Consider the following 56,742-nt stretch of genomic DNA (forward strand, 5'->3'; position numbering starts at 1 on the left):
CCGTGTCCGGCACCCCGCCTCGGCCCTCCCGGGGCGTCCACGAGGCCCGGATCTCGATCTGGGTCGCCGGACGCCTCGCGCCCAGCGTGCCGAAGTAGTGCGACCCGGCCCGGGTCACCGTGCCCCCCGCCTCCCCGTACGACAGGCCGCGCGCCTCCAGCGCGCCGGTCAGCCAGGACCAGCACACCTCCGGCAGCAGCGGGTCGGAGGCCATCTCCGGCTCCAGCTCGGCCCGCACCAGCGTCACCAGACGGAAGGCGCCCTGCCAGGCGTCGTGCCCGGCCGGATCGTGGAGCAGCACGAGACGGCCGTCGGCGAGATCGTCCTCGCCGTCGACGACCGCCGCCTCCAGGGCGTACGCGTACGGGGCGAGCCGCTTGGGCGGCCTCGTCGGCTCCACCTCCAGCTCGGGGCGGAGCCGCGCCGCATGCAGCGCGTCCACCGCCGACCGGAACGCGGGCGGGACGGAACCACCCTCCTCGCTGTCCTTGCCGTCAGCGCCATCGGTTTGATCGGAGAACTGTCCCTGAGCCGGAGCCATGCGGGGAAGAGTAGGCGGAACCGGCGCTTCGCGCAGGGAGGGACACCCGGGCGGGCCCGGCTGCTTACGGCTTCGTGCGAAGATTCCTGGTGTGAGTGCCAACGATCGCCCCACGGGCCAGCAGACGAAGACCTCCGCCACCCACGGGTCGGCGTTCCTGAAGGCGTGCCGGCGCGAGCCCGTGCCGCACACGCCGGTCTGGTTCATGCGCCAGGCGGGGCGCTCGCTGCCGGAGTACCTGCGGGTGCGCGAAGGCATCCCGATGCTCGACTCCTGCACGATGCCGGAGCTGGTCGCCGAGATCACGATGCAGCCCGTCCGCCGCCACGGGGTCGACGCCGCGGTCTACTTCAGCGACATCGTCGTCCCCCTCAAGGCGATCGGCGTCGACCTCGACATCAAGCCCGGTGTCGGCCCGGTCATCGCCGACCCGATCCGTACCCGCGCCGACCTGGCCCGGCTGCGCGACCTCACCCCCGAGGACGTCTGGTACGTCACCGAGGCCATCGGCCTGCTCACCGCCGAGCTGGGCTCCACCCCCCTGATCGGCTTCGCCGGGGCACCGTTCACCCTCGCCAGCTACCTCGTGGAGGGCGGCCCGTCCCGCAACCACGAGCACACCAAGGCCCTGATGTACGGCGACCCGCAGCTCTGGGCGGATCTGCTGGACCGGCTCGCCGAGATCACCGGCGCCTTCCTCAAGGTGCAGATCGAGGCGGGCGCCTCGGCCGTCCAGCTCTTCGACTCCTGGGTGGGCGCGCTGGCCCCCGCCGACTACCGGCGCTCGGTGCTGCCCGCCTCCGCGAAGGTCTTCGACGCCGTCGCCCCGTACGGCATCCCGCGCATCCACTTCGGTGTCGGCACCGGCGAGCTGCTCGGCCTGATGGGCGAGGCGGGCGCGGACGTCGTCGGCGTCGACTGGCGCGTCCCGCTGGACGAGGCCGCGCGCCGGGTCGGACCCGGCAAGGCGCTCCAGGGCAACCTCGACCCCGCGGTGCTGTTCGCGCCGACGGCGACGGTGGAGGAGAAGGCCCAGGAGGTGCTGGACGCGGCCGCCGGTCTCGAAGGCCACGTCTTCAACCTGGGCCACGGCGTGATGCCGTCGATGGACCCCGACGCGCTCACCCGGCTCGTCGAGTACGTGCACACCCGCACCGAGCGCTGAGCCGCCGGCGCCGGGCGCCGCCCTCAGGCGGTGCCCGCCCGGCGCACCGCGGTCACCGCCTTGCGGGCCGCCACCAGGACCGGGTCCCAGACCGGTGAGAACGGCGGGGCGTAGCCCAGGTCCAGGGTGGTCATCTGCTCCACCGTCATCCCGGCCGTGAGCGCCACGGCCGCGATGTCCACACGCTTCGCCGCCCCGTCCCGGCCCACGATCTGCACCCCCAGCAGCCGCCCCGTGCGGTACTCCGCGAGCATCTTCACCGTCATGGGCCGCGTCCCGGGGTAGTAGCCCGCCCGGCCCGTCGACTCGATCGTCGCCGTGACGAACCGCAGGCCCACCGCGCGGGCGTCCTTCTCGCGCAGTCCGGTGCGGGCGATCTCCAGATCACACACCTTGCTCACCGCCGTGCCGACCACCCCGGGGAACGTCCCGTAGCCGCCGCCGACGTTGGACCCGATGATCTGGCCGTGCTTGTTGGCATGGGTGCCCAGGGCGATGTGGCGGGTACGGCCCGCCACCAGGTCGAGGACCTCGACGCAGTCCCCGCCCGCCCAGATGTTGTCGTGCCCGACCACCCGCATCGACAGGTCGGTCAGCAGACCGCCGTGCGGGCCCAGCGGCAGGCCGACGGCGCGGGCCAGCGTCGTCTCCGGCTCCACACCGATGCCGAGCACCACCACGTCCGCCGGACAGGAGGTGTCGCCCGTGGCGACCGCCCGGACCCGGCCGTCCGAGCCGGTGTGGATCGCGGTGACCTCGGCCCGGTTGACCGTGGTGATGCCCAGACCGTCCATCGCGTCGTGCACCAGCCGCCCCATGTCGGGGTCGAGCGTCGCCATCGGCTGCTCGCCGCGGTTGAGGACGGTCACCTCGAAGCCGCGCTTCAGCATCGCCTCCGCCATCTCCACGCCGATGTAGCCCGCCCCGATGACGACCGCCCGCCGGGCGCCCGGCGCCCGGTCCAGCGTCTCCAGCAGCGCCTGGCCGTCGTCCAGCGACTGCACCCCGTGCACCCCGGGCGCGTCCATCCCCGGCAGCGCGGGGCGCACCGGGCGGGCCCCGGTCGCGATCACCAGCTTGTCGAAGTCCGTCCAGTACGTCTCGCCGGTCTCCCGGTCCAGGGCCCGCACCCGCTGCCCGGCGACATCGATCTCCGTGACCTCGGTGCGCATCCGGAGGTCGATACCGCGCTCCCGGTGTCCCTGCGGTGTGCGCGCGACGAGATCGTCCCGCTCCGCCACGTCGCCGCCGACCCAGTACGGGATGCCGCAGGCGGAGTAGGAGGTGAAATGGCCCCGCTCGAAGGCGACGATGCTCAGCTCGTCGGGTCCCTTGAGCCTGCGGGCCCGGGACGCGGCGGACATGCCCGCCGCGTCCCCGCCGATGACCACCAGTCGCTCCGCCGCCATGCCAGGTCCCTTCGACACCGAGTCCGCGGGGACCACGCTACGGCCCCGGGGGCGCGGACGCGGGGCGGTCGTGTCCGGGGCGCCGACGGTGTTTGAGAGAGTGGGGACATGCAGCGTTCACCACACCGCGCGGAACCGGGCCCCGGACACGTCGTCGTCATCGGCGGGGGCATCGCCGGTCTCGCCGCCGCCCACCGACTCCTCGGCGCCGGACTGCGGGTCACCCTGCTGGAGGCCACCGACCGGCTCGGCGGCAAGCTCATGACCGGTGAGATCGCGGGTGTCCGGGTCGACCTGGGCGCCGAATCCGTGCTCGCCCGGCGCCCGGAGGCGGTCGCCCTGGCCCGCGAGGTCGGACTCGGCGACCGGCTCCAGCCGCCCGCCACGGCCACCGCTTCGGTCTGGACCCGCGACGCCCTGCGGCCCATGCCCCGGGGCCATGTGATGGGCGTGCCCGGCGACCCGGCGGTCCTCGGCGGACTGCTGACCCCGGAGGGCCTCGCCCGCGTCGCGCAGGAGCGCGACCTCACCCCGACCCCGGTCGGCGACGACGTCGCCGTCGGCGCGTACGTCGCCGACCGGCTGGGCCGCGAGGTCGTCGACCGGCTCGTGGAACCGCTGCTCGGCGGCGTGTACGCGGGCGACTCCTACCGGATCTCGATGCGTGCCGCCGTACCCCAGCTCTTCGAGGTGGCCCGGGAGGGCGGTTCGCTGCTCGACGGCGTCCTGCGCCTCCAGGAGCGGGCCGCGGCCCGGCAGGAGACCGGACCGGTCTTCCAGGGCATCGACGGCGGCATCGGCACCCTGCCCGGCGCGGTCGCCGACGCGGTGCGCGCGGCGGGCGGGGAGATCCTGACCGCCACCCCCGTCCTCGGCCTGACCCGTACCGCCGAGGTCTGGGACGTCCGCACGGACGCCCGGACGATCACCGCCGACGGCGTGGTGCTCGCCGCCCCGGCCTGGTCCGCCTCCACGCTGCTGGCCGCCGAGTCCCCCGCGGCCTCCGCCGAGCTGGCCGGGATCGAGTACGCGTCGATGGCGCTCGTCACCATGGCGTTCCGCCGCTCCGACATCGCGGCCACGGACGCGTTCGACGGCCGCTCCGGCTTCCTCGTCCCCCCGGTCGACGGCCGCACCATCAAGGCGTCCACCTTCTCCTCGCACAAGTGGAACTGGGTCGCCGACTCCGCGCCGGACCTGTTCGTCCTGCGCACCTCCGTCGGCCGCTACGGCGAGGAGGACCACATCCACCGCGAGGACCACGAGCTCGTCGACGCGTCGCTGCGCGACCTCGCCGAGGCGACCGGGCTGGCCGCGAAGCCCGTGGACACCGAGGTCACCCGGTGGACCGGCGGACTGCCCCAGTACCCCGTGGGCCACCTCTCCCGGGTCGCCCGGATCCGCGACGAGGTCGCCAAGCTGCCCGCGCTGCGGGTCTGCGGAGCGGCCTACGACGGCGTCGGCATCCCGGCGTGCGTCGCGAGCGCGCGCCGCGCCGCGGACGAGATCGCGGCCGGGCTCACCTGCGGTTCCGGCGAAGAGATCATCGCCACGTCGACCCTGGTCACGGGCACACGGAGCGAGGCGGGACAATAGCCGTATGAGTGCGCCTGAGACTGTGAAATCAAGCAAGGGCCCCAACGCGGGTAAGAAGGCCAAGGACCTCAACGAGGTCATCCGCTACACGCTGTGGTCCGTCTTCAAGCTGCGCGACGTCCTGCCCGCGGACCGCGCCGGCTACGCCGACGAGGTCCAGGAGCTGTTCGACCAGCTCGCGGCCAAGGACATCACCGTCCGCGGTACCTACGACGTGTCCGGCCTGCGTGCCGACGCCGACGTCATGATCTGGTGGCACGCAGAGACGGCCGACGAGCTCCAGGAGGCGTACAACCTCTTCCGGCGCACCCGGCTCGGCCTGGCGCTGGAGCCGGTCTGGTCGAACATGGCGCTGCACCGCCCCGCCGAGTTCAACAAGTCGCACATTCCGGCGTTCCTGGCCGACGAGACGCCGCGCAACTACATCAGCGTCTACCCCTTCGTGCGCTCCTACGACTGGTACCTGCTGCCCGACGAGGACCGTCGGCGCATGCTCGCGGACCACGGCAAGATGGCGCGCGGCTACCCCGACGTCCGGGCCAACACCGTCGCCTCCTTCTCGCTCGGCGACTACGAATGGATCCTCGCCTTCGAGGCCGACGAGCTCTACCGCATCGTCGACCTGATGCGTCACCTGCGGGCCTCCGAGGCGCGGATGCACGTCCGCGAAGAGGTCCCGTTCTACACGGGGCGCAGGAAGTCTGTTGCAGACCTGGTGGCCGGGCTCGCGTAGCGAGCGGGCTCCGACCACCCCGACCCGGAAGATCAGACGGCGGGCACCGGTGTTTCCACACCGCCCGTCGTTCCAGCGACACCGGGTCCGGCTCCGGGTGCGGCGCGCGTTCCGCGCGCCGCACCGGCGTCATTCCCACACGTACCACCCCGCGCCGGACCGTCGGCGCCGGGCCGCTGACCGGGCATCAGCGCGGTGAGCGCGCCCCCGTCAGGAGCTGCCGCCGCAGCTCGACCCTCCGCCGCAGCTGGAGCCTCCGCCGCAACTGCTGCTGGAGCAGCCGGAACCGCCGCCGCAGCCGGAGCCGCTCGATCCGCCGCAGCCGGTCCCCGAGCCGCACCCCGATCCGGAGCTGCACCCGCCACCGCCGCTGCCCCCGTCCCCGGAGCTTCCGCAACTGCCGTGCCCCGGGCTCGTACCGGCACACCACACCACCGGCGCGAGGAGCAGGGCGGAGCCACCCGTGGACGCCGCCGCCACCCCCGCCCGCGACGCGGCCGTCCGTCCGGCGGGCCGCGTCCGGGCCGCCGCGATCAGCTGGGACCGCAGCTCGGGATCGGGCAGGGCGCGCAGTCCGAGCGTGGCGACCAGCTGGGCCGGGTCCGGGTCGTGCGCCCGCGCGGCGCGGTACGCCTCGGCGGCCCGCCTGCCCGCCCTGGTGACGCGTCCCCGGGCCACGCCCGCGCAGACGAAGCCGACGACGGCGCCCACGAGCAGGGCCGGGAGCACCTGGAAGACGAGGGGCACGGAGGGGTCCGGGGAGAGCTCGTCGGAGAGCGCCTGCGAGACGGTCGCCACGACGCTGAGCGGGATGGCCAGGATGCAGACCAGTCCCTGGAGGACGCCCCAGCGGCGCCACGTCCGGCCCGCGGCGGGGGAGGCCAGCATCCCGCGCGCCGCGAGCCCGTCGCCCACCTCCTGCACCGCCGGGTGCCGCATCACCGCCTCGCGCAGGGTGTGCAGCGCCCCGCTGGGGGCCTGGGCGTGTTCCTGGAGCACCGCGCGTTCCACCGGGTCGCGGGCTTCGGCCCGGTGGACGGCGACGATTCCGGGACCGCCGACGGCGAGCCGCCCGTCAGCCTCCATCGAGGTGAGCGCGGTGTCCACGACCCTGCCCGGACCGCCGTTGAGGAAGGCGGCCTCGTACAGGTCGTGGACTGAGCCGCCGGAGCCGTTGGCGCCGCGGGCCCGCGCGAGCCCCACGGCCAGGAGGACGGAGGAGACCACGATGCCGAGATCCACCACCAGCGCCACGGTGTTCATGCCGGTCGCCTTCCGGTCAGGGCCGCGCGGGCCGCTCGTACGAACAGGGTGGTGCGGCGCGGCGGGCGCGCTCCGGCCCGGTCCTGCCACCAGTGCGTCAGCCTGCGCCGGGCGGCGGCGTCGGCGGGCAGACCCGTGATCAGCAGCTCCTCGGCGAAGTCCAGCGCGTCGCGCCGGTAGCCGCCGGACAGGGGGCGGGTGGCGGCGTACGCGAGGAAGGCGTCCCGGTAGCCGCTGCCCAGGATCTCCGGGAGCTCGGGTGCCACCTTGGCGACGACCCCGGCCCGCTTGGCGGCCAGGGCGCGGGTCTGGACGCCGAGCCGCTGCCGGTCGAAGCCCTGCGGGACCGGGCCGCCGGCGACGAGGGCGGAGAGCAGACCGGCCTGGGCGGCCGCGAGCCGGTCGCGGGTGGCGTCCGGCGGCGCGGACACGGCGGCCCACGCGGCCGACCGGGCGGGCGGGGCGGACCGTGCCGGGCGCCCGGAAGCCGCCCGGTCCAGGGTGGCGCGGATCATGTCCAGTTCGCCCGCCAGCTCCCCGGCCGGCGGGAAGTCGTCGTCGCGTTCCAGGAGGACGCCGGGCGGGTCGACCCGGGAGCGGAGTGCGGCGAGGACGTCCAGGACGGGCGCGGTGACCGGATGGGCGTGGGTGTCGTGCCAGACGCCGTCCTTCTCCACACCGCCCGCCACGTGCACGTACGCGATGGCCTCCACCGGCAGCTCGTCGAGCGCGGTGGCCGGGTCCTCGCCCCGGTTGACGTGGTTGGTGTGCAGATTGGCGACGTCGATCAGCAGCCGGACGCCGGTGCGCTCGACCAGCTCCGCCAGGAACTGCCCCTCCGTCAGCTCCTCGCCGGGCCAGGAGACCAGCGCCGCGATGTTCTCCAGGGCCAGCGGCACCGGCAGCGAGTCCTGCGCGACGCGCACGTTCTCGCACAGCACGTCCAGCGCGTCCCTGGTCCGGGGCACGGGCAGCAGATGGCCCGCCTCCAGCGCGGGCGACGAGGTGCGCGGCCCCCCGGCCCGCACGAACGCGACGTGCTCGGTCACCAGCGGCGCGGAGAGCAGCTCGGCGCGGGCGGCGAGGTCCGCGAGCCGTCCCGCGTCGGGCCGGTCGGCCCCGCCGAGGCCCAGCGACACGCCGTGCGGCACGACCGTGACGCCGCGTTCCCTGAGCCGTACCAGCGACTCGGGCAGATGGCCGGGGCAGATGTTCTCCGCCACCGCCTCCACCCAGTCGATCCCCGGCAGCGCCTCGACGGCATCCGCGATCTCCGGCCGCCAGCCGATCCCGATTCCCAGCTTCATGCCGTCCCCCCTCCTCCGTTCCGTGCAGGGCTCATGGCCCCGCGGGGCGGTGGTGAATCCGAACAGGAGGACGTTCAGAGCTTGATTTGAGGTTCCCGGCAAGGGAGACCGACGCGGGTCCGCCCGTCGGCCGAAGCGGGCGGGCGGATCCGCGTCGGCCCGGCTCCGGTCAGCCGCGCCGCAACGCCGGATGGTCGGCGACCACCGTGCAGGACCCCGGCGCGATCTCGGTGAACCCGGCGTCACGCACCACCGGGCCCCCGCCCGCCGTGAGTTCCTGCCAGCGACCCGCCTCCGCGGTGGCGACCGAGAGCGGGAAGCCCGCCTCGCGCCACGCCTTGCGCTCCGTCTCCGACAGCTCCCACCAGGCGAGCTGCGCACCGTGCCCGGCCTGCGCCATGGCCTTGCCCGCCGACATGTCCAGCTCCGGGTTGAGCCACAGCACCGGGCCCGAGGGATCGGGCGCGGCCGGGGGCTCCGGGTCGTCCAGATCGGTCCCCGACACCTGGAGCTTCGCCAGCTCCTTCGGCCAGCCGTCCAGGGGCACCGGAGGGAAGACCCGCACCTCGGCGCTCTCGCCGGTGACCGTGATGCCCGGCAGCGCGGACGCCTTGCGCCACTCCGCGCCGCGCGCCCGCCGCACCACCTTGCGGATGCGCGCGTCCTGCCAGTCCCGCATCGCCCGCGCCCACTCGCCCTCGCCGTTCGAGCGCTCGTCGGAGAGCATCACGAGCACCGCGCGGGCGGCGGTCCGCAGGGCGTCGGTACGGGCCGGTGGTGCCGTCTTCTCGATGTGCACGACCATCGGCAGCACGTACTGCGGTGCCTCGTCGCGGCTGGTCGGCTCCGTCCTGAACGGGCTGTCCGCCGCGGACGGGTGGGGCGCGGCGGGGGATACGGGGGTGTCGTTGCTGCTCACCCGTCCAGTCTGCCAGCCGCCCGGAAAACGCTTCTTGGCGGAATGGAAGGCTCCGGGTGAGGATGCACCGCATGAAGAGCGATCTCTTTTCCAGCGAGAACATGGCACAGCAGGCAACGGTTCCCGGAATGTCCCTGCAGAACGCCAAATCGATCAAGTACGCCGTCAACGGCGAGATGCACGCCCGCCAGGGAGCGATGATCGCCTTCCGCGGCGATCTGCAGTTCGAGCGCAAGGGCCAGGGCATAGGCGGCCTGCTCAAGCGCGCCGTCACCGGCGAGGGGCTGCCGCTGATGGCGGTCCGCGGCCAGGGCGAGGCATGGTTCGCGCACGAGGCCGCCAACTGCTTCATCGTGGACATGGAACACGGCGACGTCCTCACCATCAACGGCCGCAACGTGCTCTGCTTCGACCCCACGATCTCCTACGAGATCAAGACCGTGAAGGGCGCCGGGATGACGGGCGGCGGGCTCTTCAACAGCGTCTTCACGGGCTACGGCAAGCTCGGCCTGATGTGCGAGGGTCACCCCATCGTGATCCCCGTCACGCCCCAGCAGCCGGTCTGCGTCGACACGGACGCGGTGGTCGGCTGGAGCGCCAACCTGACCACGTCGCTGCACCGCTCGCAGAGCTTCGGCTCGATGATCCGCGGCGGATCCGGCGAGGCCGTCCAGCTGCGCCTGGACGGCGAGGGCTTCGTGATCGTGCGCCCGAGCGAGGCCAAGCCCGAGAAGGCGACGGCCAACTGAGGCTGAGCGGCGTCGGACGCCGGTACGGCCTCGGCGGGCCCTGGGTGCTGCGCGGGGTCGACCTCGACCTGCCCCCGCGCGCCCTGATCCGCGTCGAGGGCGCCAACGGCACCGGGAAGTCGACGCTGTTGAGGCTGCTCGCCGGGATCGACGCCCCGACGGAGGGCCGGATCAGCGGCCCCCCGCCGCGCACGGCGTACGTCCCCGAGCGCTTCTTCGCCGCCCTGCCGTTCACCGCGGCCGGGTACCTGGTCCACCTCGGCCGGATCCACGGCCTGCGGAGTTCCGAGGCGGCGGACCGGGCACGGTCGTGGCTCGCCCGCCTCGGGGCCGCCGACCACGCCCGTACGCCGCTCACCGAGCTCTCCAAGGGCACCTGCCAGAAGGTCGCCGTCGCCCAGGCGCTGCTCGCCGAGCCCGAGCTGCTGATCCTGGACGAGGCGTGGACCGGGCTCGACACGGCGGCCCGTGACGAACTGGACCGGGCCGTGGCCGAACGGGTCGCGGCCGGTGCCACCGCCGTCTTCGTCGACCACGACCCCCGCAGGCTCGCCGGATCGGTCGACGCCGTGTTCCGGATCGAGGGCACCGGTCTGTTCGCCGCCCGCGCGGCACGGACGGAGGAGACCGGCCCCCGGGTACGGATCGAGGCGGCGGGCCCGCCCGGCGCCGCGCTCCCCGCCGGACTGCCGGGCACCCCGGAGCGCGCGCCCGCGGCGCGCGGTGGCGTCCGGCTCACCGTCGCGGCCACGCACTCCGACGCCCTGCTGCGCGCCCTGCTCACCGCACACCCGCCCTGGCACATCCGGCGGCTGAGCACCGCCCCCGGCCCCGCGGAGGGCCCGGGGGACGACGGAGCCCCGCACCGCCCCCCGACCCCCGAGGCGCCATGACCGCCCTGCTCCGCTACCGGGCCGATCTGCTGGTCCGCTCCCAGCGCTGGCTCGCCCCCGTCCTGCTGTACGCGGCCTTCGTCGCCGTCGGCGTACAGGCGGGACAGCCCGTCCTCGACTCGCTCGGCTACGCCGCCGCGGGGCTGCTGCCCGTCACCGCCTGGCTCGTCCAGCTCTGCGTCGACCAGGAACCGCCCGCCGCCCGGACCGTGACCGCCGCCGTCGTGGGATCGCCCAGGGCGCATCTGGCCTCGCTGCTCACCGGGCTCGGCTGCGCCGGGCTGCTGGGCGTGGCCGCCACCCTGCTCGTACTGCTGATCAGCGGGCCGACCGGCAACGACGGCACGGTCCGGGTGGCGCTGCTGCCCGCCGGGATCGCCGGACTGCTCGCCACCGGCTGCTGCGCGCTGCTGGGGACGGCGGTCGGCGCGCTCTGCACCCGGCCACTGCTGCTCCGGCGCGGCTGGTCCGTCGCGGCCACCGTGCTCGCCGCGCTGTCGGCCGTCGTGACCAGCGGCTCACCGGCCAACACCGCCGTGACGGGCCTGGTCACCGGAGCCCGTACGGGCGCGGTCCACCTCCCCGTCCTGCCCTTCCTCCTCGCCGCCGCCCTCGCCGCCGCGGTCGCCGCGCTCACCTGTCGGCTGACACCGTTGCGCGGCTGAGTACGCTCGTGCGCATGGACGAGCACACGGACCGGGGCGGGGAAGAGGCGTACTGCGGTGCACCTCCCGCGACCGCGCGGACGGAGACCGCCGCGGGCCCGCCGTACGCCGAGTGCGTGCTCTGCCGGAAGCCGACCGAGTACCCGGATTCGGTGAAGGGCAGCACCCTCTGCCCGGTCTGCGCTTGGCAGGAGGCCCAGCGGACGGCGTGTTCCGGCTAGGCCGTGTGTCGAAAGTTGCTGAGAGGCAACGTCGTGGCGGGCTGGAGCGTCCATGGGATTGCTGGACTCGGCTTGGCCAGGGTGTCGTGAGGGGGGGCTTGTGGAGCGGGCCATGGGGAAGCAGGACGGTCCGGGGCGAGAGCCGAACGCTTACGAGAGGGTTCTCGCAGAGGACCGTCGCGTCGTGCGCGAGATGTTCCGCGTGAGCATCGGTGGTGCCCATGCCGGGTTCGTCATAACGGTCTTCATCGTGGTTTTGTTCGCTGCCATTGGCGGCACTGTGTGGGCTCTGATCGTTGGCGGAGCGGTTGCATTCTAGTTCGCCGTCGCCCTTATCGCGGCTGTCGGTGGCGGTCGCCGCGGGTGGGCCGCAGTCAAGCGCGCCTACCTCTTGACATTCGGCTGGGCCGGCTGGCTGTGATTGCCGCGAGGGCATGGCGGACGCGAGCAGGCAGTATCGGCAGCTCCACCCGTCACAGCCATTCTCCGATCGCGGCGACGAGGACGGTGGCTTCGAAGCGGACGGCGAGCTTGTCGAATCGGGTGGCGACTGCCCGGTGTCTCTTGAGCCGGTTGATCCCGCACTCGACCGCATGACGCCCGGCCGGGGCGGCGCGTGTCGGCCTCGGGCCGTGAGGTCCACGGTTCTCCGGACATCCGAAGGCGTCCCGTCGGGTCGGCCGCATCGTCGTGCTTGATGTGGGCCTGACATGCGACGACGGGTTCCGGCCCATGGTGTCCGAGCCGGAGTAAGGCTTGCCTTGCTTTCCGGGCCGGTCACGCTCTACGGTGAAGTCCTCAGAGGACCTGAGGACTTCAGGAGTGAGCATGACAGAGCTCTATGAGCTGACGCTGACCGAACAGGCCGCGGCGATCCGCGGCCGCACCGTCTCGCCGACCGAGCTGGTCGACCAGTACCTGCGCCGCATCGAGGGGTCGAACGGCGCACTGGGGGCCTATCGCACCGTCGACGCGTCCGGGGCCCGGCAGGCCGCCGCCGCCGTCGAGGCCCGGCTGGCCGCCGCGGGTGACGACGAGGGCCTGCCGCCGCTGCTCGGGGTGCCGCTCTCGGTGAAGGACACCTGGCCGGTCGCCGGACTGCCGTACACGGCGGGATCGGCGGCCTTCGACGACCGGACGGCCCCGGCCGACGCCGCCGTCGTGGGCACCCTGCGGGCGGCCGGTGCCGTGCTGCTGGGTACCACCACCGCCGCCGAATTCGGCTGCTCCGCCTATACCGAGACGGTGTTCGCCACCGCCCGCTGCCCGTACGACCTCACCCGCGGCGCGGGCGGCTCCAGTGGCGGGGCCGCCGTCTCGGTGGCCGCCGGGCTGGCCGCCGGGGCCCTGGGCAGCGACGGTGGGGGCTCGGTCCGGATACCGGCCGCCGCCTGCGGGGTGGTCGGCCTCAAGCCGAGCCGGGGGCGGGTGACGCCAGCCCCCGGCACGGACGCCCTGGGGCTGGCCACCGCCGGACCGCTGGCCAGGACGGTGGCGGACGCCGCCCTGCTGCTGGACGCCATGGCCGTCAGCACCCCGGGCGACGCGGCCACCCTGCCCGCCACGCCCCCCGGCCACTTCCGGGCCTGCGCCGGACGGGAACCCGGCCCGCTGCGGATCGGGGTGCTGCCGACGATCGACGGCCGGCACCCCGAGGCCGCACTGGCCTGCCGGGACGCCGCCGACCGGCTCGCCGGGCTCGGCCACCACGTGGAGGAGGCCCCGCCGTACGACCCCGAGGAGTACCTGGCGGACTTCACCGTGCTGTGGAGCGTGCTGGCCGCCGCGGTGCCGGTGCCCCCCGAGCGGGAGGAACGCCTGCTGCCGCTCACCCGCTGGCTGCGGGCCCGGGGCGGCGAGCACGGCGCGGTACGGCTGTACGCGGCGACGGCGTCGCTGGCCGCCACCGCCCGCGCCCTCTGCCACCGCTACGCCGGATTCGACGCCGTGCTGAGCCCGACCACGGAGCAACCGCCGCTGCCCGTCGGCTCATTGGTCGATCCCGACAACCCGGAACGCACCTACCTCCGGATGCTCGCCCACACCCCGCGCACCCCCCTGGCCAACTTCACCGGGCAGCCGTCGATCAGCCTGCCGCTGCACCGGACGCCGGAGGGTCTGCCGGTCGGGGTGATGCTCACCGGCAGGCTCCACCGGGAGGACGTCCTGCTCTCCCTCGGCGCCCAGCTGGAACGGGAGCGGCCCTGGCCGCACCACGCCGTCCTGCCGGTGACCGGGCGGCCCGAGCGGAGGGCCCGATGAAGCGCGGTCAGCTGGTCTTCCTGACCGGTACCCATGTCGTCAACGACCTGTACCAGGGCGCGGTCCCGGCCCTGCTGCCCTTCCTGATGGCCGAACGGCACTACAGCTACACCGCGGTCTCGGGCATCGCCCTGGCGGCCAGTGGCCTGTCCAGCGTGGTCCAGCCGCTCTTCGGGCTGCTGGTGGACCGCCGCCACCGCGGCTGGCTCATCCCGGCCGGCTTCCTCGCCGCCGCGGGCGGGCTCACCCTCGCGGGACTGGCCGACAGCTACCTCGTCACCTGGCTCTGTGTCGCCCTGGCCGGGATCGGTATCGCCGCCTACCACCCGCCCGCCACCAACCAGGCCCGCGCCGCGGGCGGACAGTCCCAGCGGGCGATGAGCCTGTTCTCGGTCGGCGGCACGCTGGGAGCCTCGCTGGCGCCCGCCCTGGTCACCCTCGTGGTCGGCTCGTTCGGCCTGACGGGCAGCTGGCTGCTGGCCGTACCCGCTCTGGTGGCCGCCGCGCTCTGGGCCGCGCAGGGGCCCTGGCTCCGGCACCGGGGGCACACCCCGGCGGTCCCGCCGACCGTGCGGGGCGCCACGGTGAGCGGGCACCGGGACGACTGGCGGGCGTTCGGGCGCCTGGCCGCGGCCACCGTCGGCTGGTCGGTGCCGTACGTGACGGTCACCTCGATGCTCGCCCTGCACATCCAGCGCGATCTGCACGGCTCGGCGGGCGCCGGCGCCACGGCGCTCACCCTTCTCACCCTGGCCGGGGCGGTCGGCACCCTGTTCGGGGGCTGGCTGGGCGACCGGTACGGGCGCCTCGCGCCCATCCGCGCCGGCTATCTGCTGGCCGTCCCCGCACTGGCCGCGGTGGCGTTCGCCCCGTCGGTGGGGGTGGCCATGGCGGGCGCGGTGCTGTTCGGACTGGCCATGTTCCTGCCGTTCGCTCCCCAGGTGACACTGGCCCAGGACTATCTGCCCACCCGGCCCGGCACCGCCAGCGGGCTGACCCTGGGGCTCGCCATGTCGGTGGGCGGACTGGCCGCACCGGCGCTCGGCCGGCTGGCCGACGCGTCCGGACTGCGCACGGTGCTCGCCCTGTTGGCCGGGGTGCTGCTGATCGCCCTCGCCTGCGCGCTCCGGCTGCGCGACCGGGTGCTCCCGGTCCCGGCGCCGACGGACGCACCGGAGCCCGTGCCCGCCCCGGACCGGAAGCCGGTGGGCTGAAGGGGGCGCCTGCCGTGAGCGAGCCGGACACGGCCACCACCGGGCAGGTGCGCGGACCCGCGCGCGCAACGACGGGGCCCGGCCGGGATTCTCACGGACCCGGCCGGGCCCCGGGACGCCGTCCCGGGGCCTGTAGGGTCGTCCCATGACTGTTCGACCGGTACGCCATCGCTCGCTGGTCGAGGAGGCCGTGGCCGAGCTCCGCCGACTGATCGGCACGGGCGAGTGGCCGGTCGGCTCCAGGCTTCCCGGCGAGGTGGAGCTGAGCCGGCTGCTCGGCGTCGGCCGGACCACCTCGCGCGAGGCGGTCCGTGTGCTGATCGCCGACGGCCAGCTGTACGCCCGGCACGGCTCGGGCACCTATGTCGCCGCGGCCTCCCCCGTCTCGGAGTTCGACCGGGAACTGCGCCGCTCGGCGGTCTTCGACGTGTACGAGGTCCGTGCGGCGCTGGAGGTGGAAGCGGGCCGGCTGGCCGCGCGCCGACGCACACCGCAGGACATCGACGCGCTGCGGGAAGCACTGGCCACCCGCGAGGCGGCCACCGACCTGGCCGCGCTCGTCGAGGCGGACCTGGACCTGCACCGCCGAGTGGTGCTGGCCGCGCGCAACCCGGTGCTCGTCCGGCTCTTCGAGTCGTTCGTCGACGCCCTGCGCGAGGCGGCCGCGCACCTGCTGGCCGACACCGACCTGCACGGCGGCGAGGAGCAGCACGCGATCGACCACGCGCACCACGTGCTGATCGAGGCGATCGTCGCCGGGGACCCGGACGCCGCCGTCGAGGCGACCCGCAGCAATCTGGACCGCACCCTGGACACGCTGCGCGCCGAGGGCGTCGGACCGCGCTGAGCCCGGCCGCCCGCGCGGACGGCGCTCCCGGGAGCGCCGCGAAGGGCGCGTCCGGGACGCCTTCGACGGGCCTCAGCCCCGGGCCGACCGGATCAGGTCCGAGACCCTCACGAAGCGGTACCCCTGCCTGCGCAGCTCCGGGACGATCCGGCTCACCGCCTCCTCCGTGACCGGTGCCGCGCTCCGGGTGCAGTGCATGACGACCAGCGAGCCCGGCCGCACCCCGTCCAGCACCTGGTCGGCCACCGCGTCCGGGTTGGTCGCGAAGGCGTCGCCGCTGATGACGTCCCACTGCACCGCCGTCATCCGCTCGGGCGCCAGCGCGCGCAGCGACGCGTCGTCGTAGCAGCCGCCCGGGAAGCGGAAGTACGGCACGGTGTTGTGCACTCCGGCCTTCCGGAAGGAGGCGGCGGCCCGCGCCGCGTCGGAGCGCATGTCGTCCTTCGCCACGGTCGGCAGCCCGTAGCAGGGGGACGTGTAGGCGTAGTGGCTGTACGAGTGGTTGGCGACCTCGAAGAGGGGATCGGCGCCGATGGACCTGGCCTGCGCCGGGTACTCGTCGGCCCAACGCCCCGTCATGAACACCGTCGCGGGCACCTTCGACTCGCGCAGCAGATCGATCAGTCCGGGGTTGTCGAAGTGCTCGCCCGCCGCCGCGCGCGGCCCCTCGGCGGCCGTCATGTCGGCGTCGAAGGTCAGCGCCACCACCTTCGCGCCGGACCGCGCCCCGTGCTCGAAGACCGGGGTCCGCCCGCCGGGTCCCGGGGCCAGCGTGGGCGGTGGTGCCAGGGCCGCGTGCGACCGGGGAGGGGCCACGGCGGGGGTGAGCGCCGCGGACGGGGGGCCGTCGGTGGACGCGACGCCGTGGCCCCCGCAGCCGGTGAGGCCGCCGAGCACCGCACCGAGAACGGTCAGGGCCATCGCTTTCCGCGCAGAATGAGTCACTAGCGGAAAGTATCCAGTTATGTGACTAATTGATGGATATGGTGCCTCTCCTGTCCGGAGTCGCGCACGGATTCACCCGGGCCGTCGAATCGTCACCCGGCCGCTCCGCTCCGCCGTCACGCGTGGACGCGGACGGCGACGACATGGGCCGAGGCGGCTCCGTTGGTCGCCTCGACGACGATCCTCAGCGCCGACGAGGTGACCGGCTCGTCCAGGGTGTGCACCTGGCGCCGCCGCCGGTTGTCCGTCGTACGGGAGACGGTCCGCCAGCCGCCGTCCGCGTCGCGCGCCTCGACGCGGTAGTCCCGCAGGAGGGTGGGGAGGACGTCGAAGGGGGTGCGGTGGTGGTGCAGGTTGATCAGGTCCTCGTTGACGTCGTCATCGGCCAGGACGTCGATCCGGCGGAACGTCACCGGCTCCGGCCAGGCCAGCTCCAGCCAGGCGCCGCCGTCCTCCGGGAGGGGCTCGGAGACCCACATGTGCGGACCGGCGTACGGGCGGGCGTAGCCGTCCACCGCCTTGGCCGGGGCGTACGCGCGGGTCCCGCCCGTCCGGAAGCGGAAGGCACGGCGCAGCAGACCGGCGTCGGTCCACTCGCGCAGCGGCTGGGGCGACTCGGCGCGCGGGTCCAGCGGGACGCGGGTGAGGGCCAGCACGCCCGGGGCCGGTCCGTCGGTGGTGTACAGGGCGACGTCCGCCTGGGCCCGTACGACGACGAAGGCGTTGCGGGCGCTCTGCGGCGTCCAGCGCAGCCCCGTCGCGACCCACTGCTTCGACCCGGCGGCGACCGGCACGGTGACGGAGTCCACGAGGCGGCGGGGTACGTAGTTCTGGCCGAGCTCCGGATCGTGCAGCTCCACCACGATCTCGGTGTCCCGCTCGGCGTCCACGAGGAGTTCGAGGCCGGTCAGCGCGGGGTCGACGGGGAACACCAGACCGGCGTCCGAGGTCAGCGGCAGGCGCTCCAGCAGCGTTCCGGCACCGAAGTCCGCCAGGGTGGACGAGGCCGTGACGGTGGCGCGCGGGGCCAGGTCGTCCGGGTCGTCCGCCGCCAGGCCCATGACGGAGGCGTCCTCCCGCAGCAGGGTGCGCTGGAGCGCGGACACGTCGAGCGCGCGCGGGGCGACCCCCTGGGCGGCGCAGAGCGCGGCGGCGGTGCCCGCGGCCTGGCCGACGGTGGCGCAGGTCGCCATGACCCGGGTCGAGCCGAAGGCGACATGGCTGGCGGAGATGTTGCGCCCGGCGAAGAGCAGGTTCGTCGTGTTCACCGAATACAGGCTGCGGTAGGGGATGTGGTAGACCCCGTCCGCGTAGCGCTGCTTGGCGCCGTCCCCGTCGGCGTACATGCCCTGGGGCGGATGCAGGTCGATGGACCAGCCGCCGAACGCGACCCGGTCGGCGAACTCGGTCTGGCCGAGGATGTCGCCCTGGTGGAGGACGTAGTCGCCGAGGAAGCGCCGGTACTCGCGCTTGCCGGGCACCGAACCCACCCACTCCAGGGTCATGTTCGCCGCGTCGAACTCGCCGGAGTTCTTGATGTGGTCCCAGATGCCGTGGATCACCGCCCACAGCTCGTCACGGATGGCATCGTTGTCATGCACCGTGTCCAGCTCTCCGCCGAACTCGATCCACCAGTACGCGCAGCCGTTGTCACCGGACTTGATGATGCGGCGTTCGGGGATCGAGGTCTCGGCGATGTTCCGGGCGAAGGACGGGGGCACGAACTTGACGGGGTGTCCGGCGTCCTTGGTGTAGAAGAGCAGGGTCGATCCGAGCGTGATGCGGTCGGCCTCCTCGGGCGCCCAGGGTTCGAGGTACTCCGCCCGCGACTCCCGGCCGATCCGGTGGCGGGCACCCGCCAGGGCGCCGGGCAGTCCGTCGCCCGAACAGTCCAGGAAGAGTTCGCTCTCGAAGCGGATCAGCCGCTCCGAGCCCATCATCCAGCCGGTGACGGCGGTGATGCGCCGGGCGTCCTCGGGCCCCTCGGCGTCCACTTCCCGGACGTCGGTGTTGAGGTAGAGCGTGATCCCGCGCTCGGCCCGGACCGCGTCCAGCACCACCGCGTCCCAGTAGTAGGGGTTGCCGTCCGGGTTGCGGAACTGGTTCTCGACGAAGAGCTCGCCCATGATGCCGCCCTCGCGGGCGTGGTGGTTGTTGCCGTGGGCGGTGGCGCCGACCACCCAGACCCGGACCTCGCTGCTCGCGTTCCCGCCGAGCACCGGCCGGTTGTTGACGAGTGCCACGGTGCGGCCCAGCCGGGCGGCGGCTATCGCCGCGCAGACCCCGGCCAGACCGCCTCCGACGACGGTGATGTCGTGCCGTACGGTTTCGTGCCTCATGGTTCACGTCCCCTCGGGGGTTGGTTTCGAGGCCGCGCGGAGCACGCCGCGCACCGCGCGGGTTCCGCGGAGGCGCGCGGAACCAGGCGGGAGCCTATCCCTCCGCACGCGCCCCCGCCGCGACTTCCCCCGAGGCCAAGTCCCGCCGCGCGCGGGGACGTTCGGGCCGGATCCGGGGGCGGGCGGCCGGCGCCCGCCCCCGGGCGGGTCAGCGCGTCAGTGCCACGGCCCGGTCACCGCGAACGTCGTCCCCGGCGTGTAGCAGTTCACATACATCGTCCCGCCGTCGGGGGCGAAGGTGACCCCGGCGAACTCTCCCCACTCGGGCTTCTCCGGCGTCCCGATGTTCTGCCGCCCCCGCGCCATCGCGTAGACCTCGCCGCCCCGCGTCAGGCCGAACACGTGCTGCGCGCCGCCGCCGTCCTCGCAGACCATCAGCCCGCCGTCCGCGGCGAGACAGATGTTGTCGGGGGACTCGCCCGGCAGCCGCACATCGGTGCCGGGGCCGAAGACGATCACGAGCGTGAGACGGCGCCGCCGAGGCTCGTACCGCCACACCTGGCCGTAGTGGTCGGCGGCCGATCCCTCCGCGCTGCGCGCGAAGCTGGAGACGAAGTAGACCGAGGAGCCGCCCCAGTAGCAGCCCTCCAGCTTCTGCGCGTGCGTGATGCCCCGGGGGCCGAAGTCCTGGAACCGGATCGGTGTCACGGCCGCCGACGGATCGGGCACGGGGACCCATTCGATGCCCTCGAAGACGGTCCCGGTCTCCTGGACCACGGAGAGGTCGGGCATGCCCGGCACGCGCATCGCCTCCAGATGGCCACCGGCCCGCAGCGAGCCCGTGCCGCCGAGGGGCTTCCTCGGCAGGAAGCGGTAGAAGAGCCCGAACGGCTTCTCGAACGCGTCCTCCGTCTCGTAGACGATCCCGTTCTTCGGGTCGATCGCGATGGCCTCGTGCTGGAACCGGCCCATCGCGGTGAGCGGCACCGCCCCGGTGCGGTGCGGATCGGCGCCGTCGACCTCGAAGATGAAGCCGTGGTCCTTGGTGTACCCGTTGGTACCGGCCCTGTCCTCGGTCTCCTCGCAGGTCAGCCAGGTGTTCCACGGGGTGCGGCCGCCCGCGCAGTTCACCGCCGTACCGGCGATGGCGACGCGTTCGCCCAGGACGTTGTTGCGGCCGTCCAGCTCCAGGGCCGTGCAGCCGCCCTTGCCCATCGGGTCGTAGGTGAGTCCCTCGACGACCGGGACCTGGATCTTCGCGGTGACGCGGTTCTCGTGGTTGCGGACCAGCCGGACGTGTCCGTGGCGGCCCGCGAAGGCGGCCATGCCGTCGCAGTTGCTGGGCACCTGGCCCTCGCCGGAGCGGAGCCGGTCGCCCTCCCGGGACAGCACCCGGTAGCGGAAGCCCTTCGGCAGGTCGAGCAGGCCGTGGGGGTCGGGCACCAGCGGGCCGTACCCGCCGTGTCCCCGGGCGGCCGCGGCACCGGCGAAGAGTTCGGAGAACGCCCCCGTGAAGGCGATGGAGGCGATGGCCGCGCCGCCGCCTGCCAGGACCTGGCGACGGGTGGCGGCCGGGCGCGACGCCTGCGCGGTGGGACGTGACGCTTCCGCGGTCGGGCGTGACGTTTCTGATGACATGAGGCAACTCCCTGCTGGCGGACAGGAGAAGTGACCCGCATGTGTGTAGCACGCGCGTCGCCGCGCGGGAACCATGCGGGTCACCGTGTCCCGGCCGTGCCCCGGGTGCGCCCCGGGGCGGGAGCGGCCCCCCGAGGGGTCAGGCCAGCGAGGCGGAGAGCGTGATCGTGGTGCCGGTCAGCGCCTGGCTGACCGGGCAGTTCGCCTTGGCGTCCTCGGCGGCCTTGATGAAGCCCGCCTCGTCGAGGCCGGGCACCTGGCCCTGGACGGTGAGGTGGATGCCGGTGATGCCGGTGCCGGGCTGGAAGGTGACGTCGGCCCTGGTGTCCAGCCGGGTCGGCGGCGTCCCGGCCGAGGTCAGGCCGTGGGACAGCGCCATCGAGAAGCAGCTGGAGTGGGCCGCCGCGATGAGCTCCTCGGGAGAGGTCTTGCCGTTCGGCGCCTCCGCGCGGGACGGCCAGGAGACGTCGTAGTCGCCGATGCCGGAGGAGTCGAAGGTGACGACGCCCTTGCCCTCGGTCAGGTTGCCTTCCCAGACCGTGTGGGCCTGACGGGTGGTAGCCATGCTGGATCCCTTCAAACGGTGTGCGCGAGCGATACGGGCCCGGGGCGCCCGCGGGAGCCCCGGGAGTTACGCACCCGAACCTACTGCGCCACCAGTCCCTTCGCGTCGCGCGCCAGCGCCGTCAGCCGGGAGATCGCCCGGAAGTACTTCTTCCGGTACCCGCCGTTCAGCATCTCCTCACTGAACAGCCGGTCGAACGGCAGCCCGGAGGCGAGCACCGGGACCTCCCGGTCGTACAGCCGGTCGGCGAGGACGACGAGCCGCAGCGCGGTCGACTGGTCGGGCACCGGCCGGACCTCGGTGAGGCAGACCGCCCGCAGCCCGTCCGTCAGCGCGCCGTAGCGGCTGGGATGGACCCGGGCGAGGTGGTCGAGCAGCGAGGGGAAGTCGTCCAGGCTGGCCCCCTCGGTGGCGTACGCGGCCCGGGTGACCTGTTCGTCGGAGTACGGCGCGGGGGCCTCGGGCAGTCCGCGGTGGCGGTAGTCCTCGCCGTCGATCCGCAGCGGACGGAAGTGCGCGGAGAGCCCCTGGATCTCCCGCAGGAAGTCGGCCGCGGCGAACCGGCCCTCGCCGAGCTTGCCGGGCAGCGTGTTGGAGGTGGCGGCGAGCGCGACGCCCGCCTCGACCAGCCTGCTCAGCAGCGACGACACCAGCACGGTGTCGCCCGGGTCGTCCAGCTCGAATTCGTCGATGCACAGGAGGCGGTGGCCGCTCAGCGTCCGCACGGTCTGCTGGAAGCCCAGCGCGCCGACCAGGTTGGTCAGCTCGACGAAGGTGCCGAACGCCTTCAGCGAGGGATCGGCGGGAGTGGCGTGCCAGAGGGAGGCCAGCAGATGGGTCTTGCCGACGCCGTAGCCGCCGTCCAGATAGACCCCGAGCGGCGCCGAGGGGGCCGCGGGTTTCCTGCCGAACCACTTGCGCTTGCCCGAGCCGCTGGCGTGCGCGCCGCCGAGCCCGGCCGCGAATTCGCTCAGGACACCGACCGCCGCCGTCTGGCTCGGCTGGTTCGGGTCCGGGACGTACGTATCGAAGCGCACGGAGTCGAAGCGCGGCGGCGGCACCATCTCGGCGACCAGCCGGTCGGCGGGTACGCGGGGTTCGAGCGCGCAGAGGGACAGGGGGGCCGTTTCGGCTATGGGGCTCTGCCCCGGCAGGGCTGTGGAGGACGACACAACTCTCCACTCTAAGGGCCGTGCCAGACTGCGTGGCATGCGACGCCTCTTCCCTGTGACCGACCCGACACCGGCCGACCGAGAGGGGGAGTGGTCCCTGGACGCCCTGGCCGACGCCTACGCCTACCCCGATCACGACGGCCCCTGGCTGCGCGCGAACATGGTTTCGACGCTCGACGGGGCCGCCCAGCACGACGGCCGCTCGCAGCCGATCTCCTGCGCGAGCGACATGCGGATCTTCGGCACCCTGCGCGGTCTGGCCGATGTGGTGCTGGCCGGGGCGGAGACGGTACGGCTGGAGGGCTACCGCCCCGCCAGGGCCCGTGAGGCCTTCGCCGCCCGCCGGACCGCGGCCGGGCAGGGGCCCGCGCCCGCGATCGCCGTGGTGAGCGGCAGCCTGGACCTCGACTTCTCGCTGCCGCTCTTCACCCGGCCGCTCGTGCCCACCCTGGTGCTGACCGGCGCCGGGGCCCCGCCCGGCCGGATCGAGGAGGCGCGCGCGGCGGGGGCCGAGGTGGTGATCGCGGGGGAGGGCTCCCGGGTGGACCCCGCCAGGGCCGTACGGGAACTGGCCGACCGGGGGCTCAAGCGGCTGCTGACCGAGGGCGGCCCGAGGCTGCTGGGGCAGTTCGTGGCCGCCGGGGTGCTGGACGAGCTCTGCCTGACCGTGTCGCCGATGCTGACCGCCGGGGACGCGCAGCGGATCGCGGGCGGCCCCGCGATGGCAGTGCCGGAACGATTCGCCCTGGCATCGGTACTGGAAGAGGCCGGGTTCCTGTTCACTCGGTACCGTCGGAGCTGACAATCAGCGGAATTTGTCGTTCCGGTTAGCTTCCGGTGGGCACAATTACTCTCGCAGACCCCGTGCGAGCACGGGGAAGGATGGTTTCAGCAGTGACCGGCGACGGTCACTGAAGCAGAAGGGCACCCGTGGTGTTCACCAGCGTTTTGATGATCGAGAAGCCCCTCACCTCCGAGGACGTCGAGTTCGTCACCACCCTGCACGGGGAGGAGCCGGTCTCCTTCGTCGTGCTCATGCAGCCGCGCGGTGACCAGGCCGATGTGCTGTTGCGGGCGATCGACGACCTGGCGATGGGCGAACTGAAGGAAGCCGCCCGGGAGAGCGAGGAGCCGGAGGGCAGGAACGCCAGACAGCCCGCCGAACTCGCGCTCGAAGTCTCGCTGGAGGCGCTGCGCCAGGCGGGCTCCGAAGCGGTCGGACAGGTGATCGAGGACCACCCCCTGGACAAGCTGAAGTCCGTGGTCGACGACGCGAGGGCGGACGAGGTCATCGTGCTGACCGCGCCGCACTACGTGGAGGAGTTCTTCCACCGGGACTGGGCGTCCCGGGCCCGCCACAAGGTCGGCGTCCCGGTGCTCAAGCTCTTCGCGCACAGCGAATAGGCTGGGCGGGCACGCGTACCGCCCCGGGTACGCGGATCGACCCCTGGGAGACAGACGCATGGCACCCGGTATTCCTGCCGCCATGGAACGGCCGCACTTCATCGGCATCGGCGGCGCCGGAATGTCGGGCATCGCGAAGATCCTCGCCCAGCGCGGCGCCAAGGTCGCGGGCAGCGACGCCAAGGAGTCGGGTACCGCCGAGGCACTGCGGGCGCTGGGGGCGACCGTCCACATCGGGCACGCCGCCGCACATCTGGCGGACGACGCCTCGTGCGTGGTCGTCTCCAGCGCCATCCGCGCCGACAACCCGGAGCTGCTGCGCGCCGCGGAGCTGTCGGTACCCGTCGTGCACCGCTCCGACGCGCTCGCCTCGCTCATGGGCGGGCTGCGCGCCATCGCGGTGGCCGGTACGCACGGCAAGACGACCACCACGTCGATGCTGGCCGTCGCCCTGACCGAACTGGACCTCGACCCCTCGTACGCGATCGGCGGCGACCTCGCCGGGCCCGGCACCAACGCCGTGCACGGCGAGGGCGCGATCTTCGTCGCCGAGGCGGACGAGAGCGACCGCAGCTTCCAGAAGTACGACCCCGAGGTCGCGATCGTCCTCAACGTCGAGCTGGACCACCACGCGAACTACGCGTCGATGGACGAGATCCACGAGTCGTTCGAGACCTTCGTCGGCAAGATCGTCCCGGGCGGCACGCTGGTGATCTCCGCCGACCAGGCCGGTGCCGTCGAGCTGACGGAGCGGGTCCGGGCCCGCTCCTCGGCGAACGTCGTCACCTACGGCGAGTCCGCGACGGCCGACGTCCGCGTCCACAGGATCACCCCGCGCGGGCTGACCAGTGAGGTCACGGTCGTCCTGAACGGGAAGTACCTCACGTTCACCGTCTCCGTGCCCGGCCGCCACTACGCCCTCAACGCCGTGGCCGCCCTCGCCGCCGGTGTCGCCCTCGGCATCCCGGCGCACAACCTGGCCTCGGCGCTCGGCAAGTACACCGGGGTCAAGCGCCGCCTCCAGCTCAAGGGCGAGGCGGCGGGCGTGCAGGTCGTCGACTCGTACGCGCACCACCCCACCGAGATGGCCGCGGACCTCGAAGCGATGCGCGGCGCCGCGTCCGAGGCGCGCCTCCTGGTCGTGTTCCAGCCGCACCTGTTCTCCCGCACCCAGGAGCTCGGCACCGAGATGGGCCAGGCCCTCGCGCTGGCCGACGCCTCCGTGGTGCTGGACATCTATCCGGCCCGCGAGGACCCGATCCCCGGCATCACCAGCGAGCTGATCATCGACGCCGCGCGGGCCGCGGGCGCCGACGTCACCGCCGTCCACGACAAGGCCGCGGTCCCCGAGGCCGTCGCGGGAATGGCGAAGCCCGGCGATCTCGTTCTCACCATGGGAGCGGGCGACGTCACCGACCTCGGCCCGCTGATCCTGGACCACCTGTCGAGCTGAGGGAGCGACGTGTCGTACGACATCGAGAAGCCGGACGAGCAGTGGCGGGCGGAGCTGACCCCGGCCGAGTACGCGGTCCTGCGCCAGGCCGGCACCGAACCCGCCTTCGTCGGTGAATACACCGACACCAAGACCACGGGCGTCTACTCCTGCCGTGCCTGCGGCGCCGACCTGTTCCGCTCGGACACCAAGTTCGAGTCGCACTGCGGCTGGCCGTCCTTCTACGACCCGAAGGACACGGACGCGGTCGAGCTGATCGAGGACCGCAGCCACGGCATGGTCCGCACCGAGGTCCGCTGCGCCCGCTGCGGCTCGCACCTCGGCCATGTCTTCGAGGGCGAGGGCTACCCCACCCCGACGGACCAGCGGTACTGCATCAACTCGATCTCGCTGCGCCTGGCCCCGGACGAGGGCTGAGACCGGCCTGATACCGGCGGGTGCCCCGGAGCGTGCTCCGGGGCACCCGCCGTTTTGTCTGCGCGCCCCCGGGCCGGGCGCTCAGCGGCCGCTGTCCACCCGCCGCTCGATGAGCCCCGCCGCCCGCTCCGCCTCGTCGAGCGAGAGGACCAGCTCGTCGAAGTCGCCGCCGGCGGCGGCGCGGTCCACCTCCACGCGCAGCCCCGGCCTGTCCCGGTAGGCGGCCACCAGCTGCCGGGGGCCGGTCACCAGGCCCCAGGTGCCGATCTTGGCGACTCCGGAGGCGTGCAGCCCCTTACGGGTGCCGTGGGCGGCGCGCAGGGGCTCGTCGAGGACGGTGACCCGGCGGACCGCGGTGAGCGGGACGGTCAGGGAGCCGCGCCGGAGCCAGGTGCGCTCCCAGCCGGTGAACTCGACGGTGAGGCCGGTGCCGGAGATGTTCATCAGTGCCATGGGATTCCCCCTCTGCCGGGCCCGGACGGGCCCCTGTGCGGTCACGCGCCGTCGACGCACCACCGCATTGCCCTGAGCGTTTGTCTGTTCTATTAGATGTATAGCAGATAGAGTACTGGTGTGTATCTCACACTCGACCTCGACAGCGAGGTGCCGATTTACCAGCAGATCCGGGACCGGGTGGTGGAGGCCATCGCGGAAGGGGCGCTGGCGCCCGGTGCCGGGCTCCCCTCCACCCGTCAGATGGCCGTCGACCTGGCGATCAACTTCCACACCGTCAACAAGGCGTACGACCTGCTGCGGCGCGAAGGGATCATCCGCATCAACCGCAAGAGCGGTGCGGCGGTCCGGCCGGACGTCAAGCAGCCGTCGGACGAACTGCGCGCCGGTGCCGACTGGGAGGCGCGGATGCGCACCCTCCTCGCCGAACTGGATGTGCGCGGGATTCCCAAGGAGGAGGTGAAGGGCCATGTCGCGGAGGTTCTGGACGCCTTCCCCGGCAGGGAGGACGGACAGCCCTGACCCGTACGGCGGGGCGGGAGCCCCCGGCCGGGGAGGCCGTGTCCCGCCGGACGCCGTCCCGCCGGGATCAACGACAAGAACGGACAGGTGAACACCTTGCTGACCGACGCAGCCCTCAACTTCGGCATACTCGCGGCGCTGGGCGCCGTGCTGTACGCCGCCCCCAGCCCGCTGCTCAACCCTCCCGCCGTGCCCTTCGGCGTCCGGGTCCCCCCGGACAAGGCGCGCGCCGACGCCGTCGAGGAGGAGCGCGGGCGCTACCGGGGCGCGGTGCTGGCCGCCGCGGCCGTCGTCGCCGTGGTCTCCTCGGCGCTCGGCGCCGCCCTGGGGACCCTCGCCGTCGCGGTCGTCGGTTCCGTGCTGCTCTTCGTCCTCGCCGCCGCCCTGTGGGTGCGGGCCCACCGCGGCATCGCCCGTGCGAAGGCGGAGGGCGGCTGGTACGCGCGGGCTCGGCAGGGCACCGTCATGGACACGTCCCTGCGCACCGATCCGGTCCGCTTCCCCTGGGGCTGGACCGTCCCCGCGCTCGTCGTGATCGCGGTCAGCGTCGTCGTGGGCGCCATCGTCTACCCCGGCCTGCCCGACCGCCTCGCGCTCCCCCGCAGCTCGCCCGACGGCACGGTGTACCGGATGTACGCGACCAGTGTGTGGACCGCCTTCGGGTTCGTCCTCGGTCAGCTCCTGCTCACCTCGACCATGGTCGTCACCGTCGCCGCGCTGCTCCGGGCCCGCGCCGACCTCGATGTGTCCCGCCCCGGGGCCGGTGCGGCGCGCTACCGCCGTTACCTCGTCGTCATGGCCCGCTCCATGATGGGCATCGCCGCCCTGATGAACCTCATGCTGTTCGGGCTGTCCGCGCTGATGTGGAGCGACACCCGCTCCACGGCCCTGAACCTGACCGTCACCCTCGTGCCGCTCGCCGGGGTCCTCGCCCTGACCGGCTGGCTCGTCCTGCGCGTCGGGCCCTCCGGGAGCAGGCTGCGGGAGGACACGGACGAGGAGGGCACCGGACTGGTCCCGCGCGACGACGACCGCTTCTGGCGCGGCGCCGGCACGGTCTACGTCAACGCCGACGACCCCGCGATCCTGGTGCCCAAGCGGGTCGGCATCGGCTGGACGGTCAACCTCGGCAACCCGCGGTCCCTCGTCGTGGTCGCGCTGGTCCTCGCCGTCGCGGTGGGAGCGGCCGTCGTCCAGGCCGTCCGGTGAAGCCGGGTGCGCGCGGGCCCGGCCGTCAGTCCTCGGCCGCGTCCTCGGCGCTCTCCGCCTTCAGCAGCGGATGGGCGACGCCCGGGAACACCCGGGCCCGTACGACCGGCTCCGCGGAGCCGCCGACCACCACGGTCTCGGCGACGCCCCACGGCCGTCCGCGCAGCACCACGGTCAGGATGTACGAGGAGGCGCAGCCCATGCAGTCGTAGCGGTCGGCCCAGGTCTCCACGTCCGTGACGCTGCCGGGGTAGCGCGCCACGTGCCGGTGGAGCGCGTGGCAGCGCGCGCACCGCTCGCCGGGCTCGCAGGTGCCGCCGCAGGGGCACGGGACGTCGAGGGTGTCGGCGGGGCGCCAGCGCTGGGTGAGGACGGCCTCACGCGTGGCGCCCATGTCCTTCATGGCCTTGAGATTGCGGGCGGCGACGTTGTACGACTCGCCGGTGGCGGCCATCCGGTCCCGGATGACGTCCTTGCGTCCGCGGTTCGTCGTCATCTGCTGTTCCTCCTGGGGGTGTCACGCAGCCCGCCGGGAGCACACGAGATCGATGGGTCACACGGTACCGGTCGTTCCGTGCGGGCCACGAACGCCGCCGTACGGGACCGGCTACGACCGGCGCACCCGTGCCGCCAGCCGGTTGCCGAGGCGTTTGCGGAGACCGGCCGGCCGGTTCCACGCCCGGAACGCCTCCACCGTGCGGCTGCTGCCCGCCCGCTCGGCGGCCGCCTCCACCGCCGCCACCTCGTCGGCGGACAGACCGCGCACCACCGGACGCAGCACCTCCGCCAGCAGCGCCGCCCGGGTCTCGCCCCAGGCGGGGCCCGCGTGCGGGTGCGCGCTCCAGACCGTGAAGCAGTCGGCGACATAGGCCGGGTCGGAGCGCAGCCGGGCAAGCACCGCGTCCTGACGGGCGGCACCGCCGTAGGCCGCGATGAGGTCCGGGTCGTCGCTGTGGACGAAGGCGTAAAGCTCCGCCTCCGGCCGGTCCGGGGCGAGCAGCCGCCCGGCCAGGGCGTCGAACGCCTGGGCGCGCGGGCCCGGCTCCACCGGCTCCGCCCCGGCGCACAGCGTCCGGGCCCGTTCCGCCCAGCCGGGCTCCGCCGCCCCGGACCGGATGTCCCGCGCGAACTCCAGCAGGTGCAGGGCGCCGCGCGTCCGCGCGTCGATCTCCTGCGGGAAGCCGCGCAGCAGGTCGTGGGCCAGCTCGGGGGCGTCCGTGTCGTCGGCGGGGGCACCGAGCGCCGCCGCGACGAGCGCGGACCACGTACCGGCCGTGCGGTGCGCGTCGGACGTGCTCCCGGCCAGCAGCAGCCGGGCCTCGCCGGCCGTGGGGGTGTCGTCGCCCCAGACGAGTCCCACGGCCGTACGCAGCACCAGCGGTTCGGTGAACGGTGACATGCCACCGGCGCGCACCACCGTGTTCAGCAGTTTCACCCGGTCGCCCTCGCCCGCCCCGGTGTCCGGCGCGGCGGCGCACATCCGCAGATGCGGCAGCGCCTGGGCCCCGGTGAACGGCAGGGCGACATCGGCCAGCAGCCGCCGGGCCGCCCGGGGGTGGTCCGGGGTGATCCGGTCCAGCTCGCCCAGCAGTGCGGTACGGACGTCGAACTGCTCGTCCAGGAGGTCGAGCAGCACCCGGGCGCAGTCGCCCGCGCCCTCGTCCAGCAGCGCCCGCGCCATCCGGCGTACGACCCCGGGGAGCAGTTCCGCGCAGTCCACGTCGAGCAGTCGCGCGATCCGGAGCAACTGGACGGTGCGCCCCACGCTCCGCCCGGGTGCCGCGTCCGGGGCCACGGGCGCGCCGGTCGCCAGCTCGGCCCGCAGGTCCTCGCCCAGGGCGTCGACGAGGGCGGCGGCGACGCGCTCCCCGTCCGGCTCGGCGAAGACCGAGCGCCCCGGGGGAGCGACGGTGAGATCGCCCCCGTAGACCGCCTCCGTCACCAGCAGCGCGCCGAGGGAGGCGGTCACGGCCGCCGGGGCCCTTCCGTCGAGCGCGGTCAGCAGACGGGCCACGGCGGCGAGTTCGCGAGGCGTGCGGTCGATGTCGGGGTCGGTCAGCGCATCGGTGAGCCGGTGCGTCCGGTCCTCGTCCAGCGCGTACGGCCGCTCGGCGGCCCACTCGGCCGCCGCCGCCCGCTCACCGGGGCCGAGCGGAACGCCCGCGCACAGGGCGGTGACGGCGAGCGGACCGGCGGCGAAGGGCCCGCCGGGCAGCTCGGCCGCCGCCCGGAACAGCTTCGGGGACCGGTTGCGCCAGACCCGGGCGCAGGTCTCGGCCCAGGCGTCGTCCACCGGCTCCCCGGGCCGCGCCCCCGCGCAGTCGTGGACCCGCAGGGCCTGCGCCCCGGGGCCGTCCGCGCGCGGCGCGTCCTGCGGGAGCACGCCGACGACCTGGTGCGGGGAGTGCGCCGGACGGCGGGTGTACGTCGTGAACGTCAGCCGGTGCGCGTCGTCCTGCGGGAGCACGGCCGAGGCGAGGGCGATCCACCGGGCCACATCGGCGCTGTGCCGCTCCACCAGGACCAGGCGGCCCGCCGCCGGGTCCTCGCACACCCGGCGCAGATCGGCGAAGACCGCCGCCAGCCAGGGGCTCCGGGAGACCGCGAAGTCGTTCAGCGCCTCCGGCCCGAAGGCGGCGGAGGCGGGCAGCGCGGATATCCGCTCGGGCGCCCCTCCGGCCGGTGGGGTGGAGGCCCAGCTCGGTGAGCGCCAGGCGGTGATCGGCAGCGCGTCGTCCGGCAGGCGCGTACCGGCCGGGAGGTGCACCGCGTGCGCGTGGAACCCGAGGGTGCCAGGGCCGGAGGACGGTCCGGCGCAGGCCACCGCGCGGGCCAGCAGATGCCCGCCGTCCGCCAGCGCGCTGAAGCTGAACGCCTCGGGCAGAGAACGGAGTTGGTCGGTGGTCGGCCGGTGCGGGGCGTCGGCGGGCGGTTCGAGGCGCAGGAGTTGTTCGGCCTCGGCCAGCACCTCCGTGGGCAGTCCCGCGCTCACGGCCGTGAAACGCGCGCCGCCCCCGTCGTCCGCAGAGGCAGCCGAAGCAGAAGCAGAGGTGTAGTGCAACTGCGCGAGACTCATGCGTCGGGCCCTCTTCGTCCTTGCCGCAGACCTTCCCGTGCCCCTCGGGGCGGACCGTACGACGCACGGCGACGACCCCGGCGGGAAGTGGGAACCGCGATCGCGGGAGCGACGCTATCAAGGCGTGCGCCTCCCTCGCGCGTCCCGCGGAACAGCCGTGCCGCGCACCGGAGTCGACCCGGGACGCGGCACGGTGGATCAGACGAGCACGGCGCCCGTGGCGTACATCACGAAGCCGGTCCAGGCGGCGGGGGAGAGGGCGAGCTGCGGGCCCTGCTCGACCTTGGAGTCCCGGACGTGGACGGTGGTGGGGCAGGCGGCGACCTCTACGCAGTCGTCGCCGGACCCGCCGCTGTAGCTGGACTTGTGCCAGGCGAGGGCTACCTCGACGCAGTCGTCGCCGGAGCCACTGCTGTAGCTGCTCTTGAACCAGGACAGGTCTGTTGTGGTGCTCATAGTGCTCCTCGCATCCGCTTCAACAGACCCACAGAGTCTTCGGGGGTGTGAGCCTGCGAACGCATCCTGGCATATCGCATCTGGAGCTTGCTTACCACAGTTGAATCGGCATGGAGCTGGCCGCTCTCCTGGCCCTCGCTGTATCCCAGCCACTTGTGGTCCGGCGTCTCCAACAGCCTGATCGGGCCGTCCAACCCGGCGTGGCTCTCGCGGATCTGCGGCATGATCTGAATCTCGACATTGCGGAGCTCGGCGAGATCGAGAATGTGGTCGATGGCCTCTCGGATGACCTGCGCACCGCCAGTCCGACGCAGGAAGAGATGCTCTTCGAGGATGAAGCTGTAGTTGGTGTTGGTCCGCTCCCGCAGTAGTTGCTGGCGTTCCATCCGGGCCGCAAGTTGCCGCTCGATCTGCTCGTCGTCGAGCATGGGGAGCTGGTTGAGGAACAGCGCCCGCGCGTACGACTCCGACTGCAACAGCCCCGGGAGCAAGCGGCATTCGTACGTGTAGAGGTTGATCGCCTCGGCCTCCAGCGCCGCCCATTGCTGGAACCAACTGGCGATGCCCGGTCGCCGGGACAGATGCTTCGCCGCCGCCCTGATCGCCCCGAACGCGTCCAGCACGATCTCGGAGCGCTCGACGAAGGGCAGCGGCGGGAACCTGCGGCCCTGTTCGATGGAGGCGACGGTCGGAACCGAGTACTGCACGCGTGGCGCGAACTGCTCCTGGGTGAGCAGGGCTCGTTTGCGAAAGACCTTGACGACCTCCCCGAACGTCCGCAGGCTCTCTGTGGGCTCGGGCTCCCCGCCCGACCGTGCCGTTCCGCCCGTCATGCCGACGCCGTCCGTCATTTCCGGCCACCTCCGTGCTCGTCGTGCTCCGTGCCGCTACCGGCAGACAACTCGCCCATCGTCACGGACCGTTACCCCTACTGTCCACAGTCCGTACCCGTACGCTGACCGAGCGTACGGGTTCTGGCGCTGGTCCGAGGGGGTTCCCGACGCCACGGTGGGCCCATGGAAGCCATCGCGACCCCCCAATCACCGGTTACCGTACGTGTGTTCGTGCAGCGCTTCAGCTCCACGCCGCGCGGGGCCCGGCTCGCCCGCCATCTCGCCCTGAATGTCCTGCACGACTGGGGCATTCCGTATCGCAGTGACGCTTCGGAGTCGGCGGAGCTGATCATCGCGGAACTGGCCGCCAACGCGGTGACGCACGGCCGGGTTCCGGGGCGGGACTTCGAGCTGCGGCTCTCCCACACGCCGGTGACCAGGCGGGCGCGGGGGACGCTCCGGATCGAGGTCAGTGACACGCTCGGCGAGCGGCGGCCGCCGGGGCCGGGGCGGTTGGTGGCGCCGCCGCCCGGAGCGGACGGCGGGAGGGGGCTCGTCCTGGTCGACGCGGTGGCCGACCGGTGGGTGGTGGTGGACCGCGAGATCCCGGGCAAGACAGTCCGGGTGGAGCTGGACATGTCGTTCTGAACCGGCCGGGGCGGGCCGTGAGGGCCGCCCTGACCACGGGCATTGCCGAACCATGACCTCCGGGTCGCACCACGGCCGTCGACGGTTGCCATCATGAACTCTGAGAACGACCCAACGACGCGAGGGCTCAGAGGTACAGACGTGGCCGAGGAAATCTACTTCAGCAACAACTACAGCGACCTGTCGCAGCAGCACGGCACCGGTGCCGGGTTCCAGTTCGAGTTCCGGTGCCAGCGCTGCTCCGACACCTGGCGCTCCCCGTTCGAACCCTTCAGATCCGGCCAGGCGGCCGGCTGGATAGGCAAGGGCGTCAGCGCCGCCTGGAGCGTGCTGGGCGGCAGCGCCAACACCATCAACAATGCCGCCGACGGTCTGGCCGGTGCGACCTGGGGCGGGGCGCGGGACGCCGCGTTCCAGCGGGCGATCGACAACGCGGAGGGGCACTTCAACCGCTGCCCCCGCTGCACCTCCTACGACTGCGGGCGCTGCTGGAACCCCGCGCAGGGCCTCTGCCTCCAGTGCGCCCCCGACACGGCGGCCGAGGCGGAGGCGGCCCGCCGACGCGGGCTCAACGACTCCGTCTCCGACCGCGCCTACGCCGCCGGACAGAACGCCGCGGCGGGCTACGACGCCCAGACGGCCCGGCAACTGGTCTGCCCGCAGTGCCGTACGGAGACCCATGGCGGCGCCTTCTGTCCCGGCTGCGGCCACCGGCTCGCCCAGACCCCGCAGTGCGCCTCGTGCCATGCGGCCGTGCCCCAGGGATCCGCGTTCTGCCCGGGGTGCGGATCGCGGCAGTAGAAGGCCCCGGCGGCCGCGCGCGGGGTGTCACGGAGACCGGCGCGCGGCCGATCGGGCCCAGTGCGCCGCCCTCACCTCAATGGCCTACGCACCGCCCGCCCAGCCGGTCGTTGAGCGTCATCGGATTGGTCAAATCCCCCGAGGGCGCCGATCAACCGGCCCAAGGGTCCATCTGCGCAGAGGAGTTACTCCCATGAAGCTCAAGACTCTCTCCGTGGCGGCAGTCCTGGCACTGTCCGGTCTCGCCGGGTCGGCCCCGGCCGGTGCGGCGCCCGGCACGGTCTCCGGCGACGGCGGCAACCGCATCGGCATCCTTCAGGTCAACGGTGACGCCCATGTCAAGGAGGGCGGGCTCAGCGCCACCTGGGTCAAGGAGTCGGGGGACGTCAAGCAGATCACCCTCTCCGGCAACCGCATCGGTGTCCTCACGGGTGACGGGGTGGCCTGGGTGAAGGAGGGCGGCCTGAGCGCCACCTGGGTCAAGGAAGCCACCGACGTCAAGCAGATCGCCCTGTCCGGCGACCGCATCGGCGTGCTGAAGGACAACGGCGAGGCGTACGTGAAGGAGGGCGGCCTCAGCGCGACCTGGGTCAAGGAGTCCGACAAGGTCAAGGAGCTGGAGCTCTCCGGCAACCGCATCGGTGTCATCACCGGCGACGGGGTGGCGTGGGTGAAGGAGGGCGGCCTCAGCGCGTCCTGGGTGCGCGAGTCGGACAACGCCATCGCGATCGACCTGACCGGCAACCGCATCGGCGTCCTGGTCGGCAACGGGGTGGCGTGGGTGAAGGAAGGCGGCCTCAGCGCCTCCTGGGAGCGCGAGGCGGACGACGTCATCCAGCTCGAACTCTCGGGCAACCGCATCGGCATCCTGAAGGACAACGGCGAGGCGCATGTGAAGGAGGGCGGGCTCAGCGCGACCTGGGTCCACGAGTACGACCACGCGATCCAGATCGCCCTGTCCGGGAAGCGCATCGGTGTGCTCAAGGGCGACGGTGACGCCCGGGTGAAGGAGGGCGGCCTGAGCGCGACCTGGGTCCTGGAAGCCGACAACGTCACCGAGCTGGCGCTCTCGTGACCCGTGCCGCGTGAGCCGCACCGCGTGATCCCGGCCGGGTGATCCGATCCGTACCGCCCGATCCGTACCGCCCGGCCCGTACCGACTGACTCGTACCGCCTGACCCGTACCGAAACCGCGCCGCGCAGCGCACCGGAGCCGACTCGGTGTGCCGCGCGGCGCGGACCGTCAGGGGCGGGCGGCGCCCTCCCGGGTCGACACGGTGACGTGCTGGACGCGCATCGGGTGCCCGGGTGCGGTGCCGGGGCCCGGTGCGGCGCCGTCGGCGGCCGGGAGCTTGCCGCCCATGGCCACGTTCAGGATCAGGAACAGCCCGTGGTGCACCGCCCGGTCCCAGGTCCCGGCATCCATCCCGGCCTCGGTGACCCGGTGGTGGACGCGGCCGTCCAGATACCAGCGCACCTCCTCGGCGCCGGGCGTCAGATCGACCTCGACGGCGTAGGAGTGGAACGCGCCACGGCAGCCGGGGCACGGCTGCGGCCCCGAGGACAGGCCCACCGGCTCCTGGCACGGGCCGCCGTCGAGCACGCCGCAGTGCATCGTGCCGAAGACCGTGTCGCGGCCATTGACGGACTCCATGATGTCCAGCTCGCCGAGCGCCGGCCACCCCGTGTAGCCGTCGCGGAGCTTCGCCCCCAGGGTCCAGAAGGCGGGCCAGTAACCCGCCGCCGCGTCCCCCGTGACATCGGGCAGCGCGATGGACGCCTCGATCCGCAGCACACCGCCGGGCGGCGGCGCGAAGTCCGACCGCCGGGACGTGATCCGCCCGGAGTACCACCGGCCGTCCCTGAGCGTGGGGACGATCTCCAGCGCACCCTTCCCGTCCAGGCGCACGTTGTCGGTCGAGTCCGTCATGGTCTCGACCTCACCGGTTCCCCACTGCGGGGCCGGGCAGCCCGGATAGCAGGTGCCCAGGTCGTACGTCCACCGGGCGGCGGACGGGCGGCTGCCCGCCGGTCCGTCGAAGTCGTCGTGCAGGACCCGGGTCCAGCCGTCCGCCCCGGACAGCGCCCCGGCCCCGGTGAGGAGCCGTTCGAGCCGCGAGGTGAGGACCACCGCGGCGACATCGGTGAGATGGGCGTCGTCCCGGTACAGCAGAATCCGGTCCCGCACCGCCGGGCAGGTCGCCCCCTTCGGCGGGCACAGCACCTCGTTGACCGAGACGGCCCGCACCCCCGGCAGCTTCCCGGACGCGATCCGCCGCGCGAGCGGATCGGGCCACCGCGCGGCGGCCCGGCCGAAGGCGCAGGCCGCCGGGTCGGAGGTGTGTCCGGAGACGCAGGCCGGGACGTCCTTCCCCGGCACGGGGGTGTCCTCCAGGTAGACGATCGGGACACCGAGCGCACGCAGCGGCTTGAGCGTCTTCTCCCATCCGCTGGCGAGGAGCCGCTGGTCGTCGGTGTAGCGGTTGAGGGAGGCGATCAGGACCAGACGGGGCTTGGGCCCCTTCGCGATCCGGTCCAACGCGTCCGCGCGCCAGGTGTCGCACTCGTGGTACGTGCGTCCCAACTGCGGGTTCACCACCTGGAGTTCGGGCAGCGGGCAGCCCTGCTTCACCAACTCCTGGAGCGCCCAGCCGCGCTGGGCCGCCAGGGCGAGCGCCGGGGAGAACCACTGCCCGGCGTGCGAGTCGCCGAGCAGCACGATCCGGTCCGGGCTTTCGGTCGCACCGAACAGGCAGCGCGGGCTGCGGGTCACCGGCGGCGCCACCTCGCAGGCCCCGTCCGGCGGGAAGTTTTCGCGCGCCTGCACGGGACTGGGCACCACCGGACCGCCCGTGAGCGGCGTACCGTTCCGCGCCAGCAGATGCGGGCCCTCGGCCGCGCCGGGCGGCAGGCCCTTCACGTCCACCGGCACGGCCGGGCCCAGCAGCCGCAGGGTCGCGGTGCCCATCACCAACGCGAGCACCACCGGGATGGCGACGGCCGAGACCCCCACCGACAGCCCGCGCCGGGGGAGTTCGGCGACGGTCCTGCTGTGCCGCACCGGTTGTTCGACCCATCGCATGGTGGCCAGCGCGGGCAGTGCGGACGCCACGGTGAGCGCCGCCTTCACCGGCCAGTCCAGGGCGCCGAAGCGGGCCTCGGCGAGCACCAGCACGGGCCAGTGCCACAGATAGAGGGTGTAGGAGAGCCTGCCGATCGCGCGGGGCGCCCGGCCCGCCAGCAGCCGCCCCACCCCGTACGCGTCCGGGCCGCTCACACCCCCGCCGGGCGCCCGGCCGGGTATCCCGGCCAGGATGACCGCCGCCGTGGCCAGCGTCGGCACGAGCGCCGCGTATCCGGGATACGGGGTCGACGCGTCGTACGCGACCATGCACCACACCAGCGCCCCGGCCCCCGCCCAGCCGGTGAGCAGACGCAGGAGGCGGGGCCCGCGCAGCAGGTGCCACGGCAGCAGCGCCAGCAGCGCGCCGACGCCGAACTGCCATACCCGCGAAGGCGTTCCGAGGTATGCCAGCGAGACCGAGTCGCCCGTCCAGCCCAGCGACAGCGCGAAGGAGCCGAGCGTCAGCAGCGCGGTGACGGCGGTCGCCGCGGCCCGCACGGCACGGCCCCGGCGCACCGCCCTGGCGGCGGCGTACACGAAGGCGGCGAGCAGCGGGGCCCAGAGCAGATAGAACTGCTCCTCCACGGCCAGCGACCAGAAGTGCAGCAACGGGCTCTGGTCGTGCCCGGCCGCGAGGTAGTCGGTCTGCTGCTGGACGAAGCGCCAGTTGGCGGTGGACAGCGCCGCCGCCACCACGTCGTACTCCAGCTCGGTGCGGCGCAGTGGAACGGTGAGCCAGGCCCCGGCCAGGGCGACGGCGCCGAGGACCACGGCGGCGGAGGGCAGCAGCCGGCGGGCCCGGCGGGAGAAGAACTCGCCGAGCCGGATGCGCCCGGTGGTGACGGCCTCGCGCAGCAGGAGCCCGGTGATCAGATGGCCGGAGATGACGAAGAAGACATCGACTCCGACGAAGCCGCCGGCCAGGCCGGGCACGGCCGCGTGGAAGGCGAGGACCCCGAGCACCGCGACCGCGCGCAGCCCCTCGATGTCGGGGCGGAACCCGGCGCGGCGCGGAGCCGGTCCGGAGCCACCGCCGTCGGGGGTTTCGGCGGAGCGGGCGGCGCCGTGGCGGATGCCGGGAGCCGTGGTCGTGGACATTGTTCCGAGGGGCCTTTCAACTCAGCCAGGGCAGCATCGGGTTGACCCAACCGGATGCGAGCAGGGCGGTGAGCAGGAGCAGTGTGGTGGCGGCCAGCGCTTCGGGCCAGCGGCGGGGCAGCAGGCGGGGCGCCGGTGGCCGTACGCGCCGCGCGGTCCGGGACGCCGGGGCGGCGGGGCGCAGTTCGGCCCACAGATCGCGGATCAGGGGAAGGTTGATCTGGCACTGGACCAGCAGATAGAGGGCCAGGCCCCAGTTGGGCACCCAGCCGTTGCGGGCCACCGCCAGGGCGAGTCCGGCGGCGGCCGCCCCGGTGGAGCAGCAGAGCCAGAGCAGGGAGACGGTCACGACCCGGCGGGCCATGCCGCCCTTCGCCGCGCCGCCGGCCCCGGTGGGCACCCAGGCCGCGCTGCGGCCGCGCAGGGTGTGCAGAAAGGCGGCCCCGGCGGCCACACTGGTCAGGACGTTGGCCCGGATCACCTCCACCCGCCAGCGGGTCCGGCTGATCCGCGGCAGCAGCACGTGCCAGAGCCAGAGCGGGGCGAGCAGCGGCAGCACGTGCCAGGGGCGGACGTCGTCCGGATACCGGAACAGCATCACCAGCGGGGGCAGCGGGGCGGCGAAGGTGTTCACCGCCGTCGTCAGATAGCCGACGATGCCCTCGTAGAAGCAGAGCCGCATCCGCCAGGGGGCGCCCATGCGTCCGAGGACGGGCGTCCCCATCAGATGGAGATTGCCCATCGCCCAGCGGTACTGCTGGTTGACGAAGGACGCCAGATTGTCCGGTGAGGTGCCCTTGGCCACCAGGACCGGAACGTACAGGGTGCGGAAGCCCCGCTCGTGGAGGGCGAGGCCGGTGAACAGGTCCTCGCTGTGGTCGAGCCTGGCGAAGCCGTCGGCCAGGTCGATCGCGCTGCGGCGGTAGACCGCGTTGCTGCCGCAGCAGATGGCGGCGTCGCTCGCGTCCCGGGACGGCTGGATCCAGCGGAAGAACCACTCCTGGGCCGAGCCCGCGGCGCGCTGGATCCAGCTCATCGACTCGTCGGTGTCGAAGCACTGCGGACTCTGCACGATGCCGACCCCCGGATCGGCGAGATACGGCACCAGATGGCGCAGGAAGTCGGGCCTGGGCGCGAAGTCGGCGTCCAGGACGGCGATGTACTCCGCGCTGCTCAGGGTGAGCGCGTGGTTGAGATTGCCCGCCTTCTTGAGATGGCCCCGGTCGGGCCGGACGACGTACCGGTAGCCGTACGAGGCGGCCAGCGCGGCGACCTCGGGGCTCGCGGCGTCGTCCAGCACCCAGACGGTCAGCGCCCCGGGCCAGTCGACCGCCGAGACCGCGCGGTAGGCGTTGTCCAGCACGGCGATCGGCTCGCCGCACGTGGGTAAGTAGAGGTCGACGGAGGGGAGTTCGGGGGGATCCCAGGCATGGACCAGCACCTCGTGCGAGCGTCTGGTCAGCCGTCGCTGGCGCAGGCTGTTGACCGAGGAGAGCGCGAGGGCGACCACATTGAGGGCCAGCACCGCGAGAAAGGCCCACAGGGCCGGGGTGCGCAGGGCGAAGGTCAGCATGGTCGCCGCGGTGAGCACGAAGGCGAACGAGGAACTGATCAGCACCCAGCGGCGCTGCGGGCCGAAGTACCAGTAGAGCTCGGAGTCGGAAGGCGGCTGAGGAAGGTGATGGATCGTCATAAGACCTCTATGGCCGGGAATGTGGCGGCATCGGGTGACCCCCACCCTACCGTCAAAGGTATAGACCATTTGCGAAGGGCGCGTTAAAAGGGAGTGAGCAACGGGGGCTGGGCGGGGTGGCGGCGGCGAGGGCGGATCGAGGTGTCCGTGAGTGGTCCAGACCTATTCGATCGCTGTGTCCGTGTCGTGCGGGAATCACAGGCGCACGCGGGGGTGAACAGTCGTCCAACTCCCGTGCCGCGCCACCGCCTCGGCGGGCCCGCACCCGGCCACCCGCCGTGACCAGCGGTAATTCGCTGGCGAGGGCCCTGGCGGCCCGGTACGAATGGGGCCATGAGCACAGCCATGACCCCGCAGCCCGCGCAGGACCCCGTCGGCCGAAGGACCTTCGTCCGCACCACACTCGACCTCGGTGATGTGGTGCTCCGGCCATGGGGCCAGGAGGACGCGGAGTCCGAGGAGGCACTGGACGGCCTGATGGCCGCCGCCGCGGATCCGCAGATCGCCCTCTGGAACCCGATCGCCGCGACCGACCGCGCCGGCGCCCTGGCCTGGGTGACGGCACGCGACGGGGCCTGGGACCGCGGCACGGGCGCCGCCTTCGCCATACGGGCGGCCGCCGACGGTGCCCTGCTGGGCACTGTCGCACTGCGCTGGGTCGACCGCGAGGACGGCCTTGCGATGATCGGGTACTGGGTGCTGCCCGCCGCCCGTGGGCGCGGCGTCGCCACCCGGGCGACCCGGGCGGTGACGAGCTGGGGCTTCACCACCGCCGACGCCCGCCGGATCGAGATAGCCCACGCGGCCGGGAACGAGGACTCCTGCCGGGTGGCCGACCGCTGCGGCTACCTCGCCGAGGGCACCCTGCGCGCCTCCCACCGCTACGGCGACGGGCGCTACCACGACGAGCACCTGCACGCCCGACTCGCCAACGACCCTGAAACCACAGTGTCCTGACGGTGTAACAGATCATCACGGGAACCGACCGCCCCCGTTCCGTACTCATAGGATCGACACGATTCCGGGAGAGACGGGACGGGGGCGGTCGATCGTGGCGCGCGGCGGAGCGATGCGCGGAGCACTCGGGCGCGGGGCGACGGTGCTGGTCCCGCTGCTGCTGGTGACGGCATGTTCCGGGGGCGGGGACACGGGCGCGGCGAAGGAGCGGCCGAGCGCCACCCCGGCCCACGGCACCGCCCCCGCGAAGACGCCCGACGCCGGGCCCCTCATCGACGCGGACCCCGCCCGGCTGCCCACCACCCGGAAAGCGGCCCTCGACCTCATCGGACGCGTCATCGCCCACCCCGACAGCTTCGGCCCCGGAGTCGTCGCGCGCCAGCCGTACGAGAGCGGCCCGGACACCTGGCCGGTCCTCGGGACGGACTGCGTCTGGCGGCAGGAGAAGCCCGCGAGCAGCGTCCTGGCCACCCTCACCCGCTCGTTCGAGATACCCGCGGGGCGGGGCCGGGGGCCCTTGCGGCTCGCCGCGATCGTGACCGTCCACCGCACGGACGACGGCGCACGGTGGGAGATGGCCGAATCCCTGGAGGAGACGATGCGCTGCCCCACGCAGCAGCTGCGGCAGGGCGAGTTCATCGGCGGGCTCGGCGCGGGCGCCCTGGCCCGCGGCGAGGCCAACCAGGTCAGCTCCGAGGACACGCTGATGGAGTCCGGCGAATACCGCAGCGACGAACTCGGCGGCCCCCACCCGTACTTCTGGGAGCAGGACCAGACCCTCCGGTTCACCGTGGCCGTGACCGCCAAGGCGTCCAAGGGATGGACGGCCGACGACCTCACCGAACTCGGCGTCCGGGCACAGAGCGCCATGCTGATACGGCTGGGCGAAGCCGTCGCGAAGAAGAGCTGAGGACGGGGACGGCGATGGAAGAGCTGCGGACCACCGACCCGTCGCGGATCGGCGGACACCGGCTGCTGGGGCGCCTCGGCGCCGGTGGCATGGGCGTGGTCTACCTCGGCAGGACCGACGAGGGGGCACTGGCCGCCGTCAAGGTGATCCTGCCCGAGCACGCCGGGGACGCCGACTTCCGGGTCCGCTTCCGCCGGGAGGCGGAGGCCGCCCGCCGGGTCGACAACCCCTGGGCGGTACGGGTCACCGCATCCGGGACGGAGGACGAACAGCCCTGGCTGGCCACCGCGTTCGTACCCGGACCCACGCTCTCCGAGACGGTCGCCCGGTGCGGCCCGCTGCCCGCGCGGAGCGTCCGCGTCCTCGGCCGCCTGCTGGCCCGCGCCCTGGCGTCGGTGCACGCCGCCGGGCTCGTCCACCGCGACGTCAAACCGGGCAACGTCCTGCTCGCCGCCGACGGGCCGAGGCTCATCGACTTCGGCGTCGCCCGGATCACCGACGCCACCGCGCTGACCGCGGCGGACCTCGTGGTGGGGACCCCCGGCTTCCTCGCCCCGGAACAGGCCGGCGGGGGCGCCGCCGCCGTGGGGCCCGCCGGTGACGTCTTCTCGCTGGGGTGCCTCCTGGCGTACGCCGCGACCGGCCGGCCCCCCTTCGGGAGCGGCGCCGTGGACGCCCTGCTCTACCGCACCGTCCACGGAGCACCGGATCTCGACGGGATCGACGACACCGGACTGCGCGCCCTGCTCGAAGCCCTGCTGGCCAAGGACCCGGCCGCCCGCCCCACCGCCGCCGAAACCGACGAGCGGATCACCGAGGACGCCCCGGACGGCTCGATCGAGTGGCTGCCCGAGAACGTCGTACGGCTGATCGCCGACCGGACCGCCGCACCCCTGGCCCTTCCCGGCATCGACGCCACGGTCGTGGACGACCCCGAGCCCCGCGCCCCCGCACCGGCCCGGCGCAAGCTGCTCCTCCTCGGGGGCGCCGGAGCCCTGGCCGCCGTGGGCGGTGGAGCCTTCGCCGTGGGCGAGTGGCTGCGCCGCGACGACGCCGCGGGCACCGGCGGGAGCACCACCCGGACCTGGACCATCGGGGTGCAGGCCGACCTCTCCGGGCCCCGGGGCGCGGACGGGCGGGCCCAGGAACGCGGGGTGCGGCTCGCGGTCGACCGGTTCAACTCCCGTACGGACAAGCCGTTCGCCCTGAAGGTGACGGCGCTCGACGACCGGGGCGAGGCCGCCGGGGCCGTGCGGGTCGCCGAGCGGTTCACCCGCGACCACGACGTGCTCGCCGTCGTCGGCCCGACCGACGACCCCGCCACCGGAGCCGTGCTCGAAGCCTACGACGAGGCGATGCTGCCCCTCGTCACCGTGTCGTCCCTGCAAGCCGCCTTCCCCGTGCGGTCCATGAGGTCCTTCTTCCAGGCGGCCCCCTCCGACGTCGCCCTGGCGTACCCGATCCGCGACAGGCTGGTGCTCCGGCCCGATGTGCGGCGCCTCGGGGTGCTCGTCGACCGGGCCGGCGGCCAGCAGGCGTATCTGACGGGCTACTACCTGAACCGGATCGTCGTCGACACCACCGACGGGACCACCTACCCGCGCGTGGTGCCCGTCGGCACCCGCGACCTGGCCCCGGTCGTCGCCGACCTGCTCGCGCACCGCAGCGACGCCTTCTTCCACGCCGGGGACCCGGCCGGGGCCGCCCGCGCCGCCCGGACCCTCGCCGCCACGTCCTACGGGGGACCACGCATGGCCATGCACACGGCCATGGGCCCCCGCTTCCTGAAGGACGCCGGGGACGCCGCCGAGGGCTGGGAGTTCGTCTCGCCCTGCATCGGCACGACGGCCCCCGCCGCACGAGAGTTCGCCGCGGCGCACCGGAAGAAGTACGGCGAGGCACCCGCCCGCTGGGCCGCCGAGGCGTACGACGCGGCCGGACTGGTCCTCGCCGCACTCACCGCCCTCGGCCGCCCGGACCGGCCGCCCGCGCGGTCCGCCCTGGTCGCGAAGATCGCCGCCTCCTCGTACCGAGGCGTCTCCCGCGACTACGCCTTCGACGAGAGCCACCGGCTCAAGGGCCAGGCCGCCCACGTCCACACGGTCCGCGGCGGCGCGTTCCACTACCTCGGCCCGGCACCCACGAGCGGGCACTGACCCGGAATGCGGCCGCTCACCCCGGACGACCCCCGGACCGTAGGCACCCACCGCGTCCTGGCGCGGCTCGGCGCGGGCGGCATGGGCGTCGTCTATCTGGCCCGCACCTCCGGCGGGCGGCTCGTGGCCGTGAAGGTCATCCGGGCCGAACACGCCGCCGACCCCGGCTTCCGGGCCCGTTTCCGGCGCGAGGCCGAGGCCGCCCGGCGGGTCGCCGGACCCTGGGTGGTGCCGGTGACGGACGCCGACACCGAGGCCCGCGAGCCGTGGCTCACCACCGCGTTCGAACCGGGCCCCTCGCTGGCCGAGGTCGTCACCGCCCAGGGGCCGCTCCCGGCCCGCACGGTCCGCGCGCTCGGGGCCCGGCTCGCCGACGCGCTCGACGCGGTGCACACCGCCGGGCTGGTCCACCGCGACGTGAAACCGGCGAACGTGCTCCTCGCGCTCGACGGGCCCCGGCTCATCGACTTCGGCATCGCACGCCACGAGGGCGCCACCGCCCTCACCGAGCCCGACGCGCTGATCGGCACCCCCGGCTACCTCGCCCCCGAACAGGCGTCCGGGGAGCGGGCCGGGCCCGCCTGCGACGTCTTCGCGCTGGGCTGCGTCCTCGCGTACTCGGCGACCGGCCGACGCCCGTTCGGGGACGGCGGGGCCGCGTCCGTGCTGTTCCGCACCGTGCACGAACCACCGGACCTGGACGCTCTGCCGCCCGCCCTGCTGCCGCTCGTCGAGGCGTGCCTGGCCAAGGACCCGGCCGAGCGGCCCTCGGTACGGGAGGTGGCGCGGTCCCTCGCCGAACCGCCCGGCGGGAAACCGGACGACTGGGCGCCGCCCGGCCTGTCCGCGCTGATCACCGCGCGCTCGGCCGCCGCCCTCGACGTCCCCGCCCCGGACCCGCGCACCCTCGTCGGGGAACCCGCCCCGCCCCCGCCCTCCCGGCGGAGCATGCTGACCGCCGGGGCTGCCTCCGTCCTGCTGGCGGGCGGCGCGGTGGCGGCCTGGGCGGCACGGCGTTCCGGCACCGGGGCGGCGGCAGTTCCCCGTACCGTGCCCACCCACACCATCGGCCTGCACGCCGACCTCACCGGACCGGGCCGGGCCACCGGACTCGCGCACCAGCGCGGCCTGCGGCTCGCGGTCGACGACCACAACGCCCGCGCCGACGCACCCTTCCGGCTCGCCCTGCGCACCGAGGACGACGCCGGGGACCCCGCCCGCGCCCTGCGCGCCGCCGACCGGCTGGCCGCCGACCCGAAGGTGCTGGCGGTCGTCGGCCCCACCGGGGACGTCGTCGCCGCGTCCGTCGTCGCGCGCTACGAGCGCACCGGCCTCGCCCAGGTCGTCGTCGCGGCCCGCTCCACCACCGCCGACGTCGTGGCCACGAAGACCCTCTGCGTGACCCGCCCCCTGGACGGCGTGCTGCCCATCGGCATCGCGCACTACGTGTTCCGGACCCGTCCGGCCGACCGGATCGCGGTCGTGGAGGACGGCGCCGACCCCGAAGGCGCCTGGGCCATCGCGAAGACCCTCCGGGAAACCCCGCCCGAGGACGCCGAGGTGACCGTGCACCCGGTCGCGGCGGGCACCGACGACTTCGGACCGGCGGCACGCGCGGCGGTCGCCGGGGGCGCCGACGCCGTCGTCCTCGCCGCGACGTCACCCGTACGGGGCGCCCGCTGCGCGGTGGCCCTGGCCGCCGCCGGATTCACCGGCAGCCGGGTGTCCGTCGGGCCCGTCCTCGCGCCCGCCTTCCTCGACGGCGCCGGAAAGGCCGCCGAGGGATGGGTGTTCGCCCAGGCGTACAGCGACCCGACGGCGGTCCCGGCCGCGAAGGCGTTCACCGCCGCGTACCGCAAGCGCTTCGGGGCCGCACCGGGCCGCTGGGCCGCCGAGGCGTACGACGCGGCCGGGCTGATCGCCGCGGCGGCCCGGTCCACCAGCGCCACCGGGGCCGAACGCGAAGGCATCGCCCAGCGCCTCTTCCGGACCACCCACCGGGGCATCACCCGGACCCTGTCCTTCCGGACCAGCCGGCAGGTGCGGTACGAGACCGGGATCTTCCTTTACCGGGTCGAGCACGGCCGGGCCCGCTTCCTGGGGCCCTACACCGAGGTCTGAGCCGGGCGCCCGGTGCCGCCGTACGGGGGAACCGCGCCCACGGCATGAAGCGGATCTTCGGGCGCGCTTAAGAAAACCTCGATGGACCTGTGGCGCGGGGTGCGGCAGATTTCTCCGTGACGGCCGAGGATGGTGCGCGGCAGCCGATCGACGCGCGCTGCCGATGTGTCCCGTCCCTCTCGATCCTCCCCGGGCCGCAGGCTTCCCCCTGGTATGCCCCCGGCCCGGGGTACTCAACGCCGCACCAGCACAGGGAGCCACCGCCGTGAAGGCACTCGTCAAGCAGAAGGCCGAGCCGGGACTCTGGCTGATGGACGTGCCGGAGCCGGAGATCGGCCCCACGGACGTACTGATCAAGGTCCTGCGCACCGGCATCTGCGGCACCGACCTGCACATCCGCAACTACGACGGCTGGGCCCAGCAGGCCGTCCGCACCCCGCTCGTCCTCGGACACGAGTTCGTCGGCGAGGTCGCCGAGACCGGCGCCGACGTCGTCGACATCGCCGTCGGCGACCTGGTCAGCGGCGAGGGCCACCTGGTGTGCGGCAAGTGCCGCAACTGCCTGGCCGGGCGCCGCCACCTGTGCCGCTCCACGGTCGGCCTCGGCGTCGGCCGGGACGGGGCGTTCGCCGAGTACGTCGCGCTGCCCGCCTCCAACGTCTGGGTGCACCGGACCCCCGTCGACCTCGACGTCGCCGCGATCTTCGACCCGTTCGGCAACGCCGTGCACACCGCGCTGTCGTTCCCGCTGGTCGGCGAGGACGTCCTGATCACCGGCGCCGGACCGATCGGCATCATGGCCGCGGCCGTCGCCAAGCACGCGGGCGCCCGCCACGTCGTCATCACCGACGTCAGCGAGGCCCGTCTCGAACTGGCCCGCAAGGTCGGCGTCAGCCTCGCCCTGAACGTCGGCGAGGAGACCATCACCGAAGGCCAGAAGCGCCTCGGACTGCGCGAGGGCTTCGACGTCGGCCTGGAGATGTCCGGCCGGCCCGAGGCGATGCGCGACATGATCGAGAACATGACGCACGGCGGCCGGATCGCCATGCTCGGACTGCCGTCCGAGGAGTTCGCCGTCGACTGGTCCCGCATCGTCACCTCGATGATCACCGTCAAGGGCATCTACGGCCGTGAGATGTTCGAGACCTGGTACGCCATGTCCGTACTGCTGGAGGGCGGCCTCGACCTCGCCCCCGTGATCACCGGCCGGTACGGCTACCGCGAATTCGAGGCGGCCTTCGACGACGCGGCGAGCGGCCGCGGCGGCAAGGTCATCCTCGACTGGACCTCCTGACCACCCGTATCCAGCTATCGAGCCGGGAGACACCCCTCATGTTCGACTCCGTACGCGACGACCTGCGCACCACCCTCGAAGAGATCGAGGCCGCCGGACTGCACAAGCCCGAGCGCGTCATCGGCACCCCGCAGTCCGCGTCGGTCGCCGTCACCGCGGGCGGCCGCCCCGGCGAGGTGCTCAACTTCTGCGCCAACAACTACCTGGGCCTCGCCGACCACCCCGAGGTGATCGCCGCCGCCCACGAGGCGCTGGACCGCTGGGGCTACGGGATGGCCTCGGTCCGCTTCATCTGCGGCACCCAGGAGGTCCACAAGGAGCTGGAGCAGCGGCTCTCCACGTTCCTCGGCCAGGAGGACACGATCCTCTACTCCTCCTGCTTCGACGCCAACGGCGGTGTCTTCGAGACCGTGCTGGGCCCGGAGGACGCCGTCATCTCCGACGCCCTCAACCACGCCTCCATCATCGACGGCATCCGCCTCTCCAAGGCCAAGCGGTTCCGCTACGCCAACCGCGACATGGACGACCTGGAGAAGCAGCTCAAGGAGGCCTCCGGCGCCCGGCGCAGGCTCGTCGTCACCGACGGCGTCTTCTCCATGGACGGATACGTCGCCCCGCTGCGCGAGATCTGCGACCTGGCCGAGCGCTACGACGCCATGGTCATGGTCGACGACTCGCACGCCGTCGGCTTCGTCGGCCCCGGCGGCCGGGGGACCCCCGAACTGCACGACGTGATGGACCGGGTCGACATCATCACCGGCACCCTCGGCAAGGCGCTCGGCGGCGCCTCCGGCGGCTATGTCGCCGCCCGCGCCGAGATCGTCGCGCTGCTGCGCCAGCGCTCCCGCCCGTACCTCTTCTCCAACTCCCTCGCCCCGGTCATCGCGGCGGCCTCGCTCAAGGTCCTCGACCTGCTGGAGGCCGCCGGCGACCTGCGCGAGCAGCTCAACGCCAACACCGCGCTCTTCCGCACCCGGATGACCGAGGAGGGCTTCGACATCCTGCCCGGCGACCACGCCATCGCCCCCGTCATGATCGGGGACGCGGCGAAGGCAGGCCGGATGGCGGAGCTCCTCCTGGAGCGCGGTGTGTACGTGATCGGGTTCTCCTACCCGGTCGTCCCGCAGGGTGCCGCCCGCATCCGCGTCCAGCTCTCCGCCGCGCACTCCACGGCGGACGTGAACCGGGCCGTGGACGCGTTCGTCGACGCGCGGGCCGCGCTGGACGCGTAGCACCCCGCTCCCGGGGACCCCGCCCACGCGGCGGCGGGGTCCCCTCCGTGACCTGGGACGAGCCCTCTCCGCGGCCGGGGCAGGTCTCCCCTGTGACCTGGGACAATGGGTCACATGATCGATTCACGGCGGCTGCGCATCCTCCGTGCGGTGGCCGACCACCGCACGGTGACGGCCGCGGCCGCCGCGCTCTACCTCACCCCCTCGGCCGTCTCCCAGCAGCTCGCCGCACTGGAGCAGGAGACCGGTCACCGGCTCGTGGAGCGGGGCGCGCGCGGTGCCCGGCTGACCCCGGCCGGGGAGATCCTGCTCACCCACACCAACGCGGTCCTGGCCCAGCTGGAGCGGGCCGAGGCGGAGCTCGCCGCCTACAGCGCCGGGGACGCGGGCACGGTCACCGTCGCCGCGTTCGCGACCGGCATCGGCCTGGTCCTGGCCCCCGCGATCGCCGCACTGACCCGCACCGCGCCCGGCATCCGGGTCCGCGTCCAGGACGCCGAGGGCGACGCGAGCGTGCCGATGGTGCTCGACCGGCAGGTCGACCTGGCGGTCGCCGTGGAGTACCGGGGCGCCCCGGGCGAGGACGACCGGCGCCTGACCCGGGTGCCGCTGTACTCCGAGCCGTTCGACGCGGTGCTGCCGGTCGGGCATCCGCTGGCCGACCGGGCCCAGGTGGCCATCGCCGAGCTGGAGAAGGACGCCTGGATCGGCCCGTACCCCGGCAACCCCTGCCACGACGTGGTGGTCCTGTCCTGCGAGTTCGCCGGTTTCCAGCCGAGACTGGAGCACTCCTCGGACGACTTCCGCGCGGTGGTCGCGCTGGCCGCGGCGGGCGTCGGGGTGGCGCTGGTGCCGCGCTCGGCGCTGCTGGGGATGGAGCTGACGGGGGTGGTGGTGCGGCCGGTGGAGGGCAACGCGCCGACCCGCCGGGTCTTCGCCGCCGTGCGCCAGGGAGCGGAGGGGCATCCGCTGATCGCCCCGGTGCTCGACGCGCTGACCGCGGCGGCGGCACGGGAGGGGGCGCTGCCCCTGCCCGCACCGCCGTGAGGCGTGCCCCGGCCGCTGTGCCGGGGTGGTGTGTTCAGGTCGGGTGTCCAGGGACGGGCCGGTTGTTGCCCGCGGCGCCGTGCCGCGGTGGTGCGCTCCGGATCGGCTCCCGAGGGCGGACCGGCCGCCGGACCGTCCCGGCCCCGGCGGGGGTGCAGCCCGCTCCACCACGGCCGGGGAGAGGGCGCCACTCCGACGGCGGGCGCGCCCCCGTAACGTGAAGCGTCATGAGCAACCCTCCCGCCCCGCTGACGGCCGCCGTCCGGCGCTCCTGGGACGCCTCGCGCTACCTCGGCATCGGCATCGGGGTCGCGCTGCTCTCCTACGTGGCCACGTTCCTGGTGGTGGCGGTCCTGGTCTTCGCCGTCGTGCTCATCGGGCTGCCGACGCTGCCGGAGGCCGCCAAGGTGCTGCGCCGGTTCGCGGAGTCCGAGCGGCGCAGGGCGGCGGCGCGCCTGGGCATCGCGTTCACGCCCACGCCGTATCCGTCGCTGGACGGTGGTGAACTCTCCGAGCGGGTCCGGCGGGTGCTCACCGACCCCACGGTCTGGCGCGACGCGCTCTGGCTGCCGTTCCAGGCACTCGTGGGCAACGTCCTCGGCTATCTCGCCATGGTGCTGTGGCCGGTCGGGCTCCTGGTGGACGGGGCCGCGCTGCCGGTCGTGCGGCTGCTGGACCGCCGGGCCGCCGGCGAGTACGGCACACCGCCGCCCGAGCGGCGGGGCTGGGTGCTGCGCTGGCACGGCGTCCTCGCGGACCTCTCCGCGCAGTGGACCCGGTCCCTGCTCACCACGGCGTCGTCGGCGGTGCTCGCCGAACGGGTCACCCAGCTGACCGAGAGCCGGGCCGGTGCGGTCGAGGCGCACGGCGCCGAACTGCGCCGCATCGAACGCGATCTGCACGACGGCGCCCAGGCCAGGATCGTCGCCCTGTCACTGCGCATCGGCCTGGCCCGGCAACTCCTCGACAGCGACCCGGCCGCCGCGCGCCTCCGGCTGGACGAGGCGCAGGACGGCGCGGAGGCGGCCCTCGCGGAACTGCGCCACGTGGTGCGCGGCATCCATCCGCCGGTGCTGACGGACCGTGGACTGGCGGGCGCCGTGCGGGCCCTGGCCGCCGACGCGGGGGTGCCGGTCACCGCGGAGCTGGACGGGGTCGAGGACGGCCGGCGGCTTCCGGCCGCGATCGAGGCGGCCGCCTACTTCGTCATCGCCGAGGCCCTCACCAACATCAGCAAGCACAGCGGTGCGACGGCCGCCACCGTGACCATCGCCCGTACCCCCGGCACCCTGCGCGTGGCCGTCGGCGACAATGGGCGCGGCGGCGCGGGCGAGCAGTACGGCGGCACCACGGAGAAGTCCTCCACCGACGGCGGCCGCCCGAGCCCCGGGCCCGCGCGGGCCACAAACCCGGGTGGGTCCGGCAGCGGGCTGGTCGGCATCCGGCGGCGGATCGCCGCACTGGACGGCACCACCCGCATCAGCAGCCCCCTCGGGGGGCCGACGGACATCGAAGTGGAGCTGCCGTGCGGATCGTGATCGCCGAGGACAACGCGCTGTTGCGGGAGGGCCTGATCCTGCTGCTCAGCAGCTCCGGCCACGAGGTGGTGGCCGACGCGGCGACCGGGCCCGAGGTGCTGCCCGCCCTGCTGGAGCACCGGCCGGACGCCGCCGTGCTCGACGTACGGCTGCCGCCCACCTTCCGCGACGAGGGCCTGCGCGCCGCGATCGCCGCCCGCGCCGAACTGCCCGAGCTGCCGATCCTGGTGCTCTCGCAGTACGTGGAGGAGACGTACGCCGCCGAACTGCTCGCCCGGGGCGCGCAGGGCATCGGGTACCTCCTGAAGGACCGGATCGGCCGGGTCGACCAGTTCCTCCAGGCGCTGGAGCGGGTGGCGGGCGGCGGCACGGCGCTGGACCCCGAGGTCGTGACCCAGCTGCTCACCCGCAAGTCGTCCGCCGAGCCGCTGCGGAGCCTCACCCCGCGCGAACGCGAGGTCCTGGAGCTGATGGCGCAGGGCAAGGCGAACGGCACCATCGCCGCCGAACTGGTCGTGACGGAACGGGCGGTGAGCAAGCACATCGGCTCCATCTTCGCCAAACTCGGCCTGGAACCCGACGACGGCACCGTGCACCGCCGCGTCCTCGCGGTACTGGCGTACCTGGAGGGCAGGGCCGGCCGCTGACCCGGGCCGGTCCTCCCGGACACCCGCCGCCACGACGCCCCGTCCGGCACCCCGCCCCACTCGCGTCGACCGGCCCGGACGGGCAGGATGCTGTGTGCCGTGTCGCGCCGCCAGGAGGTCCCGCATGTCCCGCCAGAACCAGCCCGCACCGTTCACCGCCGACGACTACCGGGCCCGTATGACGCGTGCGGCCGACACCGCCGCCGAGGCCGGACTGGCGGGCGTGCTGGTCGCGCCCGGACCCGATCTGGTGTACCTCACCGGCTACCGGCCGGTGAACACCGAACGCCTCACCGTCCTCGTCCTCACCCCCGGGCAGGACCCGGTGCTGGTCGTCCCGACGCTGGAGGCCCCCGACGCCGAGAAGGCCGTCGGCGCCCCGGCCCTCACCCTCCGGGACTGGACCGACGGCAAGGACCCCTACGCCGTCACCGCGCCCCTGCTCGACGGCCGGGGCCGCTTCGGGATCAGCGACAACGCCTGGGCGATGCATCTGCTCGGGCTCCAGCGCACCCTGCCGGACACCTCCTACGTCTCCCTCACCGAGGCGCTGCCGATGCTGCGCGCCGTGAAGGACGCCCCCGAGCTGGAGCGGCTGGCGGCCGCCGGGGCCGCCGCCGACGCCACGTACGACGAGATCCTCAAGGTGCGCTTCTCCGGCCGCGAGGAGACCGACGTCGCCGCCGAACTGGCCGAGCTGCTGAGGCGGTTCGGGCACTCCCAGGTCGACTTCACGGTCGTCGGCTCCGGGCCCAACGGCGCCAACCCGCACCACGAGGCCGGGGACCGCACCATCGAGCGGGGCGACATGGTCGTACTCGACTTCGGCGGCCTCATGCACGGCTACGGCTCGGACACCTCCCGTACGGTCCACGTCGGTGAGCCCACCGCCGAGGAACAGCGGGTCCACGACATCGTGCGGGAAGCGCAGGAGGCGGGCTGCGCGGCGGTCCGGCCGGGCGTCGCCTGCCAGGAGATCGACCGGGCCGCCCGCGCCGTGATCACCGAGTTCGGCTACGGCGAACGCTTCATCCACCGCACCGGCCACGGCATCGGCGTCACCACCCACGAACCGCCCTACATGATCGAGGGCGAGGAGCAGCCGCTGGTGCCCGGGATGTGCTTCTCGGTGGAGCCGGGCATCTATCTGCCGGGCCGCTTCGGCGTCCGGATCGAGGACATCGTGACCGTGACCGAGGACGGCGGCCGACGCCTCAACACCACCGCGCGCGAGATGGCGATCGTCGAGTAGCCGGACCCGGGGCGGGCCCGAGCCGGGACCGCCCGGCCGCTCAGCCGTCGGCCAGCACCACGCACGACTCCGGCGGCAGACGCAGCAGCCCGTCGGCGCCCGGGGCCTCCACCGGCTGCCACGCGGCCACCACCCGGTCCGCCCCGCCCCGGTGCCGCCCGCCGCCCAGCGGGATCGTGGCCGTCCGCCCGCCGAGGTTCACCGCGATCCGCAGATCGCCCCTGCGGTACGCCAGCCAGCGCGCCTCCTCGTCATGGGCGGTGCGCACCGACGCCAGGTCCGGGTCGTGCAGGTCGGGCAGGGCGCGGCGCAGCGCGATCAGCTCGCGGTACCAGGCGAGCAGCCGGGCGTGCGGCTCCCGGGAGGGCTCGCTCCAGTCCAGGCAGGAACGGTTCCGGGTGGCCGGGTCCTGCGGGTCGGGGACGTCGTCCGCCGCCCAGCCGTGGGCCGCGAACTCCCGCCGCCGCCCGTCGCGCACCGCCTGGGCGAGCTCCGGATCGGTGTGGTCGGTGAAGAACTGCCAGGGGGTGCGGGCACCCCACTCCTCGCCCATGAACAGCATCGGTGTGAAGGGACCGGTCAGGACGAGGGCGGCGGCGCAGGCGAGCAGACCGGGGGAGAGCGTGGCCGAGAGCCGGTCGCCCAGGGCCCGGTTGCCGATCTGGTCGTGGGTCTGCGCGTAGCCGACGAAGCGGTGGGCCGGGGTGCGGGTGATGTCGACCGGGCGGCCGTGGGTGCGGCCCCGGAAGCTGGAGTAGCTGCCGTTGTGGAAGAAGGCGCTGGTCACGGTCTTGGCGACGGCGGCCAGCGGGGCCGCGGCGAAGTCCTCGTAATACCCCTGGGACTCGCCCGTCAGCGCGGTGTGCAGGGCGTGGTGGAAGTCGTCGTTCCACTGGGCGTGCAGGCCGAGCCCGCCCGAGGCGCGCGGGGCCGTGGTCCTCGGGTCGCAGAGGTCGGACTCGGCGATCAGCGGGAGCGGGCGGCCCAGTTCGGCCGCGAGCGCGTCGGCCGCCGTGGACAGCTCCTCCAGGAAGGTCAGCGCCCGCCCGTCCACCAGGGCGTGCACCGCGTCCAGCCGCAGCCCGTCCAGCCGGTAGTCCCGGAGCCAGGCGAGCGCGCTGCCCAGCAGGTACGCCCGCACCTCGTCCGAGCCGGGGGCGTCGAGATTGACCGCCGCGCCCCACGGCGTGCGATGGGCCTCGGTGAAGTACGGGCCGAAGGCCGGGAGGTGGTTGCCGGACGGGCCGAGGTGGTTGTGGACCACGTCCAGCAGGACCGCGAGCCCGAGGCCGTGCGCCGCGTCGACGAAGCGCTTCAGCCCCTCCGGGCCGCCGTACGGTTCGTGGACGGCCCAGAGCGACACCCCCTCGTACCCCCACCCGTGGGTGCCGGGGAACGGGCAGACCGGCATCAGCGACACATGGGTGACGCCGAGCGCGGCGAGGTGCCCGAGCCGGGCCGCCGCCGCGTCGAAGGTGCCCTCCTCGGTGTACGTACCGATGTGCAGCTCGTACAGGACGGCGCCCGCAAGCCCCCGGCCCGGCCAGTCGGCGCGCCACTGGAACAACGAGTGGTCCACGACGGCGCTCTCGCCGTCCGGCCCGTCCGGCTGGCGGCGCGCACGCGGATCGGGGAGCACCCGGGCGCCGGACCCGTCCCCCTCGCCCCCGTCCAGGACGAAGCCGTAGCGGTCGCCGTCCGACGCCTCCGCCTCGGCCGTCCACCAGCCGTCCCGCCCGGGATCACGTGCCATCTCCCGCAGCCCGCCCGACAGCCGCAGCGCCACCGACTCCGCGTCCGGTGCCCATACCTCGAACAGCATGCAGAACGCTCCTCGTCTCCTCGCCCCCGTGCACCGCCGTCGGCGGCAGCCGCGATCACCGGCCCACAGCACTGGATCGGGCCCGTTACCGGCGATTAAGGTCTGGTTCTGATCATTGCCCCGTCAGGTTCCGCTCAATACGCATCCATACGCACTCCCTCTTACGGCTGTGGAGGCCGAGATGACCGTGCCGTCGTTCCCACCCGGCTTCCTCTGGGGAGCCTCCGCGTCCGCCTTCCAGACCGAGGGGGCCGCCGACACCGACGGCAAGGGCCCCTCCGGCTGGGACGCCTTCGCCGCGCAGCCCGGACGGATCAAGGACGGCACCGACACCACCCGGGGAACCGGCTTCCACCAGCACTACCGCGAGGACGTCGCCCTGCTGGCCGGCCTCGGCGCCGACGCCTTCCGGTTCTCCGTCAGCTGGCCGCGCGTGGTGCCCGGCGGCAGCGGACCGGTCAACCCGCAGGGGCTCGACTTCTACGACCGCCTCGTCGACGAGCTCTGCGCCCACGGCATCACCCCGGCCCCCACCCTCTACCACTGGGACACCCCGCTGCCGTTGGACGAGGAGGGCGGCTGGCTCAACCGGGACACCGCCTACCGCTTCGCCGAGTACGCGGGCATCGTCGCCGAGCGCCTCGCCGACCGCGTACCGATGTGGATCACCATCAACGAACCCGCCGAGGTGACGCTGCTCGGCTACGCGCTCGGCGAGCACGCGCCCGGCCGCACCCTCCTCTTCGACGCCCTGCCCGCCGCCCACCACCAGCTCCTCGCGCACGGCCTGGCGGTGCGCGCCCTGCGCGGCGCGGGCGCGGACAACATCGGCATCGCCGTCTCGCACACCCCCGTCTGGACCGCGGGCGCCCGTGACGAGGACCGCCAGGGCGCCGAGCTGTACGACACGATCACCAACTGGCTGTTCGCCGACCCGGTCCTCACCGGCCGCTACCCCGACGAGAACTTCGCGGCGCTGATGCCCGGCCCGGTCGAGGACGACCTGGCGACCATCTCCACCCCGCTCGACTGGTACGGCGTCAACTACTACAACCCCACCCTCGTCGGCGCGCCCGACGGCGGCCCGGAGACCTTCTCCGGCTACCGGATGCCGCCCGAACTCCCCTTCGGCATCCGCGAGATAGAGGGGTACGAGAAGACCGACTTCGGCTGGCCCGTCGTCCCGGACGGCCTGCGCGAGACCCTCGTACAGCTCCACACCCGCTACGGCGACCGGCTCCCGCCGCTCTACATCACCGAGAACGGCTGCGCCGTCGACGAGCCCGCCGAGGACACCCGCCGGATCGCCTACCTCGAAGGGCATCTGAAGGCCCTGCGCACGGCCATCGACGCGGGGGTCGACGTGCGCGGCTACTTCACCTGGTCGCTCACCGACAACGTCGAATGGACCGAGGGTGCCAGCAAGCGCTTCGGCCTGGTCCACATCGACTACGAGACGCTGCGCCGGACGCCGAAGGACTCCTACGCCTGGTACCGCGAGCTGATCCGCGCGCAGAAGGCGGGGCGGTCGGGCACACCGGCCTGACGGACGGCCCCCGGTGTGATCCATACTGCGCGGCATGGTTGCTTCATGGTGGTCCCGGGCCGGCCTGGGGATCTTTGTGCACTGGACGCCCGCCTCCGTACCGGGCTGGGCCCCGCCGAGCGTCCCGGTGCGCGAACTCCCCCTGGCCGGGCGCCGGTCGCCGCTCGGCTGGGCCCCGCACACCGCGTGGTACGAGAACGCGCTGCGGTTCCCCGGCAGCCCGGTCTCCGCCCACCACCGCGCGGCCCACGGCACCCGCCCCTACACCGCCTTCGGCGGCGACTTCAACGACGCCCTGGAGGGCTGGGACCCCACCGAGTGGGCCCGCGGCTTCCGCGCCGCGGGCGCCCGCTACGCCGTGCTCGTCGCCAAGCACCACGACGGCTTCTGCCTCTGGCCCTCCGGGACCGCCCATCCGCGCCGCGCCCGCTGGCACACCGCGCGGGACGTCGTCGGTGAGTTCGCCGAGGCCGTCAGGGCCGAGGGGCTCCGCCTCGGGCTCGCCTACTCCGGCGGGCTCGACTGGAGCTTCGACGACCGCCCCATAGGCACCGGCGCGGACGCCGTCTCGGCGGTGCCGCGCGGCGGCT

The 56,742-nt window shown here is 73.7% G+C and carries 50 protein-coding genes (2 of these 50 only partly in view); 32 read left to right on the forward strand and 18 right to left on the reverse strand.

All coding sequences use genetic code 11. The features are described 5' to 3' along the window. Nucleotides 1–541, reverse strand: the 5' portion of a protein-coding gene (locus tag ACFVFH_RS17140; RefSeq protein WP_383768827.1) for a DUF3000 domain-containing protein. Its footprint begins 119 nt before the window's first position; only the first 541 of its 660 coding nucleotides appear in the window; the start codon lies at nt 539–541; its stop codon lies beyond the left edge, outside the window. Between the two features lie 91 nt (nt 542–632). Here ACFVFH_RS17140 and hemE point away from each other — a divergent pair, with 91 nt between their 5' ends. Continuing rightward, on the forward strand, nt 633–1,706 hold the full coding sequence (gene hemE / locus ACFVFH_RS17145) for a uroporphyrinogen decarboxylase (protein WP_383768830.1): 1,074 nt from the start codon (nt 633–635) through the stop codon (nt 1,704–1,706). Between the two features lie 23 nt (nt 1,707–1,729). On the opposite strand, the gene ACFVFH_RS17150 is transcribed toward hemE, so the two are convergent. After that, entirely contained in the window at nt 1,730–3,115 is a 1,386-nt protein-coding gene (locus ACFVFH_RS17150; protein WP_383768832.1) for an FAD-dependent oxidoreductase, read from the reverse strand. A gap of 108 nt (nt 3,116–3,223) precedes the next feature. On the opposite strand from ACFVFH_RS17150, the gene hemG reads away from it, so the two are divergent. Both hemG and hemQ read left to right on the forward strand, forming a co-directional pair. Continuing rightward, nucleotides 3,224–4,711, forward strand: a complete 1,488-nt coding sequence (gene hemG / locus ACFVFH_RS17155) for a protoporphyrinogen oxidase (RefSeq protein ID WP_383768836.1) — start codon at nt 3,224–3,226, stop codon at nt 4,709–4,711. A 4-nt stretch (nt 4,712–4,715) separates the two neighbouring features. Then, complete coding sequence (hemQ, locus tag ACFVFH_RS17160) at nt 4,716–5,444, forward strand: hydrogen peroxide-dependent heme synthase (RefSeq protein ID WP_093542266.1); 729 nt, start codon at nt 4,716–4,718, stop codon at nt 5,442–5,444. A 210-nt stretch (nt 5,445–5,654) separates the two neighbouring features. Here hemQ and ACFVFH_RS17165 read toward each other — a convergent pair whose 3' ends face one another. The 3 genes from ACFVFH_RS17165 to ACFVFH_RS17175 form a co-directional block, all read right to left on the reverse strand. Further along, the gene (locus ACFVFH_RS17165) at nt 5,655–6,707 is read right to left on the reverse strand and encodes a TIGR04222 domain-containing membrane protein (protein ID WP_383768839.1); all 1,053 of its coding nucleotides are present in this window, start codon (nt 6,705–6,707) and stop codon (nt 5,655–5,657) included. Further along, complete coding sequence (locus ACFVFH_RS17170) at nt 6,704–8,014, reverse strand: DUF692 domain-containing protein (protein ID WP_383768842.1); 1,311 nt, start codon at nt 8,012–8,014, stop codon at nt 6,704–6,706. Before ACFVFH_RS17170 ends, ACFVFH_RS17165 begins: the two co-directional genes overlap by 4 nt. A 169-nt stretch (nt 8,015–8,183) precedes the next feature. Further along, complete coding sequence (locus ACFVFH_RS17175; RefSeq protein ID WP_383768845.1) at nt 8,184–8,933, reverse strand: peptidyl-tRNA hydrolase; 750 nt, start codon at nt 8,931–8,933, stop codon at nt 8,184–8,186. A gap of 71 nt (nt 8,934–9,004) precedes the next feature. Here ACFVFH_RS17175 and ACFVFH_RS17180 point away from each other — a divergent pair, with 71 nt between their 5' ends. From ACFVFH_RS17180 to ACFVFH_RS17215, 8 genes are all read left to right on the forward strand, one after another. Further along, nucleotides 9,005–9,682 carry an AIM24 family protein gene (locus ACFVFH_RS17180; RefSeq protein ID WP_383768848.1) on the forward strand — a complete coding sequence of 226 codons (678 nt, stop codon included), beginning with the start codon at nt 9,005–9,007 and terminating at the stop codon, nt 9,680–9,682. Between the two features lie 44 nt (nt 9,683–9,726). Continuing rightward, complete coding sequence (locus ACFVFH_RS17185; RefSeq protein WP_383768851.1) at nt 9,727–10,575, forward strand: ATP-binding cassette domain-containing protein; 849 nt, start codon at nt 9,727–9,729, stop codon at nt 10,573–10,575. Then, a complete protein-coding gene (locus ACFVFH_RS17190; RefSeq protein ID WP_383768854.1) occupies nt 10,572–11,240 on the forward strand; it encodes an ABC transporter in 669 nt (222 codons plus the stop codon). The genes ACFVFH_RS17185 and ACFVFH_RS17190 overlap by 4 nt, the downstream gene beginning before the upstream one ends. A gap of 14 nt (nt 11,241–11,254) precedes the next feature. Continuing rightward, nucleotides 11,255–11,461 carry a hypothetical protein gene (locus tag ACFVFH_RS17195; protein ID WP_383768856.1) on the forward strand — a complete coding sequence of 69 codons (207 nt, stop codon included), beginning with the start codon at nt 11,255–11,257 and terminating at the stop codon, nt 11,459–11,461. A 112-nt stretch (nt 11,462–11,573) separates the two neighbouring features. Next, entirely contained in the window at nt 11,574–11,780 is a 207-nt protein-coding gene (locus tag ACFVFH_RS17200) for a hypothetical protein (protein WP_383768858.1), read from the forward strand. Between the two features lie 509 nt (nt 11,781–12,289). Then, nucleotides 12,290–13,723 carry an amidase gene (locus ACFVFH_RS17205; protein ID WP_383768861.1) on the forward strand — a complete coding sequence of 478 codons (1,434 nt, stop codon included), beginning with the start codon at nt 12,290–12,292 and terminating at the stop codon, nt 13,721–13,723. Then, nucleotides 13,720–14,937, forward strand: coding sequence for an MFS transporter (locus ACFVFH_RS17210; protein WP_383768864.1), 1,218 nt, complete (start codon nt 13,720–13,722; stop codon nt 14,935–14,937). The genes ACFVFH_RS17205 and ACFVFH_RS17210 overlap by 4 nt, the downstream gene beginning before the upstream one ends. A gap of 145 nt (nt 14,938–15,082) precedes the next feature. Then, nucleotides 15,083–15,784, forward strand: coding sequence for a FadR/GntR family transcriptional regulator (locus tag ACFVFH_RS17215; RefSeq protein WP_383768866.1), 702 nt, complete (start codon nt 15,083–15,085; stop codon nt 15,782–15,784). Between the two features lie 72 nt (nt 15,785–15,856). Here ACFVFH_RS17215 and ACFVFH_RS17220 read toward each other — a convergent pair whose 3' ends face one another. The 5 genes from ACFVFH_RS17220 to zapE form a co-directional block, all read right to left on the reverse strand. Further along, entirely contained in the window at nt 15,857–16,705 is an 849-nt protein-coding gene (locus ACFVFH_RS17220) for a polysaccharide deacetylase family protein (protein ID WP_383768868.1), read from the reverse strand. 140 nt (nt 16,706–16,845) lie between these two features. Continuing rightward, on the reverse strand, nt 16,846–19,068 hold the full coding sequence (locus ACFVFH_RS17225) for an FAD-dependent oxidoreductase (RefSeq protein WP_383768871.1): 2,223 nt from the start codon (nt 19,066–19,068) through the stop codon (nt 16,846–16,848). A 216-nt stretch (nt 19,069–19,284) separates the two neighbouring features. Then, nucleotides 19,285–20,706 carry an alkaline phosphatase PhoX gene (locus ACFVFH_RS17230; protein WP_383768874.1) on the reverse strand — a complete coding sequence of 474 codons (1,422 nt, stop codon included), beginning with the start codon at nt 20,704–20,706 and terminating at the stop codon, nt 19,285–19,287. 139 nt (nt 20,707–20,845) lie between these two features. Beyond that, nucleotides 20,846–21,271 (reverse strand): OsmC family protein, encoded by a 426-nt coding sequence (locus ACFVFH_RS17235; RefSeq protein WP_383768877.1) that lies wholly within the window; start codon nt 21,269–21,271, stop codon nt 20,846–20,848. Between the two features lie 80 nt (nt 21,272–21,351). Beyond that, complete coding sequence (zapE, locus tag ACFVFH_RS17240; RefSeq protein ID WP_383768880.1) at nt 21,352–22,443, reverse strand: cell division protein ZapE; 1,092 nt, start codon at nt 22,441–22,443, stop codon at nt 21,352–21,354. A gap of 37 nt (nt 22,444–22,480) precedes the next feature. Between zapE and ACFVFH_RS17245 the strand changes: the two genes are divergently transcribed. The 4 genes from ACFVFH_RS17245 (at nt 22,481) to msrB (ending at nt 25,717) form a co-directional block, all read left to right on the forward strand. Then, entirely contained in the window at nt 22,481–23,245 is a 765-nt protein-coding gene (locus ACFVFH_RS17245) for a pyrimidine reductase family protein (RefSeq protein ID WP_383768883.1), read from the forward strand. A 149-nt stretch (nt 23,246–23,394) separates the two neighbouring features. After that, nucleotides 23,395–23,847, forward strand: a complete 453-nt coding sequence (locus ACFVFH_RS17250; RefSeq protein ID WP_383769046.1) for an indole-3-glycerol phosphate synthase — start codon at nt 23,395–23,397, stop codon at nt 23,845–23,847. A 58-nt stretch (nt 23,848–23,905) separates the two neighbouring features. Further along, complete coding sequence (gene murC / locus ACFVFH_RS17255; protein WP_383768885.1) at nt 23,906–25,300, forward strand: UDP-N-acetylmuramate--L-alanine ligase; 1,395 nt, start codon at nt 23,906–23,908, stop codon at nt 25,298–25,300. A 9-nt stretch (nt 25,301–25,309) separates the two neighbouring features. Continuing rightward, entirely contained in the window at nt 25,310–25,717 is a 408-nt protein-coding gene (gene msrB, locus ACFVFH_RS17260; protein WP_383768888.1) for a peptide-methionine (R)-S-oxide reductase MsrB, read from the forward strand. An 81-nt stretch (nt 25,718–25,798) separates the two neighbouring features. Here msrB and ACFVFH_RS17265 read toward each other — a convergent pair whose 3' ends face one another. After that, nucleotides 25,799–26,170 (reverse strand): hypothetical protein, encoded by a 372-nt coding sequence (locus ACFVFH_RS17265; RefSeq protein ID WP_383768890.1) that lies wholly within the window; start codon nt 26,168–26,170, stop codon nt 25,799–25,801. Between the two features lie 120 nt (nt 26,171–26,290). Here ACFVFH_RS17265 and ACFVFH_RS17270 point away from each other — a divergent pair, with 120 nt between their 5' ends. Further along, the gene (locus ACFVFH_RS17270) at nt 26,291–26,692 is read left to right on the forward strand and encodes a GntR family transcriptional regulator (protein ID WP_383768892.1); all 402 of its coding nucleotides are present in this window, start codon (nt 26,291–26,293) and stop codon (nt 26,690–26,692) included. An 87-nt stretch (nt 26,693–26,779) separates the two neighbouring features. Further along, nucleotides 26,780–27,901 (forward strand): DUF1648 domain-containing protein, encoded by a 1,122-nt coding sequence (locus tag ACFVFH_RS17275; RefSeq protein ID WP_383768895.1) that lies wholly within the window; start codon nt 26,780–26,782, stop codon nt 27,899–27,901. A gap of 25 nt (nt 27,902–27,926) precedes the next feature. Here ACFVFH_RS17275 and ACFVFH_RS17280 read toward each other — a convergent pair whose 3' ends face one another. From ACFVFH_RS17280 to ACFVFH_RS17295, 4 genes are all read right to left on the reverse strand, one after another. After that, nucleotides 27,927–28,397, reverse strand: coding sequence for a hypothetical protein (locus ACFVFH_RS17280; protein WP_383768898.1), 471 nt, complete (start codon nt 28,395–28,397; stop codon nt 27,927–27,929). A 111-nt stretch (nt 28,398–28,508) separates the two neighbouring features. Then, nucleotides 28,509–30,977, reverse strand: coding sequence for a GTPase-associated protein 1-related protein (locus ACFVFH_RS17285; RefSeq protein ID WP_383768901.1), 2,469 nt, complete (start codon nt 30,975–30,977; stop codon nt 28,509–28,511). Nucleotides 30,978–31,175: 198 nt separating this feature from the next. Further along, nucleotides 31,176–31,433 (reverse strand): DUF397 domain-containing protein, encoded by a 258-nt coding sequence (locus tag ACFVFH_RS17290; RefSeq protein ID WP_383768904.1) that lies wholly within the window; start codon nt 31,431–31,433, stop codon nt 31,176–31,178. Next, nucleotides 31,430–32,284: a Scr1 family TA system antitoxin-like transcriptional regulator gene (locus ACFVFH_RS17295; RefSeq protein WP_383768906.1), complete on the reverse strand. Its 855-nt coding sequence runs from the start codon at nt 32,282–32,284 to the stop codon at nt 31,430–31,432. Before ACFVFH_RS17295 ends, ACFVFH_RS17290 begins: the two co-directional genes overlap by 4 nt. 165 nt (nt 32,285–32,449) lie before the next feature. Here ACFVFH_RS17295 and ACFVFH_RS17300 point away from each other — a divergent pair, with 165 nt between their 5' ends. From ACFVFH_RS17300 to ACFVFH_RS17310, 3 genes are all read left to right on the forward strand, one after another. Further along, nucleotides 32,450–32,914, forward strand: coding sequence for an ATP-binding protein (locus ACFVFH_RS17300; protein WP_383768909.1), 465 nt, complete (start codon nt 32,450–32,452; stop codon nt 32,912–32,914). 141 nt (nt 32,915–33,055) lie between these two features. Then, the gene (locus ACFVFH_RS17305) at nt 33,056–33,715 is read left to right on the forward strand and encodes a zinc ribbon domain-containing protein (protein WP_383768912.1); all 660 of its coding nucleotides are present in this window, start codon (nt 33,056–33,058) and stop codon (nt 33,713–33,715) included. Between the two features lie 193 nt (nt 33,716–33,908). After that, on the forward strand, nt 33,909–34,790 hold the full coding sequence (locus ACFVFH_RS17310) for a peptidase S1 (RefSeq protein ID WP_383768914.1): 882 nt from the start codon (nt 33,909–33,911) through the stop codon (nt 34,788–34,790). A 168-nt stretch (nt 34,791–34,958) separates the two neighbouring features. Here ACFVFH_RS17310 and ACFVFH_RS17315 read toward each other — a convergent pair whose 3' ends face one another. Both ACFVFH_RS17315 and ACFVFH_RS17320 read right to left on the reverse strand, forming a co-directional pair. Beyond that, nucleotides 34,959–37,937: an acyltransferase family protein gene (locus ACFVFH_RS17315; protein ID WP_383768917.1), complete on the reverse strand. Its 2,979-nt coding sequence runs from the start codon at nt 37,935–37,937 to the stop codon at nt 34,959–34,961. A gap of 16 nt (nt 37,938–37,953) precedes the next feature. After that, on the reverse strand, nt 37,954–39,630 hold the full coding sequence (locus ACFVFH_RS17320; RefSeq protein WP_383768920.1) for a glycosyltransferase family 2 protein: 1,677 nt from the start codon (nt 39,628–39,630) through the stop codon (nt 37,954–37,956). Nucleotides 39,631–39,963: 333 nt separating this feature from the next. Here ACFVFH_RS17320 and ACFVFH_RS17325 point away from each other — a divergent pair, with 333 nt between their 5' ends. From ACFVFH_RS17325 to ACFVFH_RS17370, 10 genes are all read left to right on the forward strand, one after another. Beyond that, nucleotides 39,964–40,587, forward strand: a complete 624-nt coding sequence (locus ACFVFH_RS17325) for a GNAT family N-acetyltransferase (protein WP_383768923.1) — start codon at nt 39,964–39,966, stop codon at nt 40,585–40,587. Between the two features lie 112 nt (nt 40,588–40,699). After that, nucleotides 40,700–41,497 carry a hypothetical protein gene (locus ACFVFH_RS17330; RefSeq protein WP_383768926.1) on the forward strand — a complete coding sequence of 266 codons (798 nt, stop codon included), beginning with the start codon at nt 40,700–40,702 and terminating at the stop codon, nt 41,495–41,497. A gap of 14 nt (nt 41,498–41,511) precedes the next feature. Continuing rightward, nucleotides 41,512–43,653 (forward strand): bifunctional serine/threonine-protein kinase/ABC transporter substrate-binding protein, encoded by a 2,142-nt coding sequence (locus ACFVFH_RS17335; protein ID WP_383768930.1) that lies wholly within the window; start codon nt 41,512–41,514, stop codon nt 43,651–43,653. Nucleotides 43,654–43,659: 6 nt separating this feature from the next. Further along, nucleotides 43,660–45,774 carry a bifunctional serine/threonine-protein kinase/ABC transporter substrate-binding protein gene (locus tag ACFVFH_RS17340; RefSeq protein ID WP_383768933.1) on the forward strand — a complete coding sequence of 705 codons (2,115 nt, stop codon included), beginning with the start codon at nt 43,660–43,662 and terminating at the stop codon, nt 45,772–45,774. 265 nt (nt 45,775–46,039) lie between these two features. Next, a complete protein-coding gene (gene tdh / locus ACFVFH_RS17345) occupies nt 46,040–47,068 on the forward strand; it encodes an L-threonine 3-dehydrogenase (RefSeq protein ID WP_383768936.1) in 1,029 nt (342 codons plus the stop codon). Between the two features lie 38 nt (nt 47,069–47,106). Then, on the forward strand, nt 47,107–48,300 hold the full coding sequence (locus tag ACFVFH_RS17350) for a glycine C-acetyltransferase (protein ID WP_383768940.1): 1,194 nt from the start codon (nt 47,107–47,109) through the stop codon (nt 48,298–48,300). 114 nt (nt 48,301–48,414) lie between these two features. Further along, nucleotides 48,415–49,347 (forward strand): LysR family transcriptional regulator, encoded by a 933-nt coding sequence (locus tag ACFVFH_RS17355; protein ID WP_383768942.1) that lies wholly within the window; start codon nt 48,415–48,417, stop codon nt 49,345–49,347. 227 nt (nt 49,348–49,574) lie between these two features. Continuing rightward, a complete protein-coding gene (locus tag ACFVFH_RS17360; RefSeq protein ID WP_383768944.1) occupies nt 49,575–50,885 on the forward strand; it encodes a sensor histidine kinase in 1,311 nt (436 codons plus the stop codon). Next, nucleotides 50,873–51,532 carry a LuxR C-terminal-related transcriptional regulator gene (locus tag ACFVFH_RS17365; protein WP_383768947.1) on the forward strand — a complete coding sequence of 220 codons (660 nt, stop codon included), beginning with the start codon at nt 50,873–50,875 and terminating at the stop codon, nt 51,530–51,532. The genes ACFVFH_RS17360 and ACFVFH_RS17365 overlap by 13 nt, the downstream gene beginning before the upstream one ends. A 124-nt stretch (nt 51,533–51,656) precedes the next feature. Continuing rightward, nucleotides 51,657–52,784 (forward strand): M24 family metallopeptidase, encoded by a 1,128-nt coding sequence (locus tag ACFVFH_RS17370; RefSeq protein WP_383768950.1) that lies wholly within the window; start codon nt 51,657–51,659, stop codon nt 52,782–52,784. A 40-nt stretch (nt 52,785–52,824) separates the two neighbouring features. Here the strand turns inward: ACFVFH_RS17370 and treZ are convergent, their stop codons facing one another. Continuing rightward, entirely contained in the window at nt 52,825–54,606 is a 1,782-nt protein-coding gene (treZ, locus tag ACFVFH_RS17375) for a malto-oligosyltrehalose trehalohydrolase (RefSeq protein ID WP_383768953.1), read from the reverse strand. Nucleotides 54,607–54,787: 181 nt separating this feature from the next. Between treZ and ACFVFH_RS17380 the strand changes: the two genes are divergently transcribed. Continuing rightward, nucleotides 54,788–56,152 carry a GH1 family beta-glucosidase gene (locus ACFVFH_RS17380; RefSeq protein ID WP_383768955.1) on the forward strand — a complete coding sequence of 455 codons (1,365 nt, stop codon included), beginning with the start codon at nt 54,788–54,790 and terminating at the stop codon, nt 56,150–56,152. Nucleotides 56,153–56,186: 34 nt separating this feature from the next. Then, nucleotides 56,187–56,742 carry the 5' portion of an alpha-L-fucosidase gene (locus ACFVFH_RS17385; RefSeq protein WP_383768958.1) on the forward strand. It continues 500 nt past the right edge of the window, so 556 of the gene's 1,056 nt are visible here — the first part of the coding sequence; its start codon is at nt 56,187–56,189; its stop codon lies beyond the right edge, outside the window.

This window comes from Streptomyces sp. NPDC057697 (genome assembly GCF_042799335.1).
Taxonomy (GTDB): Bacteria; Actinomycetota; Actinomycetes; order Streptomycetales; family Streptomycetaceae; genus Streptomyces.

Coding starts and splice junctions, on each gene's coding strand:
- ACFVFH_RS17210 (WP_383768864.1), top strand. CDS start 13,720: ATGAAGCGCGGTCAGCTGGTCTTCCTGACCGGTACCCATGTCGTCAAC.
- ACFVFH_RS17360 (WP_383768944.1), top strand. CDS start 49,575: ATGAGCAACCCTCCCGCCCCGCTGACGGCCGCCGTCCGGCGCTCCTGG.
- ACFVFH_RS17355 (WP_383768942.1), top strand. CDS start 48,415: ATGATCGATTCACGGCGGCTGCGCATCCTCCGTGCGGTGGCCGACCAC.
- ACFVFH_RS17285 (WP_383768901.1), bottom strand. CDS start 30,977: ATGAGTCTCGCGCAGTTGCACTACACCTCTGCTTCTGCTTCGGCTGCC.
- ACFVFH_RS17295 (WP_383768906.1), bottom strand. CDS start 32,284: ATGACGGACGGCGTCGGCATGACGGGCGGAACGGCACGGTCGGGCGGG.
- ACFVFH_RS17230 (WP_383768874.1), bottom strand. CDS start 20,706: ATGTCATCAGAAACGTCACGCCCGACCGCGGAAGCGTCACGTCCCACC.
- ACFVFH_RS17165 (WP_383768839.1), bottom strand. CDS start 6,707: ATGAACACCGTGGCGCTGGTGGTGGATCTCGGCATCGTGGTCTCCTCC.
- ACFVFH_RS17235 (WP_383768877.1), bottom strand. CDS start 21,271: ATGGCTACCACCCGTCAGGCCCACACGGTCTGGGAAGGCAACCTGACC.
- ACFVFH_RS17215 (WP_383768866.1), top strand. CDS start 15,083: ATGACTGTTCGACCGGTACGCCATCGCTCGCTGGTCGAGGAGGCCGTG.
- ACFVFH_RS17300 (WP_383768909.1), top strand. CDS start 32,450: ATGGAAGCCATCGCGACCCCCCAATCACCGGTTACCGTACGTGTGTTC.
- ACFVFH_RS17310 (WP_383768914.1), top strand. CDS start 33,909: ATGAAGCTCAAGACTCTCTCCGTGGCGGCAGTCCTGGCACTGTCCGGT.
- ACFVFH_RS17315 (WP_383768917.1), bottom strand. CDS start 37,937: ATGTCCACGACCACGGCTCCCGGCATCCGCCACGGCGCCGCCCGCTCC.
- hemQ (WP_093542266.1), top strand. CDS start 4,716: ATGAGTGCGCCTGAGACTGTGAAATCAAGCAAGGGCCCCAACGCGGGT.
- ACFVFH_RS17225 (WP_383768871.1), bottom strand. CDS start 19,068: ATGAGGCACGAAACCGTACGGCACGACATCACCGTCGTCGGAGGCGGT.
- hemG (WP_383768836.1), top strand. CDS start 3,224: ATGCAGCGTTCACCACACCGCGCGGAACCGGGCCCCGGACACGTCGTC.
- ACFVFH_RS17330 (WP_383768926.1), top strand. CDS start 40,700: ATGCGCGGAGCACTCGGGCGCGGGGCGACGGTGCTGGTCCCGCTGCTG.
- ACFVFH_RS17290 (WP_383768904.1), bottom strand. CDS start 31,433: ATGAGCACCACAACAGACCTGTCCTGGTTCAAGAGCAGCTACAGCAGT.
- ACFVFH_RS17190 (WP_383768854.1), top strand. CDS start 10,572: ATGACCGCCCTGCTCCGCTACCGGGCCGATCTGCTGGTCCGCTCCCAG.
- ACFVFH_RS17370 (WP_383768950.1), top strand. CDS start 51,657: ATGTCCCGCCAGAACCAGCCCGCACCGTTCACCGCCGACGACTACCGG.
- ACFVFH_RS17245 (WP_383768883.1), top strand. CDS start 22,481: ATGCGACGCCTCTTCCCTGTGACCGACCCGACACCGGCCGACCGAGAG.
- ACFVFH_RS17320 (WP_383768920.1), bottom strand. CDS start 39,630: ATGACGATCCATCACCTTCCTCAGCCGCCTTCCGACTCCGAGCTCTAC.
- ACFVFH_RS17195 (WP_383768856.1), top strand. CDS start 11,255: ATGGACGAGCACACGGACCGGGGCGGGGAAGAGGCGTACTGCGGTGCA.
- ACFVFH_RS17220 (WP_383768868.1), bottom strand. CDS start 16,705: ATGGCCCTGACCGTTCTCGGTGCGGTGCTCGGCGGCCTCACCGGCTGC.
- ACFVFH_RS17340 (WP_383768933.1), top strand. CDS start 43,660: ATGCGGCCGCTCACCCCGGACGACCCCCGGACCGTAGGCACCCACCGC.
- ACFVFH_RS17170 (WP_383768842.1), bottom strand. CDS start 8,014: ATGAAGCTGGGAATCGGGATCGGCTGGCGGCCGGAGATCGCGGATGCC.
- ACFVFH_RS17350 (WP_383768940.1), top strand. CDS start 47,107: ATGTTCGACTCCGTACGCGACGACCTGCGCACCACCCTCGAAGAGATC.
- ACFVFH_RS17200 (WP_383768858.1), top strand. CDS start 11,574: ATGGGGAAGCAGGACGGTCCGGGGCGAGAGCCGAACGCTTACGAGAGG.
- ACFVFH_RS17335 (WP_383768930.1), top strand. CDS start 41,512: ATGGAAGAGCTGCGGACCACCGACCCGTCGCGGATCGGCGGACACCGG.
- ACFVFH_RS17265 (WP_383768890.1), bottom strand. CDS start 26,170: ATGGCACTGATGAACATCTCCGGCACCGGCCTCACCGTCGAGTTCACC.
- ACFVFH_RS17325 (WP_383768923.1), top strand. CDS start 39,964: ATGAGCACAGCCATGACCCCGCAGCCCGCGCAGGACCCCGTCGGCCGA.
- ACFVFH_RS17250 (WP_383769046.1), top strand. CDS start 23,395: ATGATCGAGAAGCCCCTCACCTCCGAGGACGTCGAGTTCGTCACCACC.
- ACFVFH_RS17205 (WP_383768861.1), top strand. CDS start 12,290: ATGACAGAGCTCTATGAGCTGACGCTGACCGAACAGGCCGCGGCGATC.
- ACFVFH_RS17380 (WP_383768955.1), top strand. CDS start 54,788: ATGACCGTGCCGTCGTTCCCACCCGGCTTCCTCTGGGGAGCCTCCGCG.
- ACFVFH_RS17280 (WP_383768898.1), bottom strand. CDS start 28,397: ATGACGACGAACCGCGGACGCAAGGACGTCATCCGGGACCGGATGGCC.
- treZ (WP_383768953.1), bottom strand. CDS start 54,606: ATGCTGTTCGAGGTATGGGCACCGGACGCGGAGTCGGTGGCGCTGCGG.
- ACFVFH_RS17150 (WP_383768832.1), bottom strand. CDS start 3,115: ATGGCGGCGGAGCGACTGGTGGTCATCGGCGGGGACGCGGCGGGCATG.
- ACFVFH_RS17180 (WP_383768848.1), top strand. CDS start 9,005: ATGAAGAGCGATCTCTTTTCCAGCGAGAACATGGCACAGCAGGCAACG.
- murC (WP_383768885.1), top strand. CDS start 23,906: ATGGCACCCGGTATTCCTGCCGCCATGGAACGGCCGCACTTCATCGGC.